Below are 57,671 nucleotides of genomic sequence, written 5' to 3'. Positions count from 1 at the left end.
GGTCTCCCCGCTGGTGGCCCTCACCGGGCGGATCGCCCAGGACCGGGCTCTGGGACGACGGCGCGCCGGGGCCGCCGTGGCCGGGCTGCTGGGGGCGCTCGTAGGCGTAGGCGTGCTGGCTATGGCCGTACAGACGCGGATGATCGAGCTGGCGGCAGCAGGTGCCGTCATCGTAGTGCTGGGCCTGCTGCTGGCCATGCCGCTGGCAGTATCCGGGACCGCCCGGCTCGTGGCACGCCTAGCGGGCGAGGACCATTCCCTGCTACGGCTGGCGGCACGGAACCTGGGGCGTAACCCGGGCCGGGCTGCGGCTACCACGGCGTCCCTGCTGGTGTCGGTGTCCGTGGCCGCCACCATGGTCACGGGGCTGAGCAGTGTGGCCGCCTCCACGGACGGCTACCTGGCCGCCAGCAGTCCCCTGGACCTGCAGGTGGAGACGGTGCTGGCCGGACAGGACGCGCAGGCGGTGCAGGCCCGGGTGACGGCTGTGCCGCAGGTGGAGGCCGCCGTGCTGGTGACCGAACCGACCGTACAGCTGCGCAGGCCGGACGGCACCGAGGATGCCCTGACCGTGCACGCGGTGGACCAGGACTCCCTGGCGCCGGTGGCCCGCTCCTTCCACGGCCTGGAGAAGCTTGATGACCACAGCCTCGTGCTGGGCGGCATCTACCACCTGCCGGAGGGCAGCCAGGTGGTGCTTACCGGACCGGCTGGGAGCGTGCCCCTGCGCGTGCGGGTGGTGGAGAGCGGCTACGGGCCGGTCGTGACCCCGACGGTGGCGCACCAGCTGATGGGCTCGGAGCCGGTGGACCAGGGCCTGTGGGTGCGGCTGCGCAACGGCGGCACCGACAAGGCGACGGTCTCAGCGGTACGAGAGGCCCTGCGCGGCTCCGGCCTGGTGGTGGCCGCCAGCGGGGACGGGCAGGTTGCCTTCATGCGGCAGGTCAGCCGCACCACCACGGTGGTCGGCCTGGTGCTGTTACTGACGGTGCTTATCACCCTGACGGGCCTGGCCAGCGCAACGGAGGTGAGCGTGCTGGAGCGCGTACGGGAGATCGGGGTGCTGCGGGCCACCGGGTCCGGGCGGGGGCAGGTGCGTGCCCTGTTCATCACGGAGGCGGTGCTGACGGCCCTGCTAGGTGGCCTGCTGGGTGCGGCCCTGGGGGCGGGTCTGGGACTGGCCGGGGTGGCTGCCCTGCTGGGCACCGAGGCAGGTTCGGGGCTGGTGCTGGTGGTGCCGTGGCTGCAGCTTCTGGGGGCGGTGGTGGTCTCCGCCCTGGTGGGGGTGGTGGCCTCTGCGCGCCCGGCCGGGCGGGCGGCTGCCGTGGCCCCGGTGACGGCGCTCGCGGCGGACTAGCGGGTTGCTGACGGCGGCGCCGTGGGCGCTGTGCCCGGGCATGGTGGGGCGCCGTGCCCGGGCCTCGCGCTACCGGGCCTCGCGCTCGCGGTGCACCGCCACCACCAGCTTGAGCCGGGAAGCCACCCCGTACTTACGCATCAGGTGGGAGACGTGGGTCTTCACGGTGGACTCGGCCACCACCAGGCGTTCGGCGATCTCCGCGTTGGAGTAGCCCTCGCACAGGAGCGCCAGCACCTCCCGCTCCGCCTGCGTCAGGTCGGTCCTCTCCCCCGCCTGGGTGGGGCGCAGGTGCTTGGCCACCAGCCGGGAGGCGGCAGCCGGTGAGATGGTGGTGCCGCCTTCCGCGGCAGCCAGCACGGCCCGCACGATCTCCTCCGGAGCCGAGTCCTTGAGCAGGAAGCCGTGGGCGGAGGCGGACAAGGAGGTCAGCAGGGCGGCGTCGTCGTCAAAGGAGGTCAGCACCACGACGGCGGTGCCGGGGTGGTCGCGGCGCACCCGTGCCAGCAGCTCCAGGCCGTCCATGCCGGGCATCCGCACGTCGGTGAGGAGCACGTTCACTGGTACCTGGCGCAGAAAGGCCAAGGCGTCGGTGGCGCTGGTAAAGGTTGATGACACCTCGATCCGCTCGCTGGAGGCCAGGTAGCTGCGCAGGGCGGTGAGGACAAAGGGGTCATCGTCTACCAGCACCACCCGCACCGGGGTGGTGGCGGGGCTGGCGGTGGAGGAGGTCATGGCAGGATGCTAGCGAGCAGGAGACAGGAGATGCTTATGAGGTTCAGGCAGGACCAGGTACCCCGTCCTGGCGGAGGCCCTGCCTGGCCCGGCCTGCTTGGGGGACAGGTCGCGGCCAAGCACGTGGCTGAGCCGCTGGCCGCCGCCACTGGCCGGGCCGCGGGGGCCACGGACCCTACCGAGGGCTGGCTGGCGCGGAGCCGTTGGAGCACCTGGCAGCCCCGGCGGCGCACCCACCTGCTGTGCGTGGGCCTTTCAGGGCTCCTGACGCTAGGGTCGGTGGGGAGCCTGTACCCCTGGACCCAGGGTGGGGCGCTGCGGGTGCTGCTGGGTGGGGTGGGGGTGGCTCTGGTATCGGTGTGGCCCCTGGGCGGCACGGTGCTGGCGCTGGTGGCCTCAGCACTGGACCTGCTTGCTCCTTTAGGGCACCAGGGGCCGGTCCTGCCGCTGGCGGGACCCTGGCTGTGCTCCGCAGTGCTGCTGACCCGGGGCTTTCGCCGCTCCAGCGCCTACGGGGCGGTCGTGCTCAACGCGCTGCTGCTGGCGGCGGCGCTGCGGGTGCAGCAGGCGCCTGCTGGGTCCTCGTCCGAGGTGGTGCAGCTGTCCGTGGTGATCGCCGGGACGTGCCTGGTGGTGGCCGAGCTGGTCCGGCAGCCACGGTCCCAGACGGAAGCGGGCGCCCGCCAGCACCGGGCTGACCTGGAGCACCAGCGCCTGCTGGTGGTCTCCGAGCTGCACGACACGGTGGTACGTGACCTCACCCAGGCGGTGATGACGGCGGAGCAGGCGCGCCTGTCCAGCCAGTCCGGGGAGTCGCTGGCTGGGGCTCTGGCGGAGATGACGGCCTCCGTGCGCACGGCCGTGGAGCAGCTGCGCGGGAGCCTGCGGGCGCTTGGCGAGGCCGGGACGGACGACGGCGCCACCGCAGGTGGTGCAGCACGCTCTCCCGGCAGCGGGCCAGGGGCAGCCACCACGAGCCTGTCCCTGGACGTACTGGCGTCCTCCGCCCCGCGGCCCTTGGCGCAGAGCGTGGCGGCCGCGCAGAAGGTGCTGGCAGCACGCGGGATAGCCCTGGAGGCCAGTGGGCTGGAGGTGCTGGACCGGCCGGAGGTCAGCCCTGGTATGCGCCAGCAGCTGACGAGGGTGCTGAACGAGCTGGTGGCTAACGTGACCAAGTACGCGGCACCAGGTAGCGCACGGCTGCTGGTGGAGTGTGACGGCCGGAGCGTGGAGGCTCTGGTCAGCAACGCCACGGCCGCCGACGGCAGCGGGAGGGACGCGGGCGCGGCGACGTCGTCAGGGCTGGGGCTGGTGGGGGCGCGGCGGCGTACGGAGGCCTTGGGTGGTGAGTTCGTGGTCACGCGCGGGGAGGAACGCTTCACCGTCCTGCTGACCGTTGCGCTGGGCCGGTAGGCGACCGGCCCAGATGTCCCAGCAGGCTCGTCTGAGGGCAGGCCCCTGCCGGGCCAGATCCTCCCGGCCCCCCCGCACGTGGGCGCCTGCGCCTTTCCCAGCAGGCCTAGAGCCTGCTGCCAGACGCTCCCGGCCCCCACACGTGGGCGCCTGCGTAGATACTGCATATGCCAAGCGCCGGAAACTAGGCTCGGCCCCCGCACGTGGGCGCCTGCGCCTTTCCCAGTGGCTATGCACGACAAACCGCCCTCCCGGCCCCTGCGCCAGTCCACGCAACCTGGCACAGGACGTCCCAGGGGACTGCCGGGCTACCGTGCCCGACAGCGGGAGCTCCCGGGAGCAGTGGCGGGCGCCCCGGCTCAGGAGCGGCTGGCCCCTCAGGATCGGCGGCCCAGGATCAGGCTCATGGCCTCAGCGCGGGTGGCGGCCTTGCGCATCTGGCCGCGCACCGCGCTGGTGACCGTGTTGGAGCCGGGTTTACGCACCCCGCGCATGGACATGCACAGGTGCTCGGCCTCCACCACCACCAGCACGCCGCGGGCCTGGAGGCGCGCTACGATCGCGTCAGCCACCTGGGCGGTGAGGCGCTCCTGCACCTGGGGGCGGCGGGCGTAGCCGTCCACCAGGCGGGCGATCTTGCTCAGGCCGGTCACGCGCCCCTCCTCGTTGGGGATGTAGGCGACGTGCGCGGCCCCGTGGAAGGGCAGCAGGTGGTGCTCGCACACCGAGTACAGGGGGATGTCGCGCACCAGGATCAGCTCCTCGTGGCCGACGTCGAAGACCCGGTCGAGGTGCTCGCCGGGGTCCTGCCCCAGGCCCGAGAACATCTCCGCGTAGGCGCGGGCCATGCGGTCCGGGGTCTCGCGCAGGCCGTCCCGCTCCGGGTCCTCCCCCACGGCCACCAGCAGGTCCCGCACGGCCTGCCGCACCGCCGCAGCGTCGTAGGCGCGCGGGGGCTTGGCAGCGTCGGGACGCCGGGCCTTGGCGTCGTGGACGCGCGGGGAGGGGCTGGTCTCACCCGGGGCTCCGGCGTCGTAGGCGCGCGGGGAGGAGGCGTCCAGGCCCGGGAGCGCTGCGGCGCTGCCGGAACCCCCGTCCCGCCCAGCAGCCTCCTGGGGGCAGCCGCCCCCCTCCCCCGCGGGCACGCCCACGACGCCGTCGCTCATGCCTGCGGCTCCGGGGACTCCCCCTGCCAGCCGCCCTGCCCGTAGCCGGGGGCGGCAGTACCGTCAGCCACCGGCGTGGCCGCAGGCGCGCCAGCAGCGGGCACGGCCGCAGGCTCGACGGCGGCCCTGGGGACGCGGCGCGGGGTGCGCGAGCCGGAGAAGTAGCTGCCGGAGGCCAGCTCCTCGTCCAGCACCAGGGAGTCGTCGGAGTGCCACAGGGGCCGCTGCGGCTGCTTGACCACATCCGCGAAGATGCGCTCCAGGTCCTTCTCCAGCAGCGTCTCCTTCTCCAGGAGCTCGGTGGCCAGGGACTCCAGGACGGCACGGTTGCGGGTGAGGATCTCCCAGGCCTCCCGGTGGGCGACGTCGATCAGCTCCCGCACCTGGGCGTCCACGGTGGCCGCCACCTGCTCGGAGAAGTCCCGGTTGGTGGCCGACAGGCCCAGCACCGTCTCGTTCTCGGTGGTGCCCAGCTTGACGGCGCCCACGGCCCGGGACATGCCGAAGTCGGTGACCATCTTGCGGGCGGTGGCGGTGGCCTTCTCGATGTCGTTGGAGGCCCCGGTGGTGGGGTCGCGGAAGACCAGCTCCTCGGCCACGCGCCCGCCCATGGCGTACACCAGCTGGTCCAGCAGCTCGTTGCGGGTGGTGGAGTACTTGTCGTCGCTGGGCATGACCATGGTGTAGCCCAGGGCCTTGCCGCGCGGCAGGATGGTGACCTTGGTGACCGGGTCGGAGTAGGCCCCGGCGGCCGCGCACAGGGCGTGCCCGGCCTCGTGGTAGGCGGTGACGGCCTTCTCGTGCTCGTTCATGACGCGGGTGCGCTTCTGGGGGCCGGCGATCACGCGGTCGATGGCCTCGTCCAGGGCGCGGTTGTCGATCAGCTGGGCGTTGGAGCGGGCGGTGAGCAGGGCCGCCTCATTGAGCACGTTGGCCAGGTCGGCACCGGTGAAGCCGGGGGTGCGCTTGGCCACCAGGTCCAGGTCGACGTCGCCGGTCATGGGCTTGCCCTTGGCGTGCACCCGCAGGATCGCGGCGCGGCCCGCCATGTCCGGGGCCTCGACGGCGACCTGCCGGTCGAAGCGTCCCGGCCGCAGCAGGGCGGGGTCGAGCACGTCAGGGCGGTTGGTGGCGGCAATCAGGATCACGTTGGTGGAGGCGTCGAAGCCGTCCATCTCCACGAGCAGCTGGTTGAGGGTCTGCTCACGCTCGTCGTGGCCACCGCCCATGCCGGAGCCGCGGTGACGGCCCACGGCGTCGATCTCGTCCACGAAGATGATCGCGGGGGCGTTCTCCTTGGCCTGCTCAAAGAGGTCGCGCACGCGGGAGGCACCCACACCCACGAACATCTCCACGAACTCCGAGCCGCTCATGGAGTAGAAGGGGACGCCCGCCTCCCCGGCCACGGCCTTGGCCAGCAGGGTCTTACCGGTTCCGGGCGGGCCGTAGAGCAGCACACCCTTGGGGATCTTGGCGCCCACGGCCAGGAACTTGTCGGGCTCGGAGAGGAACTCGCGGATCTCCTCCAGCTCCTCCACGGCCTCGTCCTCCCCGGCGACGTCGTCGAAGGTCACGTCCGGCATCTCCTTGGAGCCGACCTTGGCCTTGGACTTGCCGAAGCCCAGCGCCCCGGAGCGGCCCCCCTGCATGGAGCGGAACATCCACCACATCAGGCCGATCAGCAGGGCGGTGGGGATCAGCAGCTGGAGCATGGAGCCCCACCAGGAGCTGGTAGGCACCACCGTGTTGAAGCCGCCCGCGGGGTTGGCGGCCTGGATCAGCTCGTCAACCTGCTTGGCCTGGGCCCCGGAGTAGGAGAACTTGACCTTCTTGCCCAGGACCTGCTCGCGCTGGCCCTCCTTCTTGGGCACGGCCTTGTAGGACTCGGTCAGGGTCAGCTCCACCGACTGGTTGCCGTCCACCACCGTGACGGACTCGATGGTCTTGTTCTCCTTGAGCAGGGCCAGCCCGTCGGAGGTGTCGATGGTGCGGAAGCCGCCCAGGGAGCTGACCAGCAGCCAGGTGAGGGTGGCGATCAGGATCACGGGGACGAGCCAGAACATGGGGTTGCTGAGCGTCCCGCGCTTGCGGCGCGTGTCCGGGCGGTCCTTACCGGACTCCTTGCGGCGGGAGGAGTCCTGCGAGGGCTTGTCGGTCTTCATGGTGGCGTCCTGGTCCCTTCTGGCTTTCGACCAGTGAACGCTAGCGGACTTGCGGGCGTGAGTGCTGCCCTGGCCGCCACTTTTCGCGCCCGGCGTGGCGGCAGGCCGCTGCGGTAACAGCCAGGTCTCGAAGCCGGGGGCGGCCCGACGCCCGAGGCGGGTCTAGCTGGCGGCTGCCCCCTGGCTGGGTCTCTGGCTAGGGGTGCTTGAGTGCCTGGCTGGTGCGCGACAGACGCAAGCACCTGGGCACCCCTGGGCACCACTCGCATGCCGGGGCACCCCTTTCACCTCCACTGGTGCATTTCGGCGCGAGTGGTGCGGAATTCCGGCACCACTCGCGCCGAAATGCACAAGTCAGGGTGGGGTGGGCACAGCCCGACGCCGGGGGCGGTGGGGGCGCGGACGGCTGGATGGTGCACGACGTACGCAAGCACCTGGGCAGCCCCTGGCTAGGCGTGCTTGGACGGGTGTACGGCCGTCACGGCGGCAGCCCGCCTGCCAAGGGTGCCCAGGCGCCCGGCTGATCGGTTTTGTCACTGGTGGAGGATTAGAACGGCCCCCTGGCACTGGAGCCAGGAACTTTCTGACTTGATTCCGCGATAGTTGAAGGTTCACTGGTTGGTGCGGGGGCTTGTAACTCTCCGCCAGTGACAAGCCCCCCACCGGGCCAACCCTTCAGGAGAAGACGCCAGCCCACCAGTCAGGGGCGCCCAGGCGCCCGGCTGATCGGTTTTGTCACTGGTGGAGGATTAGAACGGCCCCCTGGCACTGGAGCCAGGAACTTTCTGGCTTGATTCCGCGCTAGTTGAAGGTTCACTGGTTGGTGCGGGGGCTTGTAACCCTCCGCCAGTGACAAGCCCCCACCGGGCCAACCCTTCAGGAGAAGGTCCGGTCCACCAGTCAGGGGTCTTTGCAGTTCTTTTGACTAGGGACGACGCCGCGCCGAGTTCGTCCCTCCAGTCAGGGGTTCTTGGCGTCCCAGGCCAGCTGACCTCCGCCCAGCGCACCATGCGCGCCCTCGGGACCTGGACCAGCGCCGCTCTGCGCGTACTGCCCGCCCCCTGGGCACCACCCGCGCACCCGGGCCCCCTGCACCTTCGCCTCCACTTGTGCATTTCGGCGCGAGTGGTGCCGGAAAACCGCACCACTCGCGCCGAAATGCACAAGTCAGGGTAGGGTGGGCACAGCCCGACGCCGGGGGCGGGTCTAGGTGGCTGCGACCTCAACCACGACCTCGGCCGCGTCCAGGACGTGCCCGGCTGGTAGCCGTCGTAGTCAAGAGGCGCCGACGATGGGGACGCCTTCGGAGGGCTGGACCACCACGAAACCAGGCCCGTGGAAGCCCAGCTGGAAGGACTCACCAGAGCCACGCCCTATCAGCGAACCCACCTTGAAGGTCGACTTGACCTGCGGCTGCAGGTTCGCGGACCAGCACACCGCCGCCTGCGGGTCCACGAAAGTCGGCTGCTGCGAGCAGTCCAGCACCATCGGAGTACCGTCTGTGGATACCGCCGCCACCCCGTGCCCCTGCAGCAGCAGGTTGAACAAGCCGCCCGCCAGCAGCCCCGAGTTACCAAGCATCCGGATGTCGTACTGCAAGGTCGCGTCAAAAGCCAGCAAGGACCGCGTGTTGATAGTGATCGCGTCCCCCTCCAGCTGCAGCAGGAAGATATTCTGCGCCGCCCGCGCGAAGAACACCTCGCCCTGACCGTTGACCCGCATCAGGTTGCCGCCCTCACCGGTAACAGCCTTCTTTAGCATCCCGCCCAGGGAACCAGCACCCTTATAGCTGAAGTCCATGGCCCCCTGGTAGGCGACCATCGCCCCCTGCGCTGCCAGCACCTCCGGCCCCATCAGCACCCGCAGCATCTTCTGCGACTGCAAGGTCCAACGCTGCTGGCTCTGCTGCTCAGCATGAGCCTGATCAAAGATCGCACTACGCACAAGGACTCCTTAGGGAGGTCTGCCAGGGGACCGCCCCAGGCTATCCCGGTGGCCACGCGCCGGGTAGGACCTCAGCGCACCATGTGCGCCCCGGGAACTGGACCCACGCCGCACCGTGCATACTGCCCGCGCCCCCTGGGCACCACCCGCGCACCCGGCCCCCCTTCGCCTCCACTGGTGCATTTCGGCGCGAGTGGTGCGGAATTCCGGCACCACTCGCGCCGAAATGCACAAGTCAGGGTGGGCCCGCCCCGACGCCGAACCTCACGGCCGCCCCACACATCACTCACGGCCTCCCGGCACGTCACGCGCCAGGTAGGCCCGACGCCCGGGCCCTATGGACTCGGTAGCCAGCCCGCCGGGGACGCCGCCGTCAGCCCTCGTAGACGTGAGGGGCCAGGGTGCCGATGAAACGCAGGTTGCGGTACCGCTCGGCGTAGTCCAGGCCGTAACCGACCACGAACTCGTTGGGGATGTCGAAGCCCACGTAGCGCACGTCCACCTGCACCTTCATGGCCTCAGGCTTGCGCAGCAGGGTGGCGATCTCCACGCTGGCGGCACCCCGGCTGGAGAGGTTGCCCAGCAGCCAGGACAGGGTCAGGCCCGAGTCGATGATGTCCTCCACGATCAGCACGTGCCTGCCGGTCAGGTCAGCGTCAAGGTCCTTGAGTATCCGCACCACCCCGGAGGACTTGGTGCCCGAGCCGTAGGAGGACACAGCCATCCAGTCCATGTCGGCGCTGCGGCGCAGACGGCGGGAGAGGTCCGCCACCACGTAGACGGCCCCCTTCAGCACCCCCACCAGAAGCAGGTCCTGGCCCGCGTAGTCGGCGTCGATCTGCTGGGCCAGCTCGTCCAGACGGTGCCCGATCTGCTCCTCGGTTATGAGGACCTGCTGGAGGTCGTCCCCCATGTCCGCTGCCTGCATGCTGTCGGCTCCTTCCGGTCGGGCTGACGCCGTCCGGCGCCACCCTGGCCCCACCAGAGTGCCACAACCGGCCTAGCGGGGCCCGGCTTCATGGTCGCGATCGCACGGGCATTCTGTGTGGCCACAACCAGCCTAGCGGGGCACGGCAGTCTCACGGCCCGCCGCGCAAGATCGTCCCGGCCCCCCACCATCAGCCACCTAGGCCCCACCCAGGATCACGGCCTGCGCCACTGCCCACCGTCAGCCACCGCCACCGCGACACCGTCGGCCCCCAGCGCAACCGCGCACGCCTCAACGCCGTCAGCGCCCCCAGCGAGAGCGGGCCCAGCGCATCACCAGCCACCAGGCCAGGAGCCCCAGGACCACCGAGGCCCCCAGCCCGCCCAGCAGCCACCAGCCCCACGCCACCGGGTGCCCCAGTATGCTGTGCTGCCGCACGCCGATACCTTGCGCCGCCTCCCAGTTGGCCCATACCTCCATGAAGATGCCCAGCGGCATACCCACGAAGGTCAGCACGGCCAGGGCGACCTCCATGACGCGGCTGGAGCGGGCGCGCGCCTCCTCAGCCTCCTGCTCCGCGCGGCCGATGCGCATCAGCACATTCTCCCGCAGCCGGTGGGCCTGGTCCCGCACCTCCTCAACCATGAGCGCCACCCGGTAGGTGCGCAGCAGGTAGTCCAGGAAACCGTCCAGCTGGGGGTCGTTGTCAGTCATGGTGCTCCACTGCTCGGTCACCACGAATCCGACCGTCTGCGAGTCGAGATCTATGACCTGGTCCACCTGCTCAGCGCAGTGCGGCTGGACAGCGGCCAGGCGCTCCATCAGGGATGCAGCCCGGTAGCGTTGCAGGAGCATGAGCAGCACCGCCTCCAGGAACCGGCCCTCCATGTGCAGCAGGGGGCGGAAGGAGTCGTGTGCCAGCTGGATGAAGGCGCAGCCGTAGGACCCGGCGTAGGCCGTCCAGGTCCGGGAGAGCTGGTGGACCTGGCCGAGCAGCTCGGCGGCGTCGGCGTCCTCAAAGCGCTTGCCCCCGCGCCGCGGCAGCTCGCCCCAGAGCCAGGCGGAGACCTGGGCGGGGGCGACGTCGGCGGGGAACTGGTTCGGGACGGTATTGCCTTCACACTGCGCTCCGGGATTCAGCGCCCGATCCTTAGGCACGTAGGTCATGCAGTAGGGGGCGGCGGCGACGCTCCCGTCGGCCTCGGTGGCACCGTAGCCGTGGCCCACCTGGTTCCTGTCCACCGGCTCCGGCAGGCAGGTGGCGACGACGTCGCCCGCGGTCCGCTCCAGCTCGCGGCGGCCTGCGGGCTCACGCATGATGCCCCGCACCCAGCTGAAGGCCTCCGTAGCGGTGGGCTCGTGCAGCACCGTGTGCAGGGCCAGCAGGAGGCGGGTGGTCTCCTGAGCGGGGGCGTCGTGCGGGCTCTCCTGGTCTGCGATGGCGGGCCTGATGGTCTCTACGTGCAGCACGTCGCAGGCCAGCACCTCAAGCTCCGGCCTGGAGCCGGGCGCCCTGCGGTCCTTATCTCTAAGGAACAGCGGCACGGGCTGGGCGGGCAGCAGGTGACGGCGGTGCTGGGGTGAGAGCAGCCGTCGCCGTACGGGCTCACGCAGCCTGCGGGAGGCGGCGTCGTAGGTGACTGGCGCGCCCTCAGCGCTGGAGATGACCACGGGGCCGGGTTGCAGGAGTTCACGCCACTGCTCCCAGGTGCCGGGCACCTCCCAGGGGACCACGATGACCAGCCGGGGCGCGTTGTTGTCCTCCTTAGTGATCTGCAGGCCCAGGGTGGCGCCGCTGCCGGGGAGTGTGGGGGTGGTGGGCACGGGGTCATCCTTCCTGGTGGGCGGCCTGGGGCTGCACTGCGTGGAGGCTGGCCAGGCGGCGGGCGGAGGTGACCTGCCCGGCGGCGTCGCGCTGCAGGTCGTCTGGCCAGACCAGGTCGGTGCGCTCCGGGTGGTGCTCGGCGACGACGCGGCTGGTGACGTACAGCGTGCCGGGGCAGGGTGCGGGCAGCGGGGGCTCCAGGCCGGTGACGGTAGCACCGACGGCGAGCTCCACCGTGGCCACGACGGTCAGGGCGTCCGGGGTGTCTGAGGTGCCCGAGGTGTCTGAGGTGCCCGAGGTGTCTGAGGTGCCCGAGGTGTCTGAGGTGCCCGAGGTGTCTGGGGTGCCCGAGGTATCCGGGGCGTCCGGGGTGTCTGGGGTGCCCGAGGCGTCCGAGGTGCCCGAGGCACCCGGGGCTCCTTCCCCGGGCTCTCCTGGGACGGGTGGACGACTGACCTGCAGGGTCTGCCGACTGCCTTGGCTGAGCAGCAGGCGGGGGACGGTGCCGGAGGGTGGCAGGCGCAGCTCGGTGCCGTCCGCCAGGGCCAGCACCACCTGGTGGGGCGTGAGGTTATTCAGCGTGAATGACATTTTCTGGCTCGCTAACACCTGTTACTGGAGCTTGGTCTCAATGTCCTGGCAGAGCTTGTCAAAGTCCTGCTTCCAGGTGGAGGCCGTCAGGTTGATGGATTGTTCTGCGGCACCCTCAAGCAGTTTCTTCTTGGTCAGCCTAAGCACCGTAGGGTAGGACCATTCCTCATAGTCATAGAAGAAGGGGTTAGGGCGACCATCAGTCGGCCCGTTCTTAAACGGGCAGCACGCGGCCGCCTCAAAGGCTTTCCGCGACGCCTCACCCCCATGGGTGACTACCAGGTTGTTGCGCACTTGGTACAAGAGGGCTAGGAGGTCACGGTGACTAGCCTCTATATTGCCCGCACACGCACCACCACCCGTGGAGCCAAACCGACGCTGCCGCCACCCTACTCTTTCAGTATACTCAATCTGACGCACCAGGAGGGTGCGATTATTGCTCTTAAAGTCCAGAGCTTCTGCGACGACGACCATGAGGCGCATCTTGACCAGCTCGTCGGTGGCGGACTCCCACAGATGCGCCACCACTTCCAGCAGGTCCATGAGGACTGCGGCACCTTCATCTGGAGCGTCGTCGTTGTTGGCGGCATGCAACAGCTTCTGCCGGAGTTTGCTACAGCGTTCCGCCAGATCATGCATCTGCCCGTCCCCTGCCTCTAGCACGCGCACCGCACTGAGCAGGTCCAGGCGGGCCAGGCTCTCCTTGGCGACCTCCAGCAAGGCTTTCCGGGTGTCCCGGTGGAGGGCGACCCGGTGGAACTGGGGGGCCGCCCGGTCGCCGTCTACGAAGGTCTGCAGGAACAGGGGTGCACCGTGGTCCGCGCACCACTTCTGCGCCGCCTGCAGAGCGCCGTATACAGCAGGCTTCTGGCCAGTACCCACCAGCACGACCGCCGCCGGACGCTTTGCCCGGAGAACCAGTGAGACCTGCGCCGACACCGCTTCCATGATATCCGGGGTGGCCAGGTACTCCGACGTGGCCGCACCCCCGTAAGTTATAGAATCAACCGATATTGGAGACATACGCGCCCACTCTCCGTGGAGTGCGGCGAGCATGCCGCCAGCCGCGTTCTCTAACGCGACCTTCTTAGACTTTGGGTCCTCCGAGTGGAGGAGCAAGAACTCCACCTCCAGCGGCAGGCCGTCACTGAGCAGTCCTCCTGGAACCGCCGCCTTTAGAGCGGGTGGAACTGGAGAAAGGAGCACTCGTTGCGGAACCGGTTCACCCCGCTGCATGGTACCGCAGGGCACAATGTAGAGAACCGGCCGCTCCCCCGGTCGAGACACCCAGTCTGGGAGCTCCCGCCCCAGGCCGAGGTCCTGTAGCACGTACCTGACCTCACTCAGCCGCGGCTCCCCCAGATCATGTACGGCCTTCTTGCCGATCTCATTAAGTCTGCTTTGGCCTGCCAGCCACCTGGCACTTTCGGGACAATCCGGACCTTGCGACCGCACCTGCTCGGAAGCCGCCCTTATCGCTGCCCCTAAAGGAGCCCCCCTCCTGAAGAGACTAACTCTTTCACCCCTCTCCGCATCCTCTCTTTCGCTCCCATCAGCACTCTCATTTCGACTCTCACCCGCACCCTCTTGCGCAAGCATCTGGCGGTAGGCCTTCTCCACCCAGGGACGCACCAGCAGGCCCGCCGTGCCGTCGGCTCGCGCCATGTCCAGGGCGAGCAGGCGGCCCAGGTCCTGGGCGTTCAAGTGCTCGGGATCCTCTCTGAGTCGACGAGACAGAGCGACAATCTCCCGGTGCGTCCCGTCGACAGGCCGGGCACCAGCACCCAGCCTCTCGGCCAGGCGTTGCGCCTGCTCCAGGTACCCCATAGAGCGCAGCCAGTAGAAAGCGGCTTCCTTGTGGGAGGTCACCTCAAGCAGATGCGCCGCCTCCTTGCCCTCCCCTGGAGCCACCGCCAGGCGCCAGCTGCAGGCAAGCTCATCTAGCAACCCCATTGCTGCGAACACGATCATGGAGGCCCCGGAGATGCCGTTTACCACATACTCGGCCTCACCCAGTTCTCGTACTCTTTTCTCCAGCGCCTCTACGCCAACCTTCTCACGCAGATCGGCTTCAATCGTCTCAACTTCCACCTTGAAGCCGTACCTAGATTCAAGCTGTTTCTGCACGTCTGACAACCCATAGGCTTCCTCAAGGCGTTTAGCCACAGAATCGGTGGGAGTCCTTGCGTTCCCACTCTTGCTGTCGAGCAGCAGCACCCTTACCGCACCCCCTCCTGCCAGACCAGAGGCTTCTATAGAGTTCAGCAGCAGCGTCACCGGCGGCACGGGGAACCGACCGTCTCCCGCCCCCTCCAAGAGCATTTTGGCGACCGCCTCGGTATCCGGGGCAGCAACACTGTCCTTCAGCCGCTTCCGAGGCTCCACATCCGCCTCTTGCCTCTCCCTGGGATCCATCTCGACGATGTCGATCCCCAGGTCCCCGGCCCCCACGGCACTTATAACAACAGTCACGGCTTCCTTGCCTCCCACTTCATCATGAGCTAAAGCCTATGGATGGGCGCCCACCGCGCAGCGATAGCCCTTAGTCCTTGCAAGCCCCCTGAAAGGGTTTTGCGGGCCAGTGTAGAACCTGCTTCACAGTTATCGCGCGCGCCGGGCAAGCAAGTGGCAGACTGCCACCACCAGCCCACCTGAGAGGACGCCCGATGCAGCTCGTGATGCTTGAGACCAACGGGAACCAGCGTTACATCTTCTCCTCGCCCCGCCTACGAGAGAACATCGGTGCCTCCGCCCAGCTCTCACGGCTGAAGGATTGGGTCACCACCGCCGTACGTTCCTGCGGGGCGGACAAGGGATGGCCCGAGGAGCGCCCCGAGCTCTGCCCCACCGGCTCGGCAGCCGACAAGGCGGACAGCAGCACCCCAGCCTCACTGCTTACCCGACAGTGGGTCTCTCGCTCCTCCGGCAAGGTCATCTTCATGGTGGAGACCGAGGAACAGGCCCAGCAGGTGATCGGTCATGTCACCCGCACCGTTCTGGCGCAGGCTCCCGGTCTGGACCTCTCCGGCGTCTACATCAGCATGGGTGACAAGAAGACGGTGGACCGGCAGCTGCTGGAGGAGGTCCATGCCGAGGCGAGCAGGTACGCGCTCAACCGTCCGCCCGCAGAGGCCCGTTTCAGCCAGATGCCTTTCCTGGCCCAGGCCAAGGACTCCAACCTACCTGCCGCCCCGCCCCTGGACATTCGGGATGAGGCTAATGACGACAAAGCCACTCCCCATTCCCTGCCTTCCCGGGTCAAGCGCTACCAGGCCTACCAGTCCCGCACCCGCCTAGCGGGTCTGGCCAGCGGCCAGTCCGAGCTGCTGGCAGAGCTGAAGAAGGGCAGCAAGCTGGCGCTCAACCCCACCGAGCTCGCCAACGCCCTGAAGCAGGAGCTCACCCAGGCCTTTAACCCCAGCAGCACCGTCCCTGAGCAGGACGCTCAGGGCAGCAGCCAGGACCTGCGGGACTTGGAGAAGCGCTTTGAGGACGAGCGCTACCCCTCCGCGCCCCCGGTCCCGGACGAGCTCCAGGGGGCTCAGGATGCACCGCTGTCCAAGGTCGCGGTCATCCATATTGACGGCAACGGCGTGGGCGCGATCATGCTGAACCTGGACCTGGCCATGCAGCGCGTCGCCCCCGAGGACTTCAAGACCGCCACTGGCTGCGAGCGGAAGGACTCGGACGCTACCAGGTGCTTTGTACTGGCCGTCAGCCAGCGTCTCGACCAGGCGGTCACCGCCGCCTTCGCGCAGGCCTGGGCCGATGTAGCCCGCTGGGCCTCCGCCAATCCTGCGGACCCGGCCGCAGGCTTCCAGGTCGCGCCGGTGGTACCGGTGATCCTGGGCGGAGACGACGTCACCGTCATCACCAGCGGCGACTACGCCCTGCCTTTCGCTGCCAGCTTCCTGAAGCACTTCGAGCAGAACACCGGCGCGGACGTCCTCCTGCGGCACCTGCACGCCGTCGGCCAGGAGTCGGTGACCGGCCCTGGCCCGATGACGGCGGCGGCCGGGGTGGCCATTGTGCGCCGCAACTTCCCCTTCCACGTGGCCTATGACCTGGCCGAGCGGCTGGTCAAGCGGGCCAAGGGCGTGGGCAAGGCCCAGCAGCCCACATGCTCCACCCTGGACTACCACGTGCTGTTTGACACCACCGTGCTGGAACCTGCCGAGCTGCTGGCCAGCTACAAGGGCTTCACCACCCGGCCCTTCCGCCTGCAGCCGGAGCCAGCCACAGGCAGCCCCGCTGAGCCCAGCCCCGCCACAGGCAGCCCCGCTGAGCACAGCCCCACCGGCGCCAGCACCCCGGAGGACGGCCCGCAGTACGCGACCTGGGACTCCGTCTGCCGTCGCACCGCCCGATTCAAAGGCTTCCGGGACGCGCAGGACCAAGCGGACCAGATCCTGCCCTTCCCGCACACCCGGGCCGCCCGTATCCGCAAGCTGCTGTCGGACGCGGAGCAGAGCGGCAGCCAGAGCGAGCAGGCCGAGACCCTCAGGCAGGTGGACGCCCAGTGGGAGGACGCCAAGAAGGAGGTCCGCGCCAACCTGGACACCGAGCTCGGCGGTCCGCACACGCTCTACGACCTGCTGGAGCTCGGCGAGCTGCTGCCGGACTCCTTCCTCAGCGAGGCCACGAAGCTGGCCCCACCAGTTCAGTCCGCGTCAAGGAACACCCGGACCAGCACAGAGGCCCAGTCATGAGCAACGAGACCACCTCCCTCTCCTTCCCCCTCACCCTCGTCTTCCACTCCGACTGGGGCGTGTCCACCGGCACCGGCGTAGTGGGCGGCGTCGACTCCGTCATCGAGACGGATACCGCTGGCCAGCCGGTGGTCCGCGGCACGGTGCTGACCGGCGTGGTGCGGGCCCAGGCCCGGCAGGCGGCCGCCGCCCTGGACGACGGCCCCTCCGGCCCCTGGAACAGCTTTGCCGACCAGCTTTTCGGCCCGGCGCCGGACGACACCCGGGAGGCCGCCGCCCGCCCCCGGCACAGCCACGTGATCTTCTCGGACGCCTGCGTCCCGGTGGGCCAGCGGGTGCCGGTGCATGAGGTCATCTCCCTGTCCATCGACGAGCAGACGGGAACCGCCCGCGAGAACTTCCTGCGGGTCTTCGAGCGGGCGGGAGGCTGCCAGCTCCAGGGCACGGTGACCCTGGTGGACGTGGACGCCCAGGGCCACGCGCTCAGGTGGACCGAGGCCCAGCGTGACGCCGCCCGCCTGCTGCTCTCCCTGGCGGGCCTGCTGGTCCGGGGCATCGGCTCCAACCGTTCCGACGGCGACGGCGTGTGCGACGTACTGATCGGGCAGGCGGCCCCGCCGTCGCAGGGGTCAGGGCCGGAGCAGCCGAACCTGGCGGACGCGGCCACCCACAAGCAGGAGGTGCGGCGGTGGTGCGCCCAGGCCCTGGACAGCCTGGAGCCGACGGCGACGGCGGGCGACATCCAGCTGGAGCCCAGCGTCCCCACGCCTGCGGCGCCGTGGGACAGCCCGGAGGTTCCGCGCCCCGGCCAGGGTGGGGTGGCCCCGGCGAGGGTCCCGGCGGGGGACGGTGCCGGGTCAGCCTCGCAGTGGTGCACGACCACCCTGCGCATCGACCTGCTCACCCCGCTGGTCTCCTACGAGGTGCCTTTCTCCAACGAGGTGCGTTCCCTGGACTTCCTGCGGGGGACCGTGGTGCTGCCCTGGGTCCACCAGCTGCTGCGGCGGGCGCTGCCGGATGACCCGGTGGTGCGCGACGCCGTCGTGAGCGGCAGGCTGCTGGTCTCTGACGCCCTGCCGGTGGTGCAGGGCTGCCGGGGGCTGCCCACGCCGCTGGTGCTCACCCGCCCCAAGGCGGACCAGCCGGGGCAGTGGTGGCTGGAGGTGAGCAACCGGCTGCTCGCCGCCCCGCCCCCGGAGGTGCAGTCCCCCATGCGCAGCGGCTTCGTGTTCCCGGGCGTGGCGATGCCGGGCCAGCAGGAGGCGCAGCCGGGGCAGGCTCAGCCGGGGGACCAGACGCAGCAGGCGCAGCCGGTCAGCGGGGCCTGGGGCGTTCCGGCACTGACCGGCCGCCAGGGCACGGCCCACAGCGCGCAGACGGGCGCCACCAAGGACGGCTCCCTGTTCCTGGTGCGGGCCCTGCCTGCGGGCATGCGCCTGGAGGCCACAGTCACCTTGTCCAAGGACCTGGCGGAGCGGCCGGGGGTCCGCCAGCTGCTCACCAGGATGGCGGGCGCTGGTAGGAGCGTGGAGGCGCGGCTGGGGCTGCGCCGTCTGAGCGGGGCCTATGGCCAGACCCGCTGCTGCTTCACGCCGCTGGTGGAGGTGACGGCGCCGCAGGTCCAGGCGGGCACGACCACGCTGTGGTTCACCGCGGACGTGCTGGCGCGCTCGGCCGCGCTGGGTCCGGGCGGCTCCCTGACGGACCTGCTGGGGGCGTTTAGGCGTGCGGGCGCAGCCCTGCGCCTGGCGGAGGGCGAGGCGGACCGGTACCGGGCAGGTATCCGGCACCGGCGGGTGGACACCTGGTCCCCGGCCAGCTCGCAGCCCCGGGCCACACGCATGGCGGTCCAAGCAGGTTCGGTGCTGCGTGTGGAGGTACCCCCGGAGGCCACGACGGCGTTGACACGGCTGGCCCTCACCGGCGTGGGCAGCCTGACGGCGCAGGGCTTTGGGCGTTTCGTGGTCGGGCACCCCCTGCTGGAGCAGGAGGCCTTCAACCTGCGCACGCTGCGCCGTCACGACTTCATCCACACCGCCCAGGAGGCGCAGTCATGAGCCGCAAGCGTTACAAGCTCACCATCCACCTGAGGACCGACTCACCGCTGCACTCCGGCGGGGTGGACGAGGTGGCGGACCCTAGCCGTGAGGGCGTTGAGCGGGAGGTGGTGGCCAGGCGGTTCGCGCGTGACGCCCACGGCGAGCCGGTGCTGACCGGCCGCTCCGTGAAGGGGGCGGTGCGGGCGGCCTGCGCGCAGTACCTGGCTGAGCTTCCGGAGGGCGACGCGCTGGGGCGCCAGCTGCGGGAGGCGGAGCGCAGCCTGTGGGGCGACCAACGGGGCGCGCCGCAGAACAGTGCGCCGCTGCGGGCCAGCGCCCTGACCTTCCGCACTGTCAAGCTGCCGCAGACGGCGGTAAAGGAATCGCAGCAGGGGCAGGCAGCGCAGGCTGGCGCCCAGCAGACGGCGGGGGCCGGGGAGGCGCCGGGGCTGCCGCAGCGGATGGGCAACGCCATCGACCGGCGTTGGGGGACCGTGGGGGACGGCGCCTTGTTCGCGCACGAGTTCCTGCCCCGCGGCCACAGCCTGACCCTGGTGGTGACCGCGGAGGCTGCTACGGAAACGGCTCCGGCGTCGTCAGCGGAGGGGGACGCCCCGGTGCGGGCTGGGGCGGAGCAGGTGCCGCCGATGGCCACCACCGCGCAGGTGGAGCAGGTGCTGGCGCTGATCGTCGGGCTGTTCCAGGCGGAGCGGATCTGCTTTGGCGGGCGGCAGGGCGCGGGCTGGGGCCGGGTGGTGCTGGATGCGGATCACCCCTACGAGCTGCGTGCCTTTGAGCCCACCTCCCGGGCGGGCCTGCGGGCCTTCCTGGCTGAGAAGCCGCAGGCCGCTGAGCTGCCCTCCCTCGTGGACTGTGCGGCCCCGGCGCGGACCAGGATCGAGATCGAGTGGGACAGCCCCACGGGAATCCTGGTGGCCGATCCGGGCCTGAGCAAGCAGGAGAAAGTAGATCGGGCGCAGGAGCGCAGGAGCGGCCCCCAGGAGGGCTGCGATGCAGTGCCAGCTATGCCTCTGCGGGACTCGGGCGGCGACGACGGCCCCCTGGTGCTGCCGGGCAGCTCGGTGCGGGGGGCGCTGCGTGGCCGGGCCTCACGAATTGGGCGCACCGTGCTGGCGAACTCGCCTGGGCCGCACCTGCGCTCCTGGGAGGGCGAGGGCCTGGGCGTCCATGAGCAGCTGGCGGATGACCCGGCGCTGGTGCGGGACCTGTTCGGCACCACGGAGCGGCGCGGGGCCCTGCGCGTGCTGGACACCCTGACTGCGCAGCTGCGCGACCGGCCGCGCCGGGTCACCCACAATGCCTGCGACCGCTGGACCGGGGGCGTGGCCGAGGGCGCCTTGTTCTGCGAGGAGCTCTATGACAAGTCCTGGAACAAGATCGTCCTGGAGCTGGACGCCAGCTGGTTGCAGCGTGCTGGTGCGCAGGCGCTGGGCAGCGAGGCCAGGGGCGCTGACCGGGCGAAGGCGGCTTTCTGCCTGCTGGGGCTGGTGCTGGCGGAGCTGGCCACCGGAACTCTTCCCCTGGGCGGCAAGGGCACCCGGGGCCTGGGGCAGGTGGAGGTCCGGGCGCTGCATGTGCAGGGTCTGGAGTGGCTGGGGCTGGGGTCGGCTGAATGGCACCTAGGGGCCGCCGCCGAGGCGCAGCGGCCGGGCCAGGCGGTGGCGCGGGAGCTGCTGGCCAGGCTGCGGGAGGTCAACAAGACGATCACCGCTAATGACGGCGCTAGGGAGGCGACCGGCTGGTCGGCCTACCTGGTGGAGACGGCGCAGGAGGAGCAGCATGGCTAAGTCGTGGAGCAGGCGGCCCTTAGAGGGGGCCTGCCTGGAGGTCGTGTCCTTTGAGCAGGATGACCTGGTGGGCCTGCTGGGGCGGGTCGCGGGTCCTGGGGGCGCGCTCCAGGGGGTGGCTTATACGACGTCGCAGGCCTTCGCGGTGACTGAGGTGGTCCTGGGGGCCGCCCCTGCCTTGCGGTACCTGGCCGACGGCGCGCTGCGGGAGGTGCCGCTGGGTACGGTCTACGAGCTGCGGCTGTGGCGGGTCACGGCGGGCCTAGAGGCCGCTGACGGTGGTCTGCTGGCCTGTGAGTGGCGGTGGCTGAACGGCACGGGCGCCGTGCAGGTGACGTTACGGGAGGCTGCGGGTGGCGACGGCGGGGCGGGGACGACGACCTGCTGGTCCCGCCCGAACGCCTACCTGCAGCACGGGGCGACGCTGCCCAGCAAGTCGCCTCAAAAGATGGACAGTATCGAGGTGTTCCAGGAGCACGAGTACGGGAACACCGTTTTCGTGGACGAGCTCATGACCGGAAAGTGGGGCGCATGATGGCGAAGAACAAGCGGCCGCGGAGCTCCAAGAGTGTTCGGCCCAGTAACGGGGAGTCACCTAGGCCTCAACCGGTAGCACCACAGGTACAGGTACCGCCACCAGCGTCCGCAGCGAAGACGGCAGCGGCGGAGAAACCGACCCCGGCAGCGAGTAAGGCGGTGCCGAAGCCTCATGCCCCCAAAGACGGCGCGGGTGCGACCCCCAAGCCAGGTTCGCACGGAGGTGGCGAGTGGCACCACGCCTACAACGGCGTCCCGGCGGTGCGCCTAGACAAAAAGAAAGGCAGTAGCTCGTTCTACCGGGACCGGGGGCCTTCCACGCTGGACCACCTGGCGCCGGGCCGAGTCTCAGGGCATATCGACGTATCCATCAAGGTGGCGACGCCTACCGTTCCGGGACAGCAGGCAGCTGGATCGGCAGGGCTTCGCCAGGTGGTGGTGGCCTCGCGCAGCGGCGACCCGCTGGGGGCACGCAGCTGGGAGGATGCCACTATTCCGGCGACCTCGCTCAAGGGGATGCTCTCCAGCGCCTATGAGGCGGTGACCGCCTCCCGTATGCGGGTGTTCCGGGAGCACGACCATGTGCTGACCCACCGGCGCACCACCCAGGAGTCCACCTTCCTGTACCCGGTGCTGCTGGTACCCAGGGAGGACGGGAGCGGTCTGCGCGCCCGGGTGATGCTGGGAATGAATCCTAAGCCCAGGAACCCACACGAGTGGAACAACCCTAGGTACGTGTGCGCTGCGGTCCTTCCTGACAGCCTGTATGTGGCGGCCAACTTCCTGGAGGCCGACGGTATGTATGTCTTCACCGGCTCAGCGGACCGAAGCAAGCAGAGAGGGGATAGGGCGCGCGCAGAGGAAAGGCTGACAGAACTACGCGCCGTCACCCCACACTTCAAGGAGATTGACTTCTCGGTTGAGCTGGAGCATTTCTATAGCAAACAGAAGCGCGCGATAGTCAACAAGGTGGGAAATGCGTTCTTCTGCCGTTCGAAAAAGGACAACGCGGAGAAACAGTTCGGCCTGCGCGGCATCGTGGTACGCACGACTCCGCAGGCCGGACAGTCGCTGATTGACACCAAGCACTCGGAGTTCGTGTTCTTCGACAAAAACAAGCAATCAACTTTCCTGCCTGTTGACGATGGCGTCCTGAACAACCTGGTGGAGGTCCTGCACTCCTACCTGGCGAATATCCGCACCCTGGAGCAGCAGGAGCTGCGTCGGCGCGCTTGTGGAGCGAGCAGCGACTCCAACACCCGGAAGTCGTCCGACCCCAGCACCTGGCTGGTGGATGTCCTAGACAAGGGAAAGTACGGCGCTCCCGGCCGCAACGCCGGCCGCGAGCAGATACTCTCATTCTTGGAGGACCTTGCCAGCAAGCTAGCCAAGCACAACCGTGGCATACCTTTGTTCGCGACGGTGAGGCAGGGCCGCATCACAGAACTCAGCCCCTCCCAGGTAGGCAGGCGAGCGGACGGTACCGCCGTCGCTCCCGCCGTTCTGGCCGAGGAGGCACGTACCCGCCCTGCCTTGCGCATGGAGGAGGCTTCTCCTGGTGACAGGCTTTGGGGGTTTGTGGCCGACGGCAAGATGGACGGCCAGGACCAGGGCGCCGCACTTAGAGGACGTGTGCGCATTGAGGCAGTGGAGCCTGAGCCTTCGGGTGGCAGTGAGAGTTTCTTACAGCTTCCTGCCTCTGGAAGCAACGGCTGGCTGCTGCCCACGCTGGCGAGCCCGAAGCCCTCTACCGGTTTCCCTTACCTGCGCCGCACGGATGGCGGCGCCTTAGACGAGAAGACTACGCGCGCGCATACCTTCCAGAGGGGGCAGACCTTGATCCGCAAGGTCTACCCGACGCACCGGCTGCTACGGGATAAGCAGATTGCCGCCGTCCCGGGAGTGAGTAACCTTAACGGGGACTCCGGTTCCGCGGATACCGTAATCGGCTCCTATCTGGCACCTGGGGCAAGGTTCCGGACTCGTATTCACTTTGATGGCCTGGAGCCTGCCGAGCTAGCGGTGCTGCTCTGGCTGCTGAGCCCGGAGCGACTGGTTCCCCAGTCGGAGCGCCACACCGATGGCGGCCAGGGGATCGGCTACCACCACATTGGCCTGGGCAAGCCGCTGGGCCTGGGGGCCGTCGAGGTGCGGGCCACCAGGGTGGTGCGCCGTAGCAGTAAGACTATTGGCCAGGGTTACCAGAGCCTGTCTTCTTGCCTGGGGCTGGATGGTGAGAGCCTTGACGCTGAGCTGGAGAGCACGCTCTCTGACCTGCCCTCTGACTTTGAGAAGTCTCTGCCGGTGCGTGCCTTCCAGCGGGCCGCTTTTGGGTGGCGCTCTGGCACCGTGTCCTACCCTGGGGCCGGCGAGGCCGCGAACGGCGACCTGTCTCCGATCATCAACTGGTTCAAGGAGCGGGAGGAAAACAGGGTGAACCACAAGCTGAACGGGAAACAGCTTTCTCGTAAGTACGACCTGCCTCCTTTGGCGACGTCCGCAGATTAGCCTGCCCCACCCGCTTACCCACCTCCGGGGGTGCGCCAACCCATTGGCGCACCCCCGTTTTTGCTGCTCAACAGCCGCGAGGCGATTCCTGACGACCACTGCTGGTACGACCAGCCTCCCCGCCTGTGATCATAATGCACCTACAGGTGCGTGGTGCTTCCTGACACCCCAAGAGTAGCGACTACATACGGCTCTCCGGAGGTCTTAATGCACCTACAGGTGCGTGATACTTCCTGACTCGTAGCAAATTGGGTTTGTGATAACAAGCCGCTTGTCTTAATGCACCTACAGGTGCGTGGCGCTTCCTGCCCCCACTACGAAAGGAACCACAATGCTCAACGTTTTGTCTTAATGCACCTACAGGTGCATGGTGCTTCCTGACACGCTAGCAGCCGCACTCTTCTGACCCGAAAGCCAGTCTTAATGCACCTACAGGTGCGTGGTGCTTCCTGACTGTCGAAGACATCTGCGGGCACATCATGTGCCGCATGTCTTAATGCACCTACAGGTGTGTGGTGCTTCCTGACCGAGCTGACCAGTCGCGGTGTGCCAGCCTGGCTGCCGTCTTAATGCACCTACAGGTGCGTGGTGCTTCCTGACCCAACCACAGAAAGGACTTCGCAATGTCTACTGACACGTCTTAATGCACCTACAGGTGCGTGGTGCTTCCTGACCTGACCCTGGCCGAGGTGGCCAGGGTATTCAAGATGGTCTTAATGCACCTACAGGTGCGTGGTGCTTCCTGACCGGCTGACGAAAGAGACCTTTGGGTCGCCCAGCTGCTGTCTTAATGCACCTACAGGTGCGTGGTGCTTCCTGACTTGGGTCATCGAGATTGTGGTAAGCGGTCAGGTGTATGTCTTAATGCACCTACAGGTGCGTGGTGCTTCCTGACGAGGCCGCCACCGCGAACGGGGTGGAGATCATGAGTCTTAATGCACCTACAGGTGCGTGGTGCTTCCTGACGGTTGCTCGAGGAACGTGATGCCCGTGAAAAGTCATGTCTTAATGCACCTACAGGTGCGTGGTGCTTCCTGACTTGTCGTCGAAGGTACAGACCCCAAGCATGACGCGTCTTAATGCACCTACAGGTGCGTGGTGCTTCCTGACCAGGGGAAGCTATGTTTCTCGAGGGCCTCTTCCAAGTCTTAATGCACCTACAGGTGCGTGGTGCTTCCTGACGTGCGTGTCCGACCGAGGTCGAGTGCGAGGCGTCAGGTCTTAATGCACCTACAGGTGCGTGGTGCTTCCTGACGTTATATGCGCTAAGTGAAGAAGATCACCAGAAGGTCTTAACGCACCTACAGGTGCGTGGTGCTTCCTGACGCGCCTCAAGGACCGCCAGGCGCTTCTCCTTGGTGTCTTAATGCACCTACAGGTGCGTGGTGCTTCCTGACACAGCACCGGCAGCGCAGGCGTGATCGCCTCGTTGTCTTAATGCACCTACAGGTGCGTGGTGCTTCCTGACGATCAACCTGAAGAATGGGAAGTGGTCGATCCACCGGTCTTAATGCACCTACAGGTGCGTGGTGCTTCCTGACACAGCTCCGTGATCAGTGCGGCGCTTGACCGGTCGTCTTAATGCACCTACAGGTGCGTGGTGCTTCCTGACGCCTATGAGGCCGGAGCCAGGGAGTTTGCCATCGTCTTAATGCACCTACAGGTGCGTGGTGCTTCCTGACACTCCGAAACACCATCGAGAAGGCGCTTAGGAAGGAGTCTTAATGCACCTACAGGTGCGTGGTGCTTCCTGACGCCTCCTTCCGGGAGGCCTGTGAGAACTTCCAGAAGTGTCTTAATGCACCTACAGGTGCGTGGTGCTTCCTGACAAGAATAGGGGTGGCAAGAAAGGGGCGTAGGAGCGGTCTTAATGCACCTACAGGTGCGTGGTGCTTCCTGACCCGCTCTGGCAACAGCCGTTATCGTCCTACCTGTGGTGTCTTAATGCACCTACAGGTGCGTGGTGCTTCCTGACTTATGGCTTATCTACATTGCTGTCCGGGAGTTGAGGTCTTAATGCACCTAAAGGTGCGTGGTGCTTCCTGACGAGAGGCGGAAGATATGACAATAGAACTGGTACTCGTCTTAATGCACCTACAGGTGCGTGGTGCTTCCTGACAAGAATAGGGGTGGCAAGAAAGGGGCGTAGGAGCGGTCTTAATGCACCTACAGGTGCGTGGTGCTTCCTGACGGGCGTGCCCCATCGCCCGGTCCCGGCGGGTGGAGTCTTAATGCACCTACAGGTGCGTGGTGCTTCCTGACAGCGGTCTTATAAAGGACCTCAACGCCGTCCTGGGTCTTAATGCACCTACAGGTGCGTGGTGCTTCCTGACAGCGGTCTTATAAAGGACCTCAACGCCGTCCTGGGTCTTAATGCACCTACAGGTGCGTGGTGCTTCCTGACGAGAACCTAGCCGAGCTAGGGTTTTCCAGACAGAAGAGTCTTAATGCACCTACAGGTGCGTGGTGCTTCCTGACGGCCCTTCTGGTCCCGAACTTCGGATCGGAGCTTGGTCTTAATGCACCTACAGGTGCGTGGTGCTTCCTGACATGGTGTTCCTTTCCCCCTTAGGGGCTCTTCTGGCCCGTCTTAATGCACCTACAGGTGCGTGGTGCTTCCTGACGGACAATGTGGTCGAATCACCCGAACCCGGCGACACGGTCTTAATGCACCTACAGGTGCGTGGTGCTTCCTGACGCGACAGAAGATTGCCGAAGAGTTCGGAGAGCAAAGTCTTAATGCACCTACAGGTGCGTGGTGCTTCCTGACGGGACTGCGAGGAGAGTTCCTAGGGGATCGCCTATTGTCTTAATGCACCTACAGGTGCGTGGTGCTTCCTGACTCGATACATAAGAATCGATGATCACTAACCCTTCTAGTCTTAATACACCTACAGGTGCGTGGTGCTTCCTGACAGGACAGCGAGTGAAACATGAGAGATAATTAGAAAAGTCTTAATGCACCTACAGGTGCGTGGTGCTTCCTGACTCATCAAGGGGGACGAGCGGTTCGCCGCCTGCTTGTCTTAATGCACCTACAGGTGCGTGGTGCTTCCTGACGAGAAGGCACAGAAGTTGGAGGCCAAATTGGCCTTGTCTTAATGCACCTACAGGTGCGTGGTGCTTCCTGACGCGTATTATCCAGGGTGGCCTTACGGCCAGCCAGGTCTTAATGCACCTACAGGTGCGTGGTGCTTCCTGACTGTCGTCGTCAGCGACAACGGCCGATGGACGGTCAGTCTTAATGCACCTACAGGTGCGTGGTGCTTCCTGACGCGTATTATCCAGGGTGGCCTTACGGCCAGCCAGGTCTTAATGCACCTACAGGTGCGTGGTGCTTCCTGACGTGACAGTTCGCACAGTGGAGAAAGTCTCTCCCATTGTCTTAATGCACCTACAGGTGCGTGGTGCTTCCTGACCCTGGCCCCCAGAAGCCTTGCAATCACGCCACTTCCAGGACCCAGAGCGCCACTGGCCCCGCAAGCACCCCACAGGACCGGCCAGCACACCCCCACTATACCCACTTTTCGGCACAATCAAGCCAAGCGCCACCGACACCCCAAAACCACCCCCAGCCACCGACTTCCAACGAGACCAAGCCAAAAAGTCCCCCTCCAAACACCCCAACCAGCAAACACACAGCAAACTCCCAGCAATCGGCCCTGTCGCCGCTCCGCAGTACGGGCCGCCCCTAGCCTTACCAGACGCCCCGGTACAGTCCCGCATCGTCAAGCGACGGTGCGGTCCCGTGCACCTCGCAGCGTCCCACGCAGGCGCTGCACAAGGGATACAGGTGGACCACGTCGTCCACGTCGTCGATCAGCTCCTTGACCCGTGCCCGCACCTGCTCCAGCTCGCCCTCAGCCAGACGCAGCTGGAAAACCGACTCCTGCAGCCTGTACCCCCACCCTTCCAACGCCGTCGCCAGGCGAGCGCGCCGTGTGTTGCTGGCCACGTCATAGGCTACGATCACCGTCACCGCCACGACACGCCCTCCCAAGACTCCCCCGGCTCCAGCAGCGCCCGCGCCAGGCGCTGGGCCTGGTGGTGCACGTGCCTGCGCCAGCTCCCCTGGAAACCAGGCAACGCGCCTGAGACCGTCCGCTGCATGGTGGCCTCGTATCCGTCCACCAGGGCCTTCTTGCCCCGGCGCTCCAGCCACACGCCCGCGCCGTCAGGAGACTCCACCGCGTGCTCCGGCCGCAGCCGCCGCTGCCGCAGCAAGGCCATAACCGTACGGTCCACCAGCAGGGGGCGGAACTCCTCCATAAGGTCCAGCGCCAGGCTAGGACGCTTGTCCGTGGAAGCGTGCAGAACCCCCAAGGAAGGCTCCAGGCCCGCCGACAGCAGCGCCCCCACGCACTCCGCCAGCAGGATCGCGTACCCGTAGGACAGCGCCGCATTGGCCAGGTCCCTGGGCGGCCTGCGGCTCCGCCCCTCGAACACCACCTCCGCAGGTACCAGCCGGGACAGCTCCTCGAAGTACAGCAGGGAGGCCGCCCCTTCCAGCCCCATCAGCTCAGCAGTGTCCGCCGCGTGCGCAGCGTCCCCCATCAGCGTCCGCAGCTGAGCGCACACGTCCCCCACCTGCACACCCTCCTGACGGCGCCCCAGCCGCTGGAGCAGCCCCACCTGGTGGCGCAGCTTGGCCTCCACGATGCTACGAGCCAGCGGTAGGCGGGCTGACTCGTCCGCACACACCGCAGCCTGAGCCAGCAGCCGGCGGGCGCTGGCCGTCGCCCGCGGGGCCGCCAGACGCCCCAGGTAGCTGCCACGCCGGGACAGGAACACCACGTCGACGTCGTGCCTCAGCGCCCAGGAGCGCGCCCCCGCCGACAGCCCGACCGCCCCGGCCAGTACCAGGCGGCACACCGCGTGGCGCGGGATGCTCATCTGCGGGATCCCGGAGTCCGCCTCCACCAGCAGCCTGCCCTTGGACACGCGCACCCGGCTGCCCTCCCGCCCCACGTAGACCACGTGGTCAGGGTCCGGGTGCCCTTTGACGTCATGGCGTGGGTCCACGGCGGGCTGCGTGCGCGTCAGCTCGACCCCCAGGTAGCAGAAACCCTCGTCAAAGCTGGTCATGGAGGTCTTCTCCTCGTTCAGTGACAAACCCAGGGAGCCAACCAGGGCGCGCAGGAGCCTGGCACCGTGGGCCAGGTCCTCCCTACTGGGGGAGCAGACGATGATGTCGTCCGCGAACCTGGCGTAGCCGAAACCGGCGTCGCACAGCTGGTGGTCCACGTCCGCGAGCACCAGGTTGGCCAGCAGCGGGGACAGGGTGGACCCCTGCGCGATACCCCGGCTGCGGCAGCGCCGCTCACCGCGCGCCCGGCGAGGCCGTGCCACGAGCCCCACCAGCGCCAGGGTGCGCTCACAACGCACCGCCCGGCCCAGCACCCGCAGGGCCTGTGAGACATCCAGGTTAGGGAAGTAGTCGCGCACGTCGGTGCGCAGCACGTGGACGAAGCCAGCGTCCCGCAGCATGGTCACGTGGTGGATCGCGTCGTCCCGTCCCAGGCCGGTGCGGTAGGCAAAGCAGCACGGCGACAGCAGCAGGTCCACCCGGTGGCTCAGGGTGTTAACCAGCGCCCGCTCGACCACCCGGTCACGGATCGTGGGTATACGCAGGGTCCTGGTGCGTGCACCTGGGGTGCCAGCAGCTTGCCCGCAGGCGGGCTGATCGGTGCCTGCTGCCCCGGGGGTGCTGGCCCCGCCGCCGTTCTTGGCGATCTGAATGGCCCACAGCGGGCCGGGACGGTAGGTGCCTGCCCGCAGCTCCTGGCTGAGCTGGTTGATGAAGCCTTTGGGGTCAGCGGCGATGCGCTGGGTCTGCGCGGTTAGGGTGCCGTCGCGGGCGTCACGGGCCAGTACCGTCTGCCAGGCCTGGGTGAGGGTCTCCACACTTGTCAGGGTCTCGAACAGAGAGGGGCGGTGACTAGCGGGCGCCGGGTTGCCGGAAGCTGGCCGGTCAGCAGCCGGGCAGGAGAGCTCGGCAGGCTGCGGGGCCAGGTCCAACGGGGCGTATGCAGGCAGCAGCTGGCCCAGGTGTACGCCCGGGCCTGCTGCTAAACGGTATCCGCGGCGACGGCGGGCACCTGTTGTGCTGCTGCTGGGAGGGCGCACGGCTGGGTCACCTGACCTCGACGACGGTGGGAGGGCGGGCGGAGCGGCTTCCAGAGCCGTGAAGCGACCGTCAGGAACTGCGGCTCCTGACAAAACATAGTGGCACAGCATGTCCGCGGACGCAGCCCGGGAAACCGCAGACGAAGGACCAACGGACATGCGACAGCAATAAACATGCAGAAGCACCTAGGCAGAGCCGATCAAACCTGAAGAGGACCCCTAATGCATCTACAGGTGCGAGGTGATTCCTGACGCGTCGGGGTTCTCTGACCTAATTTCCTACCTCCAGTCTTAATGCACCTACAGGTGCGTGGCACTTCCTGACAGAAGTGCATCTTGACAAGCAGAGAGAATAGGAGCGTCTTAATGCACCTACAGGTGCGTGGCGCTTCCTGACGTTAGATTCCGCCAGCTGGTAATCCAGAAAAGAATCGTCTTAATGCACCTACAGGTGCGTGGTGCTTCCTGACGATACGGCACCGACATGGTTGACGACCAGGGCGTTGTCTTAATGCACCTACAGGTGCGTGGTGCTTCCTGACCGGTCACCGTCTCCCTTCACGGGCAGAAGCCTGGTCGGTCTTAATGCACCTACAGGTGCGTGGTGCTTCCTGACTCGTCGGGGACAAGAGGCCGGTCAGGCTCTTCGTGGGTCTTAATGCACCTACAGGTGCGTGGTGCTTCCTGACGAGCACGAAGGCGTCTTCCTGGAGGCGTGGACGCAGTCTTAATGCACCTACAGGTGCGTGGTGCTTCCTGACGGATCGGCTGGATATGTCTGCCCAGGCAAAAAGGGGTCTTAATGCACCTACAGGTGCGAGGTGCTTCCTGACCAACGACATCACGAACAAGGAGAAGTGATCATGGCGTCTTAATGCACCTACAGGTGCGTGGTGCTTCCTGACGCAACGAGCTCTACTTGGGCGTGCTAATGGGGTAGTCTTAATGCACCTACAGGTGCGTGGTGCCTCCTGACGATGCGCCCTAAGCCCACCAGAAAATAGCCCACCGGCCTTAATGCACCTACAGGTGCGTGGTGCTTCCTGACCCTGGCCCCCAGAAGCCTTGCAATCACGCCACTTCCAGGACCCAGAGCGCCACTGGCCCCGCAAGCACCCCACAGGACCGGCCAGCACACCCCCACTATACCCACTTTTCGGCCCAATCAAGCCAAGCGCCACCGACGCCCCAAAACCACCCCCAGCCACCGACTTCCAACGAGACCAAGCCAGAAAGTCCCCCTCCAAACACCCCAACCAGCAAACACACAGCAAACTCCCAGCAAAGTCTCTGTCGCCCCCGAAGCATCATTCCCCACCCCCATGCGAAGAACGGCCCCCCGGTACACAATTAGCCCTACCCCGCACACAGCTCCCCACAGCGGCACACCAGGAGGGCACGGTGCCCAGCAGCCTCTACATCTCCTTCGACGCCCCACCCGGCACCCGGCTCACCCCCCGGCGCGTGCACGCCGCCTGGGGCCACGTCCTGGACCTGCCCGCAGGCCTCACCCCCGAACGCGCCGCCACCCACCCCACCCTCGCCCACCGGCCCCCACACAGCTCCCCCACCCCCAAGCCCTACGCCATCGGCCAGGTCACCAGCACCAGCCACCAGCTCGGCTTCGAGCTAAGAGTCCTGGACGACCGCCTGCTAGGCACCCTGGAGGCCTGGCTCGCCTGGGGCGGGGTCCTGCCCCTAGGGGACGGCGGCCCCACCACCCCGACCGCCATCGCCGTCGACGCGCAGCTCCTGCAACAGACCACCTGGCAGGACATCGCCGCCACCACCCAGCACACCTCCTGGACCGTCACCCTGCAGACACCCACCGTCCTGACCTCCCACGGCCGCCACCACACCAACCTGGAAGCCGCCTCGATCGCCACCAGCCTCCACGCCCGCTGGCGCCAGCACTCCCCCACCACCTGCCCCCACCTGCCCGACCGGCACCTGCTGGAGCACCTGCTCACCACCGTGGACCACACCCAGGTCAGCACCATCAGCCTCGGCATGCCTCACGACGACGGGCGCGGCCGCCTGGCCTCCCGCAGCATCCAGGCCCGCACCGGCTCACTGAGAGTCACCGGCCGCCCCGACGCCACCACCGCCGTCTTCTCCCAGCTCATGGCCCTGGCGAGCTACACCAACGTCGGCTCCCACAGCGCCTACGGCATGGGGGCCCTGGACGTGGTGCCCGACCCAGCCTGAGCCAGCACCCGCCGTAAACCAGCACAAGCCCAGACCGCCCCCAGAACCGGTAGCCGCCCAGACCCGCACCAGCCCCTCAACCACCACGGCCAAGGGCACCGGCCCACCTGGAGCCTGGAGCGGCGCTCCTCGCCAGCCGCTGCCGCCCGCGCACCCCGGCAAGCGCCTCAGCCCAGGCCCAGCCGCTCCAGCCAGGCCTCCGGCGCCGCCAGCTCCGCCGGGGTGGGCAGCAGCTCAGGCCCCGCCCACACCCGGTTCAGGCCCTCATGCCCCACCCGGGACAGCACCGCACGCACGAAAGCCCCGCCGTCCACGTACTGGGCCTCCTTGTCCGCCAGACGCACCAGACGGCCTACCAGGCCGCTCAGACCAGCCCCCGGCCCCACCGAGCCACCCACCCGACGGTGCGCCATAACCTGCCGCAGCCGGTGTGCCGAAGGCAGGCGCGCAGGCGTCACCGAGTCCAGCACCGCCTCCGCGTGCCCCTCCAGCAGCGCCAGCACCGCACTGAGCTCAGCAAAAGCCTGCTGCCCCTCCACACCCAGCACCACCGCCAAAGGGTCCGCCTGCCGCCCGTGCAGCAGCCGCAGCAGCCTGCCCGGGCCCGAGCCACCACCCTCCAGCCGCAAGGCCCCCACCACGGCCGCCACCACCACCGACATCCGCGAGCGCAGGTACTCCCCCAGCCACGGGGCCTGCGCCAGCTGCACCGCGTGCGTCGCCTCGTGCAAGGTCACCCAGGCGGGCAGGTCCAGCCGGTCCAGCTCCATACGCTGCTGGAAGGCCAGCACGTTCGGGGCCACCAGCAGCATCCGGCTCCCGGTTGCCCCTGACGACGCCGCCGCACCTTCACTCGCCCCAGCCCTAACCTCCGGCGCCGCAGACGCCACCGGGACCGGGACAGACGCAGGAGCCTGCGCCCCAGCCGTCAACGCAGACGCCGCACCAGAGACGGACACCGAACCGGCCTCGCCGTCTAGCGGCACCGCCCCAGCAGGCACCAGCGCCTCCCTCGGCAGCACCTGTCCCAGCAGGCGCGTGGACCACGGCCCCAGCAGCCCAGCCAACTGGGCGGAAGCCACCGCCCGTGCCGGCCCCAGCCGCCAGCCTGCCTCCACCGGGACCGGCGCAGGCACCCCCTCCAGCAGCCGATGCAAGGACGCCGCCGCCGTCATGATCATCCCCGCCCGGTCAACCACCAGAACCTGGGTGCTCTCCGCCGCCTCCTGCGCCGCCCGCCGCAGCCCCGTGATCTGGGCTACCCAGGCGGGCGCCTCCAAGGCAGAACGGCGCAGCAGGGCCACCACCGCGCGGCGGCTCGCCGGACTCACCTGCGGCCCAGCGGGCGTGGCCGCCGTCGCCAGCCGCACCACCGCCCGCCAGTCCACCAGCGCGGCCGCACTAGGCCGCCCCGCGCCCACCGGCACCTCCTCCAACATGCCTGCCCCCTGCACCGCCGTCCTCACAAAGCCTTCAAAGGCACCACAAAGTCGTTGTCAACCGCGCTGCGGGCGTTCCACAGGCCCCCCGACGCGAAGCCGTCCACGATCACCGAGTAGGCCAGCAGCCGGCCCCCGTCCGTGACCACCAGGCCGCTCAGGGAGGCGCACTCCTCCAGCGAGCCGGTCTTGGCGCGCACCTCCCCCGCCGCCCCCGTGCCGTGGAAGCGGTCATGCAGCGTGCCTTCCAGGGCCGCCACCGGCAGGTCCGCCACCACCGTGCGCCCCACCTTGCCGCCCTGCTCCGCGGCCGCCCGCTGCACCAGCTGGGCCAGCAGGCGCGCCGGGACCTTATCCGCCTTCGCCAGGCCGGAAGTATCCTTGAGCGACACGCCCGTCAGGTCAAAGCCCTCCGCCTTGAGCTGGGCCGTCACCGCCTGGGTGGCCCCCGTGAAGCTGGCCTCCCGGCCCGAGGCCGCCGCCAGCAGGCGCCCCTCCACCTCCGTCATGGTGTTGTCCGACTTCTTGAGGGACACGCTCATCACGTCCGCCAGCGGCGCGGAGGTCACCGCCGCCAGCTCCGCCGCCCCCGCCGGGGAGGCCGCCCGCACCGGGGCGCCCTCCACCTGCACGCCCGCCGCCTTCAGGTGCTCGACGAACACCTCAGCGGCCTGCATGGCCGGGTCAGCCGGGTAGGTGCCAAAAGGGCGCGCACTGATATCCACCATGATCGGCTGGACCCGGGCCACGAAGTCCTCGTTCCCTGCCTCCCAGCCGTCATTCCAGTCCGGGCCTTGGAACAAGGTGTCGTCCAAGGCCACCCGCACGCTAGCCACCCCCTGCGCCTGGAGCTGCTCGGCGGTGGTGCGCGCCAGGTCACCCAGGCCCGCCCGGCCCGCGATCGCCGTCGGACTGCCCTGGTCCTCCGCCAGCAGCACGTCCCCGCCACCCACCAGCGTCACGGTGCCCTGCGACAGCGTGGTGCGGGTCTGCAGGGTGTGGTCCGGCCCCAGCACCGACAGCGCCGCCCACGCCGTCAGCAGCTTCACCGACGACGCCGGGGTCAACGGCGTGCGCGCCCCCACGTCCGCCAGCTCCTGGCCCGTGACGACGTCGATCACGCTGACCCCCACCCGGCCACCACCCACCAGCGGGTTCGCCGCCAAGGCGCTGGCCAGGGCCGTGACCTGGGCAGGCTCAGGCAGCGGGGCGTCCGCGCGCGCACCCCTAGGCACCTGCTGCGGGACCGGGACAGGCGGGTGCACGGACGGGAAGGGCGCGGCAACTACCTGCTCGCCAGCTACCGTGACGAAGCCCGGCACCAGGTCCAGGGCGTCAGCCACCCCGTAGTACCCGATAGCGACGGCGAGCGTAGCGGCAGACAGGGCCCTCACGGTGCGCTTACGCATACTTCCCTCCTGGGTGTGCCCGCAAGTGTATCCAGAGGCCAGCCGCAGCAGGACGGCACCGCTGGCCGGGGCGTCGGCACGCGGGAGCCAGGCGGCCCGGCACGCTGCAGCGAGGCCGCCACCCAGGCCGGGCGACGCCGTCGCCGCCGTGCCGGATGTGCCAGCTGCTCCCGCGGACGGCGCTCGTGGGTCACACTAGTGCCATACGCACCCAACCGGCCCGCCACCGGGAGGGGAGCCCGACCCAGACCTGGGAAGGGACCCCCACCCAGGCACCGGCCAACGGCACCACGCCCGGGCACCGGCCAACGGCACCGCGCCCGGGTGCTGCCCACCGGCACCAGACGGCACTAGACAAGGAGCATCCGTGGAGTTCGACGTCACCATCGAGATCCCCAAGGGGAACCGCAACAAGTACGAGGTCGACCACGAGTCCGGACGCATCCGCCTGGACCGTATGCTTTTCACCTCCACCCGCTACCCCGACGACTACGGCTACATCGACGGCACCCTGGGCGAGGACGGAGACCCCCTGGACGCCCTGGTGCTGCTGGAGGAGCCGACCTTCCCCGGCTGCCTGATCCGCTGCCGCGCCCTGGGCATGTTCCGCATGCGCGACGAGAAGGGCGGCGACGACAAGGTCCTGTGCGTACCCGCCGCGGACCAGCGCGCCTCCTGGCGAACCGACATCGAGGACGTCAGCGAGTTCCACCGCCTGGAGATCCAGCACTTCTTTGAGGTGTACAAGGACCTGGAGCCCGGCAAGAGCGTGGAGGGCGCCCACTGGGTGGGGCGTGAGGAGGCGGAGGAGGAGATCCGCCGCTCCTACGAGCGCGAGGCGCAGCGGGTGGCCCGCGAGGGGCACTGAGCACAGCTGCCGGGGGCGGCTGGCAGCGCACGAGCACCGGGGCGCTGGCGGCGTCGGCGTCGGCGTCGGGAAGGGGCCGATGACCTTCGTGTGCCTGCCAGCCGCCCAGCGCCGTCTCAGAGACCACTTACCCACAGGAACTTAGGTGCACCTTACCGGTCTCGCGGTGCATATGTCCCGGTCTCGCGGAGAGGGGGGTTAGAGGCGGACTGCGTAGGGCATCAGCTCGCTGTAGCGCATGGAGATCACGCGCACGCTCAGGCCCGGCTTGGGAGCCTCGATCATCTGGCCGCCGCCCACGTACATCGCCACGTGGTGGATATCCGCCTCGCCCCCGTAGGAGAAGAAGATCATGTCCCCCGGCTGGACCTGGCTTACCGGCACCTTGGTGCCTCGGTTGTACTGGTAGGCGGCGAAGTGCGGCAGGTTGATACCCAGCTTGGCCCACACCACCATCATCAGCCCGGAGCAGTCCACGCCCGAGTCGGAGGCCCCGCCCCACACGTAGGGCACCCCCTGGTAGCCCAGGGCGATCTGCACCGCCCGCTCCCCCAGGCTCGATCCGGGGGCAGGCGCGGGTGCTGGCTCCTCGTAGCTGGGCTCCTCCGGCTCCGGCTCAGACCAGCTGGGCTCCTCCGGCTGGCTCTGCGGGGCAGCAGGCGCCTCCGGGAGCCCACCCCACGATTCGCCTGCGCCGTCAGGCTGCTGCGTCTGGCTGCTTGTGTCCTGCCAGGCCTGCGGTGCGGGCCGGGCCGCAGAACCCTGGGCACCCCCCGCCTCCAGCGCCTGGCGGGCAGCCTCCTCCTGGGCCTGCCTGCGGGCGACGTCGATCTGGTCCTGCCGCTGGGTCTCCAGCTCGACCGTGGTGTTCCGCTGCCGGGCCAGCTGGGCGATCAGCGTGGCGCGACGGTCCTGAGCCTGCTGCTCGGCGCTGCGCGCGGTACTGGCGGCGGTGTCCGCACTGGCCTTGGCGCTGCTCGACTCGTCCAGCGCCGCCTGCTTGGCCCCCTGCTTGGCGTCAGCCAGGGTGCGCATGGTGTCGGCCACGGCCTGCAGGGACTCGACCTTCTGCAGCTCGGCGTCCGTGTTCTCCGCCAGCCGGTCCAGGTGGGCCTTGGCCTCCGCCACCTCAAAGAAGCTTCCGGCACCCAGGTAGGGGGCCAGGAACTGCAGGGGGTCGGCCCCCTCCTGGTAGGCGGCGAGCACGACGTCGGCCAGGGCGCCGCGGGCGACCTCCGTGGCGGCGGCCGCCTGGTCAGCGGCGTCGGCGGCCTGGACGGCGGCGTCCTGGGCAGTGGCCAGGTCATCCTGGCTGCGCAGGTACTGCTGGTTGGCGAGCTGGGCCTGCAGCTCGGCGGCCTGCGTGTCAGTGGCGAGCTGGGCCAGGGACGCTTCCAGCTCCCCGATGGAGGCGGTGGTGGTCTGCTCGGCGGACCGGGCCTGCTGGAGCTGGGCCTCGGTAACCTCGTCGGCGACGGCGGTGGGCAGGAGCGTCCCCGCGAGCGCCACCACGCAGAAGGCCGCGCCCGCCCGGTGCCGCAGGCGCGCTAGTGGAACATCCAATAACTCTCTTAGGGCCACGCCTTTCACGCTAACAACGCGCACCCCATTAGTGGGTTACGTTCACATAAGCCCCAGGGGCCACTTTGGCTTCGGCCAGGTCGCGTCCCGGTCACCCCCGCACCGGCCCCGTCGCCCCAGCCGCGCCCACACCTGGCACACCTGCCGTCGACGACGGCAACACCCCGACCGGTGTCATGCCAGGACCCCGACCCACGAACGGAACCACCAAGCCCCTGACCGGCTCGCGCACTGGCCTGACGCTGCTGGGCACCAGCGAGACCAGCCACAGCGAACGGCACGCCGTCGCCCTGGCACCCAACCTGTGGACAGGACTGCCCGGTACCTCCACTGTCCCGTTATCTTCCAGACATGTCTGAGACCAACCGCCCCGCCCCCAAGCTGCCCACCGCCACCAACCCGACCGGCTGGCGTTTTGAGACCAAGCAGGTCCAGGCAGGCCACACCCCCGACGGCGACACCGGGGCCCGCGCCATCCCGATCTACCAGTCCACGTCCTTCGTCTTCCCTGACGCCCAGGAGGCCGCGGACCGCTTCGCCCTGAAGTCCCTGGGCCCTATCTACACGCGCCTGGACAACCCCACCAACCAGATGGTCGCCCAGCGCATCGCGGCCCTGGAGGGAGGCGTCGGCGCACTGCTGGTGGCCTCCGGCCTGGCCGCAGAGACCCTGACCTTCCTGACCCTGGGCGGCCAAGGCAGCAATATCGTGGCCTCCCCCTCCCTTTACGGCGGCAGCGTCAACCTGCTCAAGCACACCCTGCCGCGCCTGGGCATCGAGACACGCTTCGTGTCCGACCCGGCCGACCCGGCCGCCTGGGCGGCCCTGGCAGACGCGCGCACCACCTGCTTCTTCGGCGAGTCGATCCCCAACCCCAAGGGCGACATCCTGGACATCGAGCCGCTCGCCCAGGCAGCCCACTCCCTGGGCCTCCCGCTGGTGGTGGACAACACCACGGCCTCCCCCTACCTGACCCGCCCCATCGAGTGGGGGGCCGACGTCGTGGTGGCGTCCGCCACCAAGTTCCTGGGCGGCCACGGCTCCTCCGTGCTGGGGGTGGTGGTGGACGCGGGAAGCTTCGACTTTGCCCAGCAGCCGGACCGCTTCCCCGAGTTCAACACCCCCGAGCCCTCCTACAACGGCCTGGTCTACGCCCGTGACCTGGGCGTGGGCGGGGCCCTGGGCGCGAACCTGGCCTTCCTGCTCAAGGCCCACACGGAGGGGCAGCGGGACCTGGGCTTCGCCGCCTCCCCCATGAACGCCTTCCTGGTGGCCCAGGGAGTGGAGACCCTCTCCCTGCGCATGGAGCGGCACGTTGACAACGCCTTGGCCGTGGCCCGCTGGCTGGAGGCCCGCCCCGAGGTCACCCAGGTGCGCTACGCGGGCCTGGAGTCCAGCCCCTACTACCAGCTGCACCAGAAGTACTGCCCCCGGGGCGCGGGCAGCGTCTTCTCCTTCGACCTGGCTGGTGGGCGGCAGGCCGGGGCGACCTTCATCGACTCCCTGACCCTGTTCTCGCACCTGGCGAATATCGGTGACGTGCGCTCCTTGTGCGTCCACCCGGCCACCACCACCCACTCACAGCTCGACGACGCCGGCCTGGCACAGGCCGGTATCGGCCCGGGCACGGTGCGCCTGAGCATCGGGATCGAGCACATCGACGACATCCTGGCGGACCTGGAGCAGGCTCTGGACGCCGTCGCCGCGCTCTGAAGGCCCCGGCTGGGCGGGGCGTATGCGGCAGAATCAGGGTATGACGAGCACCCCTGGGTTCCCCCCTGCGCCTGCCACCGGCGGCCCCAGCCTGCCCGCCCCGGCCAGCCCGCCCAGCCCGGCCGTCCCGCCGTCCCACCCGGCCCCGCAGCAAGACCTGCCAGGCATTCAGGTCTCCACGACCTCGGCCTCCCCAGAGCGGGCCCCAGACCGCCTCCTGACGGCCGCCACCGTCTCCTCCGCCCGCCGCAAGCTGGTGGAGCGCACCGCAGGCTGCCCCACCGGCGCCTGGCACCCGGAAAAGGACCCCGGCCAGCGCCGCTTCCTGGAGATCGGGGACCTGCCCCTGGAGTCCGGGAAGACCCTGCCCGGCACCGTGCTCGCCTTCGAGACCTGGGGCGAGCTGAACGCCGCCCGCGACAACGCCGTCCTGGTGCTGCACGCCCTGACCGGCGACTCCCACGTCACCGGCGAGGCTGGCCCCGGGCACCCCAACCCCGGCTGGTGGGCGGACGTGGTGGGGCCCGGCAAGGCCGTGGACACCCGGCGCTTCTTCGTGGTGGCCGCCAACATTCTGGGCGGCTGCCAAGGGAGCACCGGCCCCGCCTCCACCGCCCCCGACGGGCGCCCCTGGGGCTCACGCTTCCCCTGGCTCACCACCCGCGACCAGGTGGAGGCCGAGCGCCACCTGGCTGACGCCCTAGGCATCGACGCCTTCGCCGTCGTCATTGGGGCCTCCCTGGGCGGGCACCGCGCCATCGAGTGGGCCGCCACCCACCCCCAGCGCGTACGCAACCTGGTGCTGGTGGCCACCGGTGCCGCCACCACCGCCGACCAGCTGGCCTGGTGCCACCTGCAGACGCTCGCCATCGTCAGCGACCCCGCCTTCCAGGGCGGCGACTACTACTCCCACCCCACCGGCCCGATCCGGGGCCTGGGGCTGGCCCGGGCGATCGCCCACACCACCTACCGCTGCGCCGCCGAGCTGGACGAGCGCTTTGGCCGCAGCCACCAGGGCGGTGAGGACCCGGCCACCGGCGGCCGCTACCAGGTGGAGTCCTACCTGGACTACCACGCGGGCAAGCTGCTGGGGCGCTTCGACGCCAACAGCTACCTGATCGTCACCCACTCCATGCGGGTGCACGACGTCGGTGCCGGACGCGGCGGCACCGAGGCCGCGCTGGGGCGGGTCCGGGCCCGCACCCTGGTGGTGGACGTGGACTCCGACCGGCTCTTCCTGCCCGCCCAGGCCGACCAGCTGGAGCGCTGCGTGCCCGGGGCCCGGCGCGCCACCATCCGCTCCCTGCACGGGCACGACGGCTTCCTGGTGGAGCACGAGCAGATGAGCCGTATCCTGTCCGCCTTCCTGGAGGAGGTCTGATGCCTGAGCCCGCACCCACCACCTGGGGGCCGGACCTGCTGGGCCGCGGCTTCCAGGCCCGCAGCATCGAGCTGCTGCCCGACGACGAGGACGACGGCGCGGTAGCCACCCTGGTACGCCACGTCCCGGCGGAGGACCCCCTGGCCCGGCCGGGCACCCCCTCCACCCCCACCTTCGTGTGCCTGTACCTGCACGGCTGGAACGACTACTTCTTCCAGCCCGAGCTGGCGCGGGAGGTAGCCGCCCTGGGCGGGGCCTTCTACGCCCTGGACCTGCGCCGTTACGGCCGCTCCTGGCGGCAGGGGCAGATGCTCGGCTGGATCACCAGCCTGACCGACTACGACGAGGAGATCGGCCAGGCCCTGGCGCTGGTGCGGGCCGAGCGCGACGAGCACCTGCCCCTGGTCCTCATGGGCCACTCCACCGGCGGGCTCACCGCCGCCCTGTGGGCCGACCGCCACCCAGGCGCCCTGGCCGGGCTGGTGCTGGTCTCGCCCTGGCTGGAGATGCAGGGCTCCAACCTGCTGGTGAGCGTGGGCGAGCCGATCGTCCACACCCTGGCCCGCCTGGACCCCCGCATGGTGATCCCCACCCCTACCGCCCCGGTGGAGCAGCTCTTCAGCGCCTCAGACGGCTGGGACCCGGAGCGCGACGGCCCCCTGCCCGACCCGTCCTGGGAGGGCGACCCCTACGTGACCGGCTACCAGATCAACACCGACTGGTCCCCGCGACCCTCCGCCCCTATCCGCCCCGGCTGGCTGCGAGCCATCCTGGCGGGCCACGCGCGGGTCTACGCGGGCCTGGACATCCGCTGCCCGGTGCTGTCCATGTCCTCGGCCCGCAGCCGCCTGGGCATCACCTACAACGAGGACTCCCGCAGCACGGACACGGTCCTGGACGCGCAGGCGATCGCCCGCCGGGCAGTGGACCTGGGGGCCCTGGTGACGGTGGCCCGCTTTGACGGCGGCGTGCACAACCTGACGCTCTCCGCCCCGCCCGTGCGGGAGCAGGTCTACTCCACCATCCGGCGCTGGATCGGCTGCTACGTGCTGCGCTGAGGCTGGCTGTGGTCCGCCGGGGCCGCAGGACGCAGGCCGCGTGCGAAGGGACCTGCTGGCGACGGCGGGGCGCCCAGACAGCAGACCGCTCCAAGCCGCAGGCGGCGCCCAGCCAGACCTACTGGCGACGGCGACGGCGGGTGCCGTCCGCCCCCACGCCTCCTGACTGGTGCCGCTCACCGTCACCGGCCCTGGAGCCGGAGACCTCCTCCAGGGCCTCGCGCAGGCTCGGCCCGCGCACCCCGAAGCGCCACACGTGCCAGCCGTCCGCCCCCTCACAGCCCTGGGCGGCGTCAGCCGCAGCCGAAGGATCCGTGAAGCTGCGCCCGTCAGCCAAGGTGATGACCCCCTGCGGCGAGAGCACCGCCTCATGGAAGATACCGCGGCGCAGGCGCTGCCAGACGATCGGGGTGTCCCGCTCCAGCACCGAGCCCACCAGCTCCAAGGCGGCCGAGGCCTCCGGGGCACTCATGCGCGCAAAGCCGTCCACCGGGGTGGCGGGGTCGCTCGCGCCTGGCGGCGTCTGCGGGGCCTCGGGCGCTGTCGCCTCCGGCGTGCCTGCTTGCTCTTCCGCAGCCTCCTCCCGGGGGCCCGCCGAGGCTCCGCCCAGCTCGGAGACGTCCGGGGCGTCCAAGGTGATCTCCATCGGGTCCTCGGTCTTGCCCGACGCTCCCTGGGAGGCACGTTCCTTAGCTGCCGGGGCCGCTTGCCTGGACGAGGCTACGGCCCCAGCAGGCGAAGCCTGGTCAGCCTGGGCGCCGGGAGCCTGGGCCTTTGAAGCCGAGGCTGCGGCGGCGTCGTCGCTATTGGCAGCGTCGTCAGCAGCGGGCTTGGCCCTCTCGTTGACCACCGCCGTCTGACCAGAGAGCACCGGCTGGGCGGCACGGCGTGAGGCCAGCATCCGGGCTGCCGGGGAGAATGTCTGGGGCTCCACGCGCTGGAGCTCCACCAGCCGGCGCCCCGAGGAGAACTCCCGCACTGACAGCAGCTGCAGCTCCACCCCGGAGGAGGCCAGCATCGCCAGGGAGGAGCGCACCGAGTCGGCGATGCGGGCGGCCACGATAATCAGGCGGGGGCCGGGCTCAACCCGGGCCGGCATGGACTCCCGGAACTCGTTCCAGTCCTCCCGGAAGGTCTGCAGCCCGCCGGGGTAGCGGTTGGCCAGCTCGGCCCAGCCAGCGGCCGCGACCGTGGCCAGGTGCGCCATCGAGGAGACGATCACCGAGGGGTCCAGCTCCTCGATAACCTCCACCGCCACCACCTGCCCGGCCGGGTCCAAGGCGGTCAGCACTGTGCCTGCCTCATTCCAGCACACCGGGAACAGGGGGGCGGACAGGACCTCAACCACGTGGTGACGTACTGAGTCCAGGGCCTCACGGCGGGCGGCCTCCCCGGCCTCGTGCCCCAGGCGCGCAGGGGCCAGGCCTCCGTCGTGGAGCTCGAACAGGGCCATATCCACGTCCTCCTAGTCTGCGGGTCAGAGCCGGGAGGCACAGTAAGGTGCGGCCGGGCTGATAGCGACCTGATAATCCTCTCACGGTCGGGCCGTAAAGAACCTGCCAAGGGCCACGCAGCACAGTGACCCCCTCCTCACACCCCTGCCACCCCCCTCTCGCGAGACCGGGACATATGTACCGCGAGTTCGGTAAGGGTGACCTTAGTTGTGGATAACTTGGACGGGGTTTGGTAACTGGTGGCGGTCTAGTAGACGCCGGTGCCGCCGCTGTCCGCGAGACCGGGACATATGTACCGCGAGTTCGGTAAGGTTAACCTAAGTCCCTGTGGATAACGGGGTGCCGGTGTCGCCAGGGCGGACTGGCGGGAGCGCAGCCGCTGGCTTGGCGCCCTGTGAACGGGGCGTCTTCGGTGGCCAGGCGTCCAAACTGATGACAAAGGCCTTCCCCGGCCCTGCATGCCGCAGCATGATCGTTGGAATCATGCGGATCGCGAGTGGAGCTACGTGCAACTCCGGGCTGTTTGTCATCAATTTGGACACTCCCCACATGGCTCGCGAGACCGGGACATACGTACCGGCCCCAAACCCGTCACTCAGGCCACCGGCAACCCCCACCGCGCAACGCCAAACCTGCCACCTAGACCCAGCGGCCAGCCCCGCCGTCGGTGCATGCCAACGCCGCAGCCGCCACCGGTGCACGCCAGCCTCCAAGACCCCCAGCTATCCACAACTAAGGCCACCCTTACCGAACTCGCGAGCCATATGTCCCGGTCTCGCGGTACTGGCCCCGCCGTCGCCAGCCAAACCGCCCCGCAGCACGCAAAGGGGCCTGGAACGCAACCGCCCCAGGCCCCTCCGCTAGCAGCAGCCAGCCGACTCAGCTTCCAGCCAAGCCAGCCAGCCCAGCCAACCAAGCCAGCCAACCAAGCCAGCCAGTCTGGCTAAGCCTCCGACTCAGCCCTCACCCTGCATGAGCGCCGCCCGCCCAGCCTCCAGGCGCGCCACCGGCACCCGGAACGGCGAGCAGGACACGTAGGTCAGCCCCACCTGGTGGAAGAAGGAGATCGAGTCCGGGTCACCACCGTGCTCACCGCACACACCCATCTTCATGCCCGGCTTGGTGCGGCGGCCGCCCTCCACACCCAGGCGGACCATCCCGCCCACGCCGTCGACGTCAATGGACTCGAAGGGGGAGGACCCGAAGATCGCCTCATCCACGTAGTGCCCCACGAAGGAGGCCTCCACGTCGTCGCGGGAGAAGCCCCAGGTGGTCTGGGTCAGGTCGTTGGTGCCGAAGGAGAAGAAGTCCGCCTCCTCCGCCACGTGGGCGCTGGTGACGGCGGCGCGCGGCAGCTCAATCATGCAGCCGATCGGGAAGTCCAGCTCCAGTCCCGACTCCTTGCCCACCTCCGCCAGCACCTTCTCGGCGCGCTCGCGGGCGATCTGCAGCTCCCGGACGCTGCCGATCAGCGGGATCATGATCTCCGGGCGGGGGTCGCCGCCAGCCTTCAGCCGCTCCACAGCCGCCTCCGCGATCGCCCGCACCTGCAGCTCGATCAGCCCCGGCATGGTCAGCAGCAGGCGCACGCCGCGCAGCCCCAGCATCGGGTTGGCCTCGTGGCTCCTGCGCACCACCGCCAGGAGCTCCTCGTCGGCGGGGTCCAGCTGGCCCCGCTCCCGGTCCACCGCCACCTGCACGCTCAGCTCGGTCAGGTCCGGCAGGAACTCGTGCAGCGGCGGGTCAATGAGACGCACCGTCATGGGCTTGCCGTCCATGGTCTCGAACATGCTCACGAAGTCGCCCTTCTGCAGCGGCAGCAGGGCGGCCAGGGCGGCCTCACGCTCGGCGTCGGATCCCGCCAGGATCAGGTTCTGGACGAACTGCTTGCGCTCCCCCAGGAACATGTGCTCGGTGCGGCACAGCCCGATCCCCTCGGCGCCACGGCTGATGGCGTTGCGGGCGTCCTCGGGGGTGTCCGCGTTGGCCCGCACCCGTAGGCGGCGGCGCTCGTCGGCGTGCTGCATGAGCCGGTCCACGGCGGCTACCAGCTCGCGGGTGTCGTCGTCGGTGGCGGCGGTGAGCGCGGCCTCCAGCCCGGAGCGCAGGTAGGTCATGACCGGGGAGTCCACCACCGGCACCTCCCCCAGGAACACCTCACCGGTCTGCCCGTCGATGGCGATCACGGAGTCGGAGGTGAGCACCTCCTCGCGGCCTGCCACGCGCACGGTCTTGGCGACGGCGTCGACCTCCAGCTGGTCCGCCCCGCAGACGCAGGTCTTGCCCATGCCGCGGGCGACGACGGCGGCGTGGCTGGTCTTGCCGCCGCGCGCAGTGAGCACGCCGGCGGCGGCCACCATGCCGGGCAGGTCGTCCGGGTTGGTCTCGCGGCGCACCAGGATCACGGACTCGCCTGCGGCGGCGCGGCTGGTGGCCTCCTCGTTGTTGAAGGCGATGTGGCCCACCGCGGCCCCCGGGGAGGCGGGCATGGCGCGGGTGAGCAGGTCACGGTCGCCGGACTGGCCGAACTGCGGGAACATGAGCTGGGTGAGCTGGTCACCGGTTACCCGGGTGAGGGCCTCGTCCATGGTGATGAGGCGCTCGTCCACCAGCTGGGTGGCCACCCGGAAGGCGGCGGCGGCGGTGCGCTTGCCCACGCGGGTCTGCAGCAGCCAGAGCTTGCCGCGCTCGATGGTGAACTCGATGTCGCACAGGTCCCGGTAGTGGGTCTCCAGGCGGCGCATGGCGGTGCGCAGCTCGTCGTAGCTGGTCTTGTCCAGCTCCTCCAGGTCCGCCAGGGACAGGGTGTTGCGGATACCGGCGACGACGTCCTCCCCCTGGGCGTTTACCAGGTAGTCGCCGTAGACGCCGGGGCGGCCGGTGGAGGGGTCGCGGGTGAAGCACACGCCGGTGCCGGAGTTCTGCCCCATGTTGCCGAAGACCATGGTGCACACGTTGACGGCGGTGCCCAGGTCGTGGGGGATCTTCTCGCGGCGGCGGTAGATGTGGGCGCGCTCGGTGTTCCAGGAGCGGAAGACTGCCTCGGTGGCCATGTCCAGCTGGGCCCGGGGGTCCTGCGGGAAGTCGAGGCCCGCGTGCTCCTTGACGATGGCCTTGTACTCCTCCACCAGCTCCTGTAGGGCCTCCACGGGGATCTCGTAGTCCATGGAGACGCCCCGGTCGGCCTTCTTGGCCTCCAGGGCGTCGGAGAAGTGGTCGCCGTCGATGTCCAGCACGGTCTTGCCGAACATCTGGATCAGGCGGCGGTAGGAGTCCCAGGCGAAGCGCTCGTCGCCGGAGGCGGTGGCCAGGCCCTTGACCGAGACGTCGTTGAGGCCGATGTTGAGCACCGTCTCCATCATGCCGGGCATGGAGAACTTCGCGCCGGAGCGTACGGAGACGAGCAGGGGGTCGTGGGCCGCGCCGAGCTGGCGCCCCAGCTCCTCCTCCACCTCACGCATGGCCTTGGTGACCTGGACGCTGAGCTCGTCTGGTACGGCACCGCTGGCGAGGTAGGCCCGGCAGGCGTCGGTGGTGATGGTGAAGCCGGGCGGGACGGGCAGGCCTAGCTTGGTCATCTCAGCCAGGTTGGCTCCTTTGCCTCCCAGGAGGTCTTTCTGGTCCTTGTCGCCCTCGCTGAAGCGGTACACGTACTTGGGCATCGTTGCCCCTTTCTGCTCATCGGCTGGTTGGAACAGGCAGGACGGCGCCGCCTGGGCGCCCACAGGGCCACTGTATGTGACAGAGGTCCTAGCGCCAAAAGGTCTGCGCCCAGGAAGGGGCTGGTTTGGTCGCTGGTGGGCGGCGGCTGGTGGAGTTGGAGACGCTGTCGGACACCGACGGGGATGGCAGACACCGACGGCGGGACTGGAAGCGCTGTCGGACACCGACGGGGATGGCAGACACCGACGGCGGGGCTGGAGGCGCTGTCGGACACCGACGGGGATGGCAGGCGCCGACGGCGGGGCTGGCGGTGAGGGCTGTCGGAGGCCGACGGTGGGGTTAGCGTCGCGGCGGTGGTGCGGCTTGGGAGGGGCTCTGTGGCCGCAGGGCAGTTGCAAGGTCTCTGGCTTAGGTCCCCCTTACCGGTCTCGCGAGACCGGGACTTATGGCTCGCGAGACCGGGACATATGTACCGCGAGACCGGTAAGGGTGGCCTTAGCTGTGGATAGCTGGGGTGACCCTTGGGGGCTGGCGGGCACCGGTGGCGGGACTGTCCGCTGACCTTGGCGACGGCTTTAGCGTTGTGGTGGTGGGGCGTTCTGGGGACCGGGGTTCCGAGCGGTAGTGACAGGGCATACGTGGCCATGGGCGGGCGGGGATGCTGGCGCCCGGCGGCTGCTTGCTGCACATGGAGCCAGACTGGTGTTTGGATTCCAGTGTTTTCGGGCGCCCGGTGGTGGGGTGGGCGGCGCGAGGTGTGCAGCGCCGTCGTCATTGCGCAATTGGCCGGGGCGCACGAGGCAGCAGGCCGGAGCGTGTTGCCAGGTATTGGGCGTAATTGCAACGAAAAGCCCTACCCCCCGGGCTCGCGCCGCCGTGCGTGCGACCAGCGGATAGACCAGCCAGAGGCCCCGGATGCCATGCGACAGGACCCCAGTCCTGACCGAGTTACCCACAACTAAGGCCACCCTTACCGGTCTCGCGGTACATATGTCCCGGTCTCGCGAGCCATATGTCCCGGTCTCGCGAAACACGGACGGGGAGCGCCCCAGCAGCTACGGCCGTACCAACCCAGTCCCGGGCGGCACCAGCACCCCGTTATCCACAGGAACTTAGGCTGACCTTACCGGTCTCACGAGCCATATGTCCCGGTCTCGCGGACGGCGGCGGCGTCGTCGATCGGGACGGGGTCGGCGGCGGCAGCACGGCCACCGTCGTCACCAGCGGTACCACCCTGAGCCTCATCCACGGCCGCGACCGCCGCCTCAGCCGCCGCCACCGCCGCGTCCTCGTCCTTGACGTGCCCGGCCCAGGGCTCACCCTTGAAGGTGAACTCACCGAGCAGCCCCTCACCCACGGCGTCCACCGTGACCTTCTGGCCACGCTCGATCTCCCCGAAGAGGATCTTCTCGCTCAGGGCGTCCTCGATGTCGCGCTGGATCGCACGGCGCAGCGGGCGGGCCCCCAGCACCGGGTCGAAGCCCCGCTCAGACAGCAGGTCCTTGGCGGCCTCGGTCAGGACGATGGTCATCTCCTGCTCCGCCAGGCGCTTGTCCAGGCGCGCGATCATCAGGTCCACGATCTGACGCACCTCCGGCTTGGTCAGCTGCGGGAAGACGATCAGCTCGTCCACCCGGTTGAGGAACTCGGGGCGGAACTGCTGCTTGAGCTCACGGTTCACGTGGCTCTTCATCTCCTCGTAGTCCATGGTCCCGGCCTCCGTCGACTGGAAACCAGTGGCCACGGACTTGCCGATGTCCTTGGAACCGAGGTTCGTCGTCATGATGATGACGGTGTTCTTGAAGTCCACCACCCGGCCCTGGGCGTCAGACAGGTGCCCGTCCTCCAGGATCTGCAGCAGCGAGTTGAAGATGTCCGGGTGGGCCTTCTCCACCTCGTCAAAGAGCACCACGGAGAAGGGGCGCCGCCGCACCTTCTCGGTCAGCTGGCCGCCCTCGTCGTAGCCGACGTAGCCGGGGGGCGCCCCAAAGAGCCGCGAGACCGTGTGCTTCTCCGCGAACTCCGACATGTCCATCTGGATCAGCGCGGCCTCGTCGTCGAACAGGAACTCCGCCAGGGCCTTGGCCAGCTCGGTCTTGCCCACACCCGTGGGACCGGCGAAGATGAAGGAGCCACCGGGACGCTTGGGGTCCTTCAGGCCCGCGCGGGTGCGGCGGATCGACTTGGACAGGGCCTCGATAGCCTTGTCCTGGCCGATGATCCGCTTGTGCAGCTCCGCCTCCATGTTGAGCAGCTTGGCGGACTCCGCCTCGGTCAGCTTGACCACCGGGATGCCGGTGCTCATGGCCAGCACCTCGGCGATCAGGTTCTCGTCCACCTCGGCCACCTGGTCCAGGTCCCCGGACTTCCAGGCCTTCTCCTTGGCAGCGCGCTTCTCGGCCAGGCGGTGCTCGTCGTCCCGCAGGGCGGCGGCGCGCTCAAAGTCCTGGTCGTCGATCGCGGACTCCTTCTCGCGCTTGACGGCGGCGATCTGGTCGTCGATCTCCCGCAGCTCAGGCGGGGCGGTCATGCGGCGGATACGCAGGCGGGCCCCGGCCTCGTCCACCAGGTCGATGGCCTTGTCCGGCAGGAAGCGGTCGTTGACGTAGCGGTCCGCGAGCTTGGCGGCGGCCTCAATGGCCTCGTCGGTGATGACCACCCGGTGGAAGGCCTCGTAGCGGTCCCGCAGCCCCTTGAGGATCGCGATGGTCTCCTCGATGGTGGGCTGGTCCACGGTCACCGGCTGGAAGCGGCGCTCCAGGGCGGCGTCCTTCTCGATCTTGCGGTACTCCTCCAGGGTGGTGGCACCAATGGTCTGCAGCTCCCCACGGGCCAGCATGGGCTTGAGGATGCTGGCAGCGTCAACCGCGCCCTCAGCGGCCCCCGCCCCCACCAGGGTGTGGATCTCGTCAATGAACAGGACGATGTCTCCGCGGGTGCGCACCTCCTTGAGCACCTTCTTGAGGCGCTCCTCAAAGTCACCACGGTAGCGGGATCCCGCCACCAGGGAGCCCATGTCCAGGGAGTACAGGTGCTTGTCACGCAGCGTCTCGGGGACGTCACCGTGCACGATCGCCTGCGCCAGCCCCTCGACGACGGCGGTCTTGCCCACGCCGGGCTCACCGATCAGCACCGGGTTGTTCTTGGTGCGCCGGGAGAGGATCTGCATGACCCGCTCCCGCTCCTCGAAACGGCCGATGACGGGGTCCAGCTTGCCCTCGCGGGCGGCGGCGGTCAGGTTGCGGCCGAACTGGTCCAGGATCGCGGAGCCGGAGGGAGTGCCCTCCTTGGACGGGCCACCCGCGTTGACCGTCTCCTTACCCTCGTAGCCGGAGAGCATCTGCATGACGGTCTGGCGCACGCCGGAGAGGTCCGCCCCCAGGTTGGTGAGCACCTGGGCGGCCACGCCCTCCCCCTCGCGCAGCAGGCCCAGCAGGATGTGCTCCGTGCCGATGTAGTTGTGGGATAGCTGGAGGGCCTCCCGCAGGGAGAGCTCCAGCACCTTCTTGGCGCGCGGGGTGAAGGGGATGTGGCCGGTGGGGGCGGACTGGCCCTCACCAATGATCTCGATGACCTGGGCGCGGGTGGCGTCCAGGGAGATGTCCATGGACTCCAGGGCCTTGGCGGCCACACCCTCCCCCTCGTGGATGAGGCCAAGCAGGAGGTGCTCCGTGCCGATGTAGTTGTGGCTCAGCGCGCGCGCCTCGTCCTGGGCCAGGACGACTACTCGGCGGGCGCGGTCCGTAAAGCGTTCAAACACTGGATTCTCCTCGGCACGTGGGGTCCGTGGGGCGGGTGGGGAGGGCTCTTGGGGAGCCCAGGCACCCGCTAAGCACGTGCTGCCTAGGCTAACCGGGGCGGTGTTTCGGCCATGCCGCTGTTCGCAGTGGGCGTGAGTCAAGGTTGAGCCTGGGTGGCTCAAGCCCGGGTGCGACGGCGTAGGCCGTGGAGCATCCCGTGCGTCATCAGCCGGGCCACCGGCCGCGCGGCCCGGACCAGGCGGGCGGCGGCGGCAGTGAAGGTCTCATGCGGTCAGGCTTCCACCAGGATCGTCACCGGCCCGTCGGCCACAACACCCCACCGTCGGCCTCCGCGCCACTGACCACACACCAGCCCTCAGACCTCCACCAGGATCGTCACCGGCCCGTCGGCCTCCATGTCTATGCGCATGTCGGCGCCGAAACGACCCGTCGCCACCTCCACGCCCCGCTGGCGCAGCGCGGCGACCACCGCCTCCACCAGAGGCTCAGCCACGGGCCCTGGGGCCGCCTGGTTCCAGGAGGGGCGGCGGCCTTTGCGCACGTCCGCGTACAGGGTGAACTGGGAGACCACCAGCACGGGGGCACCGAGGTCGGACACCGAGACCTCATGGCCCGGCTGGTCGCCGTCCGGGCCGGGCCCGTCAAAGAGCCGCAGCTCCGCGATCTTGCGGGCCACCGTCTCCACCTGGGCGGGGCCGTCGTCGTGGGTCGCCCCCACTAGCGCCAGCAGGCCCGGGCGCGTGATCTGGCCGACCACCTCGCCGTCAACCAGCACGGCAGCCCGGTTCACACGCTGCAGGACGGCACGCATCAGCGCCGCCAGTCGCGCTCGTCAGGGCGGGACTGGCCGCCGCGGTTGAAGGGACGGACAGAGCCGCGCACCTTGACCGGCGCGAACTGCTGCAAGGCCGGTCGGACGTCCGTGAGGTAGACGGCGGAGGCCACACAGCCAATGACCCCGAACATCGAGCCAAAGCCCGTGAGCACGACCACCGCCACACTCACCGCCGTGACTGCCAGCCAGAAGCCCTTGGTGCGCTTGCCTGCGGCAATGAAGTGCTCAGCCGGCCGCTGCGCGGCGTCTACCACGGCCCACAGGCCCAGCCCCAGGGCGATCAGGTTGGCGCCCAGCCAGAGGTACCCCACCGTCCGGGCCACCCAGTACGCAATCAGGTTGAGGATGCTCACCCGCCCACTCTATCTGCCCTGGCCGTTGGCACCACTGCGGGTCAACACCCAGCAGACCGGGCCCCAGGGACCCAGGACCCCAGCAACGAGAGCACCAACAGGCTGCTGCGCCAGTAATTGCCCAAGGGCACTGACCTGTCCCGCTGGAGCGCCGCCGACCTTGAAGCCGTCTCCCGCACCCTCAGCAACACGACCCGCAGTACCTCGGGCTGGAGGACCCCAGCAGAGGTACTTCGAGGAACAACTACGATCACTCCACGGAACCAGTGTTGCAACGACCTGTTGAGCCCACCCAGTGTCGTGCAGTCATAGAACACGACCCGTAATAGACCCGAGCGGGGCGCGTGGGCATATAGCGCCCCCTTCCACGGCCTCCAGCCCGCGCCATCCCACAGACGGCGGGGCGGCCCTGCTCAGCGCAGGCTCAGCGCAGGCTCAGCGCAGGAGGCCGGGGCGCTGCCCACCAACAGGCCGCAGGCCCTCGCCAGGACGCCGCTCCGGGGAGACCCGGGCCTTGCCTTCGGGGGTGACGAGCGGCTCCTGGGCCGCCGCCACCCGTGCGCCTGCCGCAGCGGCAGCCGGGTCGGGCTCCGGCCCTTCGACGTCTACCAGCAGCGCCGCCTCCAGGGGCGTGCTCCGGCGCAGGAGCGCCAAGGCGATCGGCCCGAGCTCGTGGTGCCAGGCCACGCTGGTGACACGTCCCACCGGCCGGTCCCCCAGGCGCACGACCGCCCCCGGCTGCGGCAGGTCGCCGCTCAGGCCGTCAAGCTGCAGGATGGTCAGGCGGCGGGGCGGGCGCCCGAGGTTCAGGGTGCGGGCCACCGTCTCCTGGCCCGGGTAGCAGCCCTTGGAGAGGTGCACGGCGGTCCGCAGCCAGTCCAGCTCGTTGGGGATGCTGCGCTCATCAGCCTCCCGCACCAGACGAGGGCGTCCCGCCTCCACCCGCAGGGCCTCCCAGGCCATAGCCCCGGCCAGGCACCGGCCGAACCGGGAGCCTGGCACAGCACCTGCGGCCGCCCCCACCGCCCCCAGGCCACCCGGGGAACCAGCCACACCAGCTGCAGGCACAGCCCCCGCCGCAGCGCTTGGGAGCGCGCCACCCACAGCCCCGCTCAGGAAACGCTTCACGACCTCCAGCAGCGACTCGGCCCGCACCAGCATCCACCAGGCCGCCCAGCCTGCACCCGGGTGCCTGAAGGGCCTGCCCTCCGCAGCCAGGCCGACGTCGTAGGCAGTGCCACCCTCTACCACCCCCGGCCACGGGTCGTGCCAGGTCCCCACAAGCGCCCTGGCACCGGCGGCCGCAGCCTCCAGGAGCTCACGCCCAGGGCCCATCACCCCCAGCACGGCCAGGTCCTCACGCACCTGCACCTGTACGCGCAGCATGAAGCGCATGGAGTCCAGGAACTGGGCCAGCCCCGGCCCGCGCCCGGCGTCGGTGAGCAGGTAGGTGGCGGCGCCGTCGTCGATCGCCGCGTAGGCGTGAGCCACGTGCCCCTGGGCGTCCAGGACCAGCGCCTCCACGCCCGGGTGCTGCGGCCCGAGCCCCGTATGCAGCTGGCTGCTCAAGGTGGTCAGCCAGCTGAGGCGGTCCGGCCCCGTGACCTCGACGACGTCGCTGGCCAGGGCTGTCACCGCCCGCCCCTCCAGCAGGGCGACCTGCTCGCGGGTAGGTGAGCCGTAGTGGGCGGGCACGGTCGCATCCACCAGCAACGGTGCGGCAGCCCCCGCCGACGGCCCGCCAGGCCGAGCCTCCTGTAAGGCCGGAGCCAGCCCCCGAGCCTCAGCAGCCCCCGCGAACGGCTGCGGCGTCACCCCCGGCCCGTGGTGCGGCGCGGCACCCTCAGGATGGGAGAGGCCGTCCGCCGACGCCCCCTCCAGGCCGTCACCTGGCGGCGCCGTCTGCCCCTCGTCCCCCGGGAAGGCGACCGCCCCGGGCCAGCTCAGCAGCGCAGAAGGTCTCATCTCAGGCCCCAGGGGTGGAGCCCGCACCGGACTGGGGGTCCTCCACCCGCCCCAGCCGGCCCGAGGCGTAGGTGCTCAGCTCCTGGTTGCCGAAGGCCGCCAGGTCCTGGGTCCACATGAGGTCCCCGCCCACGAGCCCGAACATGCGGGTCATCTCCCGCACCTCCGCCGAGGTACGGGTGCGCCCCACCGCCTGGGTACCCACCTGCGCGCGCGGCCCCTGGATCCAGCCCTCCCACACGGCCACGTGCCCGGCCGGGTCGGTGGAGACCAGCTCCAAGGAGGTTACGGGGGTCCTGGGGTCGGCGTCGTCGGCGTCAGGCTGCTGCTGGCCGACCGGACGCCAGTAGCAGGTCTCCGTGGACCAGACCTGGGCGCGTGCCAGCCTGCTGGCCCCCTCCAGACCCGGCATCTCAAAGTCCAGGTTCTCCGAGCGGGTGGCGTCCACCGTCCAGATAGTGGTGGTCTGCCGCATGTAGGGGCCGCCGTCATGGTCAAAGACCATCTCCTGGTACACCGCCTGCTCCGGCACGGTATCCCCGTAGGTGAGGATGCCGTAGCCGCGCCAGGTGCCTAGCAGCCAGGCGAAGGGGTAGATCTCCGGGGGCAGGTCCGTGTCAAAGGTGAAGGCCATGCCCTCAGGCTATCTACAGGCACTGACACGAACCAGTGCCCCCTGCACCTGCCCGCACACGCAACGACGACGTCGCCCGCCGCCGCTCACCCAGCCGCCTCTGCACCTCACCGCCGTCGGGCGGCGCGTACCAGCGGCTCAGCCAGCGATAAAGGAGCCCATCAGCCGGGCGATCGCGTAGGCCGGGGCCCCCGTTACCAGCACCGGCACCACCGCGCTGGCTATAGCCGCCCGCCCCCCAGGAACCCAGCGGTGCGTCCAGAGGATACGGTTCGCCGCCGCCATCAGCACCCCCGCCGTGAAGCCCACCACCAGGCAGGCGGCAGCGGTCTGCATGGCCTCCGCCGGGGCCACGTGCGCAGGCCCGAAGAAACCCGTGACGGCCAGCACGCCCCCCATAAGCGCAGCCGCGATCGTCGGCACCACCACGGTCAGGGTCTCCAGCACCAGGGCCCGCACCTCCAGCAGCGTCAGCAGCGCCCCCAGCAGCAGCGACACGGCACAAGGCACGATCACCGACGGGTCAGCCACCCCCTCCGCCAAGGCGCACCAGCCCGTGCCCAGCACCACCACCAGGCAGCCGGTCACGTTCGCGGACAGGTCCTCCACCAGCTCCTCGCGCCCGTCCCCGCGGGTCATCTGCGCCACGAAGGCCATCAGCACCGACAGCGCCATAACCAGGCCCGCCAGGCCAAAGTCGCCTGAGGCGGACACCGCCACCACGGCCACCGTCCCGGTCCCGGCGATCAGCGCCACCGAGCGCAGGTCGTGGCGGGTGCGGGTGAGCGCGGACCAGCCCTGCGCCGCCAGCAGCACCAGCAGCAGCACCAGCCCGGAGCGCACCAGGCCGGGCAGGGCGGAGGTGACCGCCAGCAGCACCGGCGTCACGCCAGCGAAGGCCAGCCGGGTCCAGGCCGGGTCCACGATCCCCGGCTCGGGAGCCCGCACCGCACCCCGCCGCGTACCGTGGTCCTGGGCGCTGACCGACCGGGGAGCCGCCTTGGCTGCGGCCTTGCCTGAGTCCCCAGCGCCGGCCCGCCCTGCAGGCCGGACCGCGGCCCGCCGGCTCTCAGGCTTGCCAGCGGCCTCACCTGCCTCACCGTTGGCGGCTGGGCGGGTGCTGGCAGAGCGGTTCCAGGGGCTCGGCTCCGGCTCGGCGAAGGGCGGCTGCTTAGTGTCCACATGCCGCATGGTCGCATACCTGAGGGCGTGGGTTGTGGTTGACTGGTCCGGGAACCGTGAGGACGGGAGAAGGAGCGGCTGTGCGCATCATCATGCTCACCCGGGACACGGACGCCGCCACGGTCCTGCCAGCCTCCTCCTTCCTGGACTCCCCCGTGCAGTGCCTGCCCCCGGCTCCTTCCTCCTACGCCGCTATCGAGAGCGCCGACGTGGTGATGGTGGACGCCCGCCGCGACCTGGCCCGAGCCCGCGCCCTGTGCCAGCTGCTGACAGGCCCGATCGAGTGCCCCCCGATCCTGCTGGTGCTCGACGACGGCGGGGCCGCGGCGGTGCAGCTGGACTGGGGGGCAGCGGACTTCATCATGTCCGGTGCGGGCCCCGCCGAGCTGGCGGCGCGGCTGCGCCTGCTGCGTCCTGCCGTGACGACCCCGCCGTCGGCCCCCAATGCGGACCACCTGGAGGTCGGGGACCTGGTGATCGACGTGCACGCCTACACGGCACGCCTGCGCGGGCAGGTGATCGACCTGACCTACAAGGAGTTCGAGCTCCTCAAGTACATGGTGCAGCACCAGGGGCACGTGCTCACCCGTGAGACCCTGCTGGACGAGGTGTGGGGAGATAACTACATCGGCGGGGCCCGCACGGTGGACGTGCACATCCGGCGGCTGCGCGCCAAGCTGGAGATGGAGCACAACCTGATCGGTACGGTGCGCAACGTCGGCTACCGTCTGGACGCCCCCGGTGCCTGAGGCGATCGTGGCGGGCTAGGGCGGCTGGCGCCTGGCAGGCAGGCTGTCAGGCTGAGGCTCCACCTGTCTGAGGGCTCGGCCACCTGGGGCGCGCGGACGGCTCGGCAGGCCTTACACTTGGGGACGGCGTCGGGTCGTGACGGGCCCCGGGCTCCAAAAAAAGCCGCCACGAGCGGCATTCGCGCCGACTGGCGCTCTCCGACCCGACGTCCCCCTGCCTCCTCCCATCTCTCGCGAGACCGGGACATCGGTACCGCGAGACCGGGACATATGGCTCACGAGACCGGTACTCCACAGGGTTATCCACAGAAATCACCCCTTACCCAGCAGCCCCAAAAAATGCGCCACCGTTGGTGCATGACCGCACTCACACACCCCGCCCCACAAAGACCACGCAGCCGCTCCGAGCTCCGCCACCGCACACAGGCTGGCACGCTCCGGCGTATCCGCCGGGACGTCTACGCGCCCCACGACGTCGACGCCCCCACCCACCAGCGCCACCAGTGGATCCGTGACGCCCTCGTGGCCGCCGTCGGCAACCAGCAGCTCGACGGCGTCGTCGCCTGGGAAGCCGCCGCGATCATGCACGGCGGCCGCACCCTCTACGAGCCAGCCACCGTGGACCTGGTGGTCGACTGGCACCCCAACGGCCTGCGGCGCCGACGCGGTGCGCCCGAACGGACCGCCTCCCGGGCCCTGGGTCCGCTCGACCGCAGGCTGGCGCTGAGCGCCCGGCCGCTCGTCCGCCACACCTACGAGCTCGCTGCGCAGGACGTCGTTGAGCTGGAGGGCTGCCGCGTCACCTCCCTGCTGCGCACCACGGAGGACTGCGCCCGGTTCCTGACGCCGGAGCGCGCGCTCGCCGTCGTCGACTCGCTCTTTGCGGTGGCAGCGGGGGCTGGCAGCCGTCCCTGGGACCGGCGGGAGCAGGTGAATGCCTTGGCTCACGGCTTCCGCCAGTGCCTGCTGGAGCGTCTCTCCGAGCGCCCGCGGCAACGGGGTGTGCGGCAGGCGCGCGCCGTGGTGGCTGCGGCGACGCCGTGGAGCCAGTCGGTGTGGGAGACCGAGGTGCGCCGACTGTGCCTGGTGTCGGGGATCCGCGCGCCTGAGCCGCAGATGCCGGTGCGCACCGGCGCCGGCACCCGGTACGTGGACAACGGCTGGTGGGAGGCGCGCCGGGGGCACGAGACCGACGGCGAGGTCAAGCTCGTGGGGGACCGTGCGCTGGCCCTGGAGCGGATCACGGACCGGGACCTGGAGATCGAGGCTGCGGGGGTACGGCTGCTGCACTCCTCACCGGCCGAGGTCCAGCAGGGGGCGGAGCTGGTGGAGGCGCTGCGGGAGTTCCTGCCGGTGACGCTTTGTGAGGAGAGGCCGGTTCTGGCGCTCATGACCAAGCAGGAACGACGGCGGGCCGGGTACTTCTAAGGCGGCGGAAGGCGGTGGGGCGCAGCACCGCGACAGCCCTGACGCAGGGGCGACGGCGGGGCTGGCCTGGGGGCGACGGCGGGGCTGGCCTGGGGGCGACGGCGGGGCTGGCCTGGGGGCGACGGCGGGGCTGGCCTGGGGG

Annotated in this window: 36 protein-coding genes, 1 pseudogene and 2 CRISPR repeat arrays (1 of these 39 only partly in view); of the genes and pseudogenes, 16 read left to right on the top strand and 21 right to left on the bottom strand. The window is 69.3% G+C overall.

Translation table 11 applies throughout. From position 1 onward, the window contains the following. Nucleotides 1-1,357: the 3' portion of an ABC transporter permease gene (locus tag JG540_RS01870; protein ID WP_200276422.1), read on the top strand. The gene continues 1,106 nt to the left of window position 1, outside the view; 1,357 of the gene's 2,463 nt are visible here — the last part of the coding sequence; the start codon falls outside the window, past its left edge; the stop codon is at nt 1,355-1,357. 69 nt (nt 1,358-1,426) lie between these two features. Here JG540_RS01870 and JG540_RS01865 read toward each other — a convergent pair whose 3' ends face one another. After that, on the bottom strand, nt 1,427-2,092 hold the full coding sequence (locus tag JG540_RS01865; protein ID WP_200276420.1) for a response regulator: 666 nt from the start codon (nt 2,090-2,092) through the stop codon (nt 1,427-1,429). A 36-nt stretch (nt 2,093-2,128) separates the two neighbouring features. On the opposite strand from JG540_RS01865, the gene JG540_RS01860 reads away from it, so the two are divergent. Next, complete coding sequence (locus JG540_RS01860; protein WP_234042865.1) at nt 2,129-3,505, top strand: sensor histidine kinase; 1,377 nt, start codon at nt 2,129-2,131, stop codon at nt 3,503-3,505. Nucleotides 3,506-3,882: 377 nt separating this feature from the next. Here JG540_RS01860 and folE read toward each other — a convergent pair whose 3' ends face one another. Next, the gene (gene folE / locus JG540_RS01855; protein WP_200277980.1) at nt 3,883-4,566 is read right to left on the bottom strand and encodes a GTP cyclohydrolase I FolE; all 684 of its coding nucleotides are present in this window, start codon (nt 4,564-4,566) and stop codon (nt 3,883-3,885) included. Nucleotides 4,567-4,667: 101 nt separating this feature from the next. After that, complete coding sequence (gene ftsH, locus JG540_RS01850) at nt 4,668-6,734, bottom strand: ATP-dependent zinc metalloprotease FtsH (protein WP_407648348.1); 2,067 nt, start codon at nt 6,732-6,734, stop codon at nt 4,668-4,670. A 458-nt stretch (nt 6,735-7,192) separates the two neighbouring features. Here ftsH and JG540_RS01845 point away from each other — a divergent pair, with 458 nt between their 5' ends. Continuing rightward, the gene (locus tag JG540_RS01845; RefSeq protein WP_200276415.1) at nt 7,193-7,357 is read left to right on the top strand and encodes a hypothetical protein; all 165 of its coding nucleotides are present in this window, start codon (nt 7,193-7,195) and stop codon (nt 7,355-7,357) included. Between the two features lie 751 nt (nt 7,358-8,108). Here the strand turns inward: JG540_RS01845 and JG540_RS01840 are convergent. The 5 genes from JG540_RS01840 to JG540_RS01820 form a co-directional block, all read right to left on the bottom strand. Then, a complete protein-coding gene (locus tag JG540_RS01840) occupies nt 8,109-8,777 on the bottom strand; it encodes an AIM24 family protein (protein WP_200276413.1) in 669 nt (222 codons plus the stop codon). Nucleotides 8,778-9,150: 373 nt separating this feature from the next. After that, nucleotides 9,151-9,705, bottom strand: coding sequence for a hypoxanthine phosphoribosyltransferase (gene hpt / locus JG540_RS01835; protein ID WP_200276411.1), 555 nt, complete (start codon nt 9,703-9,705; stop codon nt 9,151-9,153). 300 nt (nt 9,706-10,005) lie between these two features. Next, nucleotides 10,006-11,529 (bottom strand): hypothetical protein, encoded by a 1,524-nt coding sequence (locus tag JG540_RS01830; RefSeq protein WP_200276409.1) that lies wholly within the window; start codon nt 11,527-11,529, stop codon nt 10,006-10,008. Nucleotides 11,530-11,533: 4 nt separating this feature from the next. Continuing rightward, nucleotides 11,534-12,121, bottom strand: a complete 588-nt coding sequence (locus JG540_RS01825) for a hypothetical protein (protein ID WP_200276407.1) — start codon at nt 12,119-12,121, stop codon at nt 11,534-11,536. Between the two features lie 21 nt (nt 12,122-12,142). Next, complete coding sequence (locus tag JG540_RS01820) at nt 12,143-14,611, bottom strand: hypothetical protein (protein ID WP_200276405.1); 2,469 nt, start codon at nt 14,609-14,611, stop codon at nt 12,143-12,145. Nucleotides 14,612-14,799: 188 nt separating this feature from the next. Here JG540_RS01820 and JG540_RS01815 point away from each other — a divergent pair, with 188 nt between their 5' ends. The 5 genes from JG540_RS01815 (at nt 14,800) to JG540_RS01795 (ending at nt 23,722) form a co-directional block, all read left to right on the top strand. Beyond that, a complete protein-coding gene (locus tag JG540_RS01815) occupies nt 14,800-16,830 on the top strand; it encodes a hypothetical protein (protein ID WP_200276403.1) in 2,031 nt (676 codons plus the stop codon). Then, nucleotides 16,827-18,887 carry an RAMP superfamily CRISPR-associated protein gene (locus tag JG540_RS01810; protein ID WP_200276401.1) on the top strand — a complete coding sequence of 687 codons (2,061 nt, stop codon included), beginning with the start codon at nt 16,827-16,829 and terminating at the stop codon, nt 18,885-18,887. The genes JG540_RS01815 and JG540_RS01810 overlap by 4 nt, the downstream gene beginning before the upstream one ends. Continuing rightward, the gene (locus JG540_RS01805) at nt 18,884-20,677 is read left to right on the top strand and encodes an RAMP superfamily CRISPR-associated protein (RefSeq protein WP_200276399.1); all 1,794 of its coding nucleotides are present in this window, start codon (nt 18,884-18,886) and stop codon (nt 20,675-20,677) included. The genes JG540_RS01810 and JG540_RS01805 overlap by 4 nt, the downstream gene beginning before the upstream one ends. Next, nucleotides 20,670-21,212, top strand: coding sequence for a hypothetical protein (locus JG540_RS01800; RefSeq protein WP_200276397.1), 543 nt, complete (start codon nt 20,670-20,672; stop codon nt 21,210-21,212). The genes JG540_RS01805 and JG540_RS01800 overlap by 8 nt, the downstream gene beginning before the upstream one ends. 377 nt (nt 21,213-21,589) lie before the next feature. Next, nucleotides 21,590-23,722, top strand: coding sequence for an RAMP superfamily CRISPR-associated protein (locus JG540_RS01795; RefSeq protein ID WP_200276394.1), 2,133 nt, complete (start codon nt 21,590-21,592; stop codon nt 23,720-23,722). A gap of 128 nt (nt 23,723-23,850) precedes the next feature. Beyond that, nucleotides 23,851-27,141: direct repeats of the CRISPR family, unit length 37 nt; unit sequence GTCTTAATGCACCTACAGGTGCGTGGTGCTTCCTGAC. A gap of 278 nt (nt 27,142-27,419) precedes the next feature. On the opposite strand, the gene cas2 is transcribed toward JG540_RS01795, so the two are convergent. Then, nucleotides 27,420-27,695, bottom strand: coding sequence for a CRISPR-associated endonuclease Cas2 (gene cas2, locus JG540_RS01790; protein ID WP_267977943.1), 276 nt, complete (start codon nt 27,693-27,695; stop codon nt 27,420-27,422). A gap of 2 nt (nt 27,696-27,697) precedes the next feature. Further along, complete coding sequence (gene cas1 / locus JG540_RS10245) at nt 27,698-29,848, bottom strand: CRISPR-associated endonuclease Cas1 (protein WP_234042862.1); 2,151 nt, start codon at nt 29,846-29,848, stop codon at nt 27,698-27,700. Between the two features lie 216 nt (nt 29,849-30,064). Next, a CRISPR array of direct repeats spans nt 30,065-30,896; the repeat unit is 37 nt; unit sequence GTCTTAATGCACCTACAGGTGCGTGGTGCTTCCTGAC. Nucleotides 30,897-31,249: 353 nt separating this feature from the next. Between cas1 and cas6 the strand changes: the two genes are divergently transcribed. Continuing rightward, nucleotides 31,250-32,056, top strand: a complete 807-nt coding sequence (cas6, locus tag JG540_RS01780; RefSeq protein ID WP_200276391.1) for a CRISPR system precrRNA processing endoribonuclease RAMP protein Cas6 — start codon at nt 31,250-31,252, stop codon at nt 32,054-32,056. Nucleotides 32,057-32,223: 167 nt separating this feature from the next. On the opposite strand, the gene JG540_RS01775 is transcribed toward cas6, so the two are convergent. Beyond that, nucleotides 32,224-33,495, bottom strand: coding sequence for a zinc-dependent metalloprotease (locus JG540_RS01775; RefSeq protein WP_200276389.1), 1,272 nt, complete (start codon nt 33,493-33,495; stop codon nt 32,224-32,226). 23 nt (nt 33,496-33,518) lie between these two features. Continuing rightward, a complete protein-coding gene (gene dacB, locus JG540_RS01770) occupies nt 33,519-34,904 on the bottom strand; it encodes a D-alanyl-D-alanine carboxypeptidase/D-alanyl-D-alanine endopeptidase (protein ID WP_200276387.1) in 1,386 nt (461 codons plus the stop codon). Nucleotides 34,905-35,271: 367 nt separating this feature from the next. Here dacB and JG540_RS01765 point away from each other — a divergent pair, with 367 nt between their 5' ends. Then, the gene (locus JG540_RS01765; RefSeq protein WP_200276385.1) at nt 35,272-35,772 is read left to right on the top strand and encodes an inorganic diphosphatase; all 501 of its coding nucleotides are present in this window, start codon (nt 35,272-35,274) and stop codon (nt 35,770-35,772) included. Between the two features lie 198 nt (nt 35,773-35,970). On the opposite strand, the gene JG540_RS01760 is transcribed toward JG540_RS01765, so the two are convergent. Further along, on the bottom strand, nt 35,971-37,335 hold the full coding sequence (locus tag JG540_RS01760; protein ID WP_200276382.1) for a C40 family peptidase: 1,365 nt from the start codon (nt 37,333-37,335) through the stop codon (nt 35,971-35,973). Between the two features lie 369 nt (nt 37,336-37,704). On the opposite strand from JG540_RS01760, the gene JG540_RS01755 reads away from it, so the two are divergent. The 3 genes from JG540_RS01755 to JG540_RS01745 are packed head-to-tail and all read left to right on the top strand — an operon-like array spanning nt 37,705 to nt 41,505. After that, nucleotides 37,705-39,066, top strand: a complete 1,362-nt coding sequence (locus JG540_RS01755; protein WP_200276380.1) for an O-acetylhomoserine aminocarboxypropyltransferase/cysteine synthase family protein — start codon at nt 37,705-37,707, stop codon at nt 39,064-39,066. A 40-nt stretch (nt 39,067-39,106) separates the two neighbouring features. Further along, a complete protein-coding gene (gene metX, locus JG540_RS01750) occupies nt 39,107-40,447 on the top strand; it encodes a homoserine O-acetyltransferase MetX (protein ID WP_234042861.1) in 1,341 nt (446 codons plus the stop codon). Then, entirely contained in the window at nt 40,447-41,505 is a 1,059-nt protein-coding gene (locus JG540_RS01745; RefSeq protein ID WP_200276378.1) for an alpha/beta hydrolase, read from the top strand. The genes metX and JG540_RS01745 overlap by 1 nt, the downstream gene beginning before the upstream one ends. A 118-nt stretch (nt 41,506-41,623) precedes the next feature. Here the strand turns inward: JG540_RS01745 and JG540_RS01740 are convergent, their stop codons facing one another. From JG540_RS01740 to JG540_RS01720, 5 genes are all read right to left on the bottom strand, one after another. Further along, nucleotides 41,624-42,958, bottom strand: coding sequence for a restriction system modified-DNA reader domain-containing protein (locus tag JG540_RS01740; RefSeq protein ID WP_200276376.1), 1,335 nt, complete (start codon nt 42,956-42,958; stop codon nt 41,624-41,626). Between the two features lie 957 nt (nt 42,959-43,915). Beyond that, nucleotides 43,916-46,621 carry a pyruvate, phosphate dikinase gene (ppdK, locus tag JG540_RS01735; RefSeq protein ID WP_200276374.1) on the bottom strand — a complete coding sequence of 902 codons (2,706 nt, stop codon included), beginning with the start codon at nt 46,619-46,621 and terminating at the stop codon, nt 43,916-43,918. Between the two features lie 1,133 nt (nt 46,622-47,754). Next, nucleotides 47,755-50,382, bottom strand: a complete 2,628-nt coding sequence (locus JG540_RS01730; protein WP_234042860.1) for an ATP-dependent Clp protease ATP-binding subunit — start codon at nt 50,380-50,382, stop codon at nt 47,755-47,757. A gap of 356 nt (nt 50,383-50,738) precedes the next feature. Beyond that, entirely contained in the window at nt 50,739-51,194 is a 456-nt protein-coding gene (gene dtd, locus JG540_RS01725; protein WP_200276372.1) for a D-aminoacyl-tRNA deacylase, read from the bottom strand. After that, a complete protein-coding gene (locus tag JG540_RS01720; RefSeq protein ID WP_234042859.1) occupies nt 51,194-51,571 on the bottom strand; it encodes a DUF2516 family protein in 378 nt (125 codons plus the stop codon). The genes dtd and JG540_RS01720 overlap by 1 nt, the downstream gene beginning before the upstream one ends. Before the next feature lie 15 nt (nt 51,572-51,586). On the opposite strand from JG540_RS01720, the pseudogene JG540_RS01715 reads away from it, so the two are divergent. Beyond that, nucleotides 51,587-51,857 (top strand): annotated as a pseudogene (locus tag JG540_RS01715) (IS30 family transposase); the annotation flags it as partial. A 149-nt stretch (nt 51,858-52,006) separates the two neighbouring features. On the opposite strand, the gene ygfZ reads toward JG540_RS01715, so the two are convergent. The 3 genes from ygfZ to JG540_RS01700 all read right to left on the bottom strand — a co-directional run bounded on the left by ygfZ (nt 52,007) and on the right by JG540_RS01700 (nt 55,352). Continuing rightward, nucleotides 52,007-53,536, bottom strand: coding sequence for a CAF17-like 4Fe-4S cluster assembly/insertion protein YgfZ (ygfZ, locus tag JG540_RS01710; protein WP_200276370.1), 1,530 nt, complete (start codon nt 53,534-53,536; stop codon nt 52,007-52,009). Between the two features lies 1 nt (nt 53,537). Next, nucleotides 53,538-54,170, bottom strand: coding sequence for an FABP family protein (locus JG540_RS01705; RefSeq protein ID WP_200276368.1), 633 nt, complete (start codon nt 54,168-54,170; stop codon nt 53,538-53,540). Between the two features lie 138 nt (nt 54,171-54,308). After that, nucleotides 54,309-55,352, bottom strand: coding sequence for a tellurium resistance protein TerC (locus JG540_RS01700; protein ID WP_234042858.1), 1,044 nt, complete (start codon nt 55,350-55,352; stop codon nt 54,309-54,311). Between the two features lie 80 nt (nt 55,353-55,432). Here JG540_RS01700 and JG540_RS01695 point away from each other — a divergent pair, with 80 nt between their 5' ends. Together JG540_RS01695 and JG540_RS01690 are read left to right on the top strand one after the other, a co-directional pair. Continuing rightward, nucleotides 55,433-56,101 (top strand): winged helix-turn-helix domain-containing protein, encoded by a 669-nt coding sequence (locus JG540_RS01695; protein WP_200276366.1) that lies wholly within the window; start codon nt 55,433-55,435, stop codon nt 56,099-56,101. A gap of 357 nt (nt 56,102-56,458) precedes the next feature. Beyond that, nucleotides 56,459-57,529 (top strand): hypothetical protein, encoded by a 1,071-nt coding sequence (locus JG540_RS01690; RefSeq protein WP_200276364.1) that lies wholly within the window; start codon nt 56,459-56,461, stop codon nt 57,527-57,529. Nucleotides 57,530-57,671: the final 142 nt, after the last annotated feature.

Source organism: Actinomyces weissii (genome assembly GCF_016598775.1).
GTDB classification, from domain to species: Bacteria; Actinomycetota; Actinomycetes; order Actinomycetales; family Actinomycetaceae; genus Actinomyces; species Actinomyces weissii.
The sequence above is the reverse complement of the archived record's forward strand: the minus strand, read 5'-3'. Positions and strand labels throughout refer to the sequence as shown.

Coding starts and splice junctions, on each gene's coding strand:
- ftsH (WP_407648348.1), bottom strand. CDS start 6,734: ATGTTCTGGCTCGTCCCCGTGATCCTGATCGCCACCCTCACCTGGCTG.
- JG540_RS01690 (WP_200276364.1), top strand. CDS start 56,459: ATGACCGCACTCACACACCCCGCCCCACAAAGACCACGCAGCCGCTCC.
- JG540_RS01705 (WP_200276368.1), bottom strand. CDS start 54,170: ATGGCCTTCACCTTTGACACGGACCTGCCCCCGGAGATCTACCCCTTC.
- JG540_RS01865 (WP_200276420.1), bottom strand. CDS start 2,092: ATGACCTCCTCCACCGCCAGCCCCGCCACCACCCCGGTGCGGGTGGTG.
- JG540_RS01755 (WP_200276380.1), top strand. CDS start 37,705: ATGTCTGAGACCAACCGCCCCGCCCCCAAGCTGCCCACCGCCACCAAC.
- JG540_RS01815 (WP_200276403.1), top strand. CDS start 14,800: ATGCTTGAGACCAACGGGAACCAGCGTTACATCTTCTCCTCGCCCCGC.
- JG540_RS01775 (WP_200276389.1), bottom strand. CDS start 33,495: ATGTTGGAGGAGGTGCCGGTGGGCGCGGGGCGGCCTAGTGCGGCCGCG.
- hpt (WP_200276411.1), bottom strand. CDS start 9,705: ATGCAGGCAGCGGACATGGGGGACGACCTCCAGCAGGTCCTCATAACC.
- ppdK (WP_200276374.1), bottom strand. CDS start 46,621: ATGCCCAAGTACGTGTACCGCTTCAGCGAGGGCGACAAGGACCAGAAA.
- metX (WP_234042861.1), top strand. CDS start 39,107: ATGACGAGCACCCCTGGGTTCCCCCCTGCGCCTGCCACCGGCGGCCCC.
- JG540_RS01810 (WP_200276401.1), top strand. CDS start 16,827: ATGAGCAACGAGACCACCTCCCTCTCCTTCCCCCTCACCCTCGTCTTC.
- JG540_RS01745 (WP_200276378.1), top strand. CDS start 40,447: ATGCCTGAGCCCGCACCCACCACCTGGGGGCCGGACCTGCTGGGCCGC.
- JG540_RS01805 (WP_200276399.1), top strand. CDS start 18,884: ATGAGCCGCAAGCGTTACAAGCTCACCATCCACCTGAGGACCGACTCA.
- JG540_RS01825 (WP_200276407.1), bottom strand. CDS start 12,121: ATGTCATTCACGCTGAATAACCTCACGCCCCACCAGGTGGTGCTGGCC.
- JG540_RS01800 (WP_200276397.1), top strand. CDS start 20,670: ATGGCTAAGTCGTGGAGCAGGCGGCCCTTAGAGGGGGCCTGCCTGGAG.
- ygfZ (WP_200276370.1), bottom strand. CDS start 53,536: ATGAGACCTTCTGCGCTGCTGAGCTGGCCCGGGGCGGTCGCCTTCCCG.
- JG540_RS01740 (WP_200276376.1), bottom strand. CDS start 42,958: ATGGCCCTGTTCGAGCTCCACGACGGAGGCCTGGCCCCTGCGCGCCTG.
- dtd (WP_200276372.1), bottom strand. CDS start 51,194: ATGCGTGCCGTCCTGCAGCGTGTGAACCGGGCTGCCGTGCTGGTTGAC.
- dacB (WP_200276387.1), bottom strand. CDS start 34,904: ATGCGTAAGCGCACCGTGAGGGCCCTGTCTGCCGCTACGCTCGCCGTC.
- JG540_RS01860 (WP_234042865.1), top strand. CDS start 2,129: ATGAGGTTCAGGCAGGACCAGGTACCCCGTCCTGGCGGAGGCCCTGCC.